The sequence below is a fragment of the Oceanobacillus polygoni genome, assembly GCF_008304605.1.
Lineage (GTDB): Bacteria > Bacillota > Bacilli > Bacillales > Amphibacillaceae > Oceanobacillus > Oceanobacillus polygoni.
On the sequence record NZ_PIJY01000024.1, the window covers coordinates 288,509 to 346,179 of the forward strand.

60 protein-coding genes, 1 tRNA gene and 1 riboswitch (2 of these 62 running past the window's edge) are annotated in these 57,671 nt (G+C 38.1%); of the genes, 39 read left to right on the forward strand and 22 right to left on the reverse strand.

Annotation, left to right across the window (positions count from 1 at the left end; translation table 11 throughout):
* Positions 1 to 431: the end of a putative glycoside hydrolase gene (locus F1560_RS10580; RefSeq protein WP_149474582.1), read on the forward strand. 778 nt of this gene lie to the left of the window's left edge; the window shows 431 of its 1,209 coding nt (coding positions 779-1,209); its start codon lies off the left edge, out of view; it ends in the stop codon at positions 429 to 431.
* A gap of 119 nt (positions 432 to 550) precedes the next feature.
* Positions 551 to 1,144, forward strand: a complete 594-nt coding sequence (locus tag F1560_RS10585; protein ID WP_149474583.1) for a GNAT family N-acetyltransferase — start codon at positions 551 to 553, stop codon at positions 1,142 to 1,144.
* An 88-nt stretch (positions 1,145 to 1,232) separates the two neighbouring features.
* On the opposite strand, the gene F1560_RS10590 is transcribed toward F1560_RS10585, so the two are convergent.
* Positions 1,233 to 2,609, reverse strand: a complete 1,377-nt coding sequence (locus F1560_RS10590; protein WP_149474584.1) for an ammonium transporter — start codon at positions 2,607 to 2,609, stop codon at positions 1,233 to 1,235.
* Between the two features lie 298 nt (positions 2,610 to 2,907).
* The gene (locus tag F1560_RS10595; protein ID WP_149474585.1) at positions 2,908 to 3,249 is read right to left on the reverse strand and encodes a P-II family nitrogen regulator; all 342 of its coding nucleotides are present in this window, start codon (positions 3,247 to 3,249) and stop codon (positions 2,908 to 2,910) included.
* Positions 3,250 to 3,628: 379 nt separating this feature from the next.
* Between F1560_RS10595 and spxA the strand changes: the two genes are divergently transcribed.
* The 3 genes from spxA to mecA all read left to right on the forward strand — a co-directional run bounded on the left by spxA (position 3,629) and on the right by mecA (position 5,701).
* Positions 3,629 to 4,024 (forward strand): transcriptional regulator SpxA, encoded by a 396-nt coding sequence (gene spxA / locus F1560_RS10600; RefSeq protein ID WP_149474586.1) that lies wholly within the window; start codon positions 3,629 to 3,631, stop codon positions 4,022 to 4,024.
* 101 nt (positions 4,025 to 4,125) lie between these two features.
* Positions 4,126 to 4,527: a thiol-disulfide oxidoreductase DCC family protein gene (locus F1560_RS10605; protein WP_149474587.1), complete on the forward strand. Its 402-nt coding sequence runs from the start codon at positions 4,126 to 4,128 to the stop codon at positions 4,525 to 4,527.
* Positions 4,528 to 5,008: 481 nt separating this feature from the next.
* Positions 5,009 to 5,701: an adaptor protein MecA gene (gene mecA, locus F1560_RS10610; RefSeq protein ID WP_149474588.1), complete on the forward strand. Its 693-nt coding sequence runs from the start codon at positions 5,009 to 5,011 to the stop codon at positions 5,699 to 5,701.
* Between the two features lie 363 nt (positions 5,702 to 6,064).
* Here the strand turns inward: mecA and F1560_RS10615 are convergent, their stop codons facing one another.
* From F1560_RS10615 to F1560_RS10625, 3 genes are all read right to left on the reverse strand, one after another.
* On the reverse strand, positions 6,065 to 6,496 hold the full coding sequence (locus F1560_RS10615) for a spore coat protein (protein ID WP_149474589.1): 432 nt from the start codon (positions 6,494 to 6,496) through the stop codon (positions 6,065 to 6,067).
* Positions 6,497 to 6,526: 30 nt separating this feature from the next.
* Positions 6,527 to 7,039, reverse strand: a complete 513-nt coding sequence (locus F1560_RS10620) for a spore coat protein (RefSeq protein ID WP_149474590.1) — start codon at positions 7,037 to 7,039, stop codon at positions 6,527 to 6,529.
* Positions 7,040 to 7,167: 128 nt separating this feature from the next.
* A complete protein-coding gene (locus tag F1560_RS10625) occupies positions 7,168 to 7,374 on the reverse strand; it encodes a DUF5320 domain-containing protein (protein ID WP_149474591.1) in 207 nt (68 codons plus the stop codon).
* A gap of 273 nt (positions 7,375 to 7,647) precedes the next feature.
* Between F1560_RS10625 and F1560_RS10630 the strand changes: the two genes are divergently transcribed.
* Together F1560_RS10630 and pepF are read left to right on the forward strand one after the other, a co-directional pair.
* Entirely contained in the window at positions 7,648 to 8,841 is a 1,194-nt protein-coding gene (locus F1560_RS10630; RefSeq protein ID WP_187773695.1) for a competence protein CoiA, read from the forward strand.
* A 102-nt stretch (positions 8,842 to 8,943) separates the two neighbouring features.
* A complete protein-coding gene (gene pepF, locus F1560_RS10635) occupies positions 8,944 to 10,755 on the forward strand; it encodes an oligoendopeptidase F (protein WP_149474593.1) in 1,812 nt (603 codons plus the stop codon).
* Between the two features lie 42 nt (positions 10,756 to 10,797).
* On the opposite strand, the gene F1560_RS10640 is transcribed toward pepF, so the two are convergent.
* The 4 genes from F1560_RS10640 to F1560_RS10655 form a co-directional block, all read right to left on the reverse strand.
* Positions 10,798 to 10,980 (reverse strand): hypothetical protein, encoded by a 183-nt coding sequence (locus F1560_RS10640; RefSeq protein ID WP_149474594.1) that lies wholly within the window; start codon positions 10,978 to 10,980, stop codon positions 10,798 to 10,800.
* Positions 10,981 to 11,349: 369 nt separating this feature from the next.
* Positions 11,350 to 12,243 carry a ClpXP adapter SpxH family protein gene (locus tag F1560_RS10645; RefSeq protein WP_149474595.1) on the reverse strand — a complete coding sequence of 298 codons (894 nt, stop codon included), beginning with the start codon at positions 12,241 to 12,243 and terminating at the stop codon, positions 11,350 to 11,352.
* An 18-nt stretch (positions 12,244 to 12,261) separates the two neighbouring features.
* Positions 12,262 to 12,648: a globin domain-containing protein gene (locus tag F1560_RS10650; protein WP_149474596.1), complete on the reverse strand. Its 387-nt coding sequence runs from the start codon at positions 12,646 to 12,648 to the stop codon at positions 12,262 to 12,264.
* 85 nt (positions 12,649 to 12,733) lie between these two features.
* A complete protein-coding gene (locus tag F1560_RS10655; protein WP_149474597.1) occupies positions 12,734 to 13,306 on the reverse strand; it encodes a CYTH domain-containing protein in 573 nt (190 codons plus the stop codon).
* A gap of 229 nt (positions 13,307 to 13,535) precedes the next feature.
* Here F1560_RS10655 and yjbM point away from each other — a divergent pair, with 229 nt between their 5' ends.
* The 3 genes from yjbM (at position 13,536) to F1560_RS10670 (ending at position 15,950) form a co-directional block, all read left to right on the forward strand.
* Complete coding sequence (gene yjbM / locus F1560_RS10660; protein WP_149474598.1) at positions 13,536 to 14,144, forward strand: GTP diphosphokinase; 609 nt, start codon at positions 13,536 to 13,538, stop codon at positions 14,142 to 14,144.
* Positions 14,145 to 14,230: 86 nt separating this feature from the next.
* The gene (locus tag F1560_RS10665) at positions 14,231 to 15,040 is read left to right on the forward strand and encodes an NAD kinase (protein WP_149474599.1); all 810 of its coding nucleotides are present in this window, start codon (positions 14,231 to 14,233) and stop codon (positions 15,038 to 15,040) included.
* A gap of 16 nt (positions 15,041 to 15,056) precedes the next feature.
* On the forward strand, positions 15,057 to 15,950 hold the full coding sequence (locus F1560_RS10670) for an RluA family pseudouridine synthase (protein WP_149474600.1): 894 nt from the start codon (positions 15,057 to 15,059) through the stop codon (positions 15,948 to 15,950).
* On the opposite strand, the gene prpE is transcribed toward F1560_RS10670, so the two are convergent.
* Positions 15,941 to 16,678 (reverse strand): bis(5'-nucleosyl)-tetraphosphatase PrpE, encoded by a 738-nt coding sequence (gene prpE / locus F1560_RS10675; protein WP_149474601.1) that lies wholly within the window; start codon positions 16,676 to 16,678, stop codon positions 15,941 to 15,943. The two genes, F1560_RS10670 and prpE, sit on opposite strands and share 10 nt — an antisense overlap.
* 240 nt (positions 16,679 to 16,918) lie before the next feature.
* Here prpE and mgtE point away from each other — a divergent pair, with 240 nt between their 5' ends.
* Together mgtE and F1560_RS10685 are read left to right on the forward strand one after the other, a co-directional pair.
* Entirely contained in the window at positions 16,919 to 18,304 is a 1,386-nt protein-coding gene (gene mgtE, locus F1560_RS10680) for a magnesium transporter (protein ID WP_149474602.1), read from the forward strand.
* 129 nt (positions 18,305 to 18,433) lie between these two features.
* Entirely contained in the window at positions 18,434 to 18,931 is a 498-nt protein-coding gene (locus tag F1560_RS10685) for a CotO family spore coat protein (protein ID WP_149474603.1), read from the forward strand.
* Positions 18,932 to 19,282: 351 nt separating this feature from the next.
* Here F1560_RS10685 and F1560_RS10690 read toward each other — a convergent pair whose 3' ends face one another.
* Complete coding sequence (locus tag F1560_RS10690) at positions 19,283 to 19,765, reverse strand: CotY/CotZ family spore coat protein (RefSeq protein WP_149474604.1); 483 nt, start codon at positions 19,763 to 19,765, stop codon at positions 19,283 to 19,285.
* A gap of 267 nt (positions 19,766 to 20,032) precedes the next feature.
* Here F1560_RS10690 and F1560_RS10695 point away from each other — a divergent pair, with 267 nt between their 5' ends.
* Positions 20,033 to 20,284, forward strand: coding sequence for a hypothetical protein (locus F1560_RS10695; protein ID WP_149474605.1), 252 nt, complete (start codon positions 20,033 to 20,035; stop codon positions 20,282 to 20,284).
* 52 nt (positions 20,285 to 20,336) lie between these two features.
* Here F1560_RS10695 and F1560_RS10700 read toward each other — a convergent pair whose 3' ends face one another.
* The 7 genes from F1560_RS10700 to F1560_RS10730 all read right to left on the reverse strand — a co-directional run bounded on the left by F1560_RS10700 (position 20,337) and on the right by F1560_RS10730 (position 28,122).
* On the reverse strand, positions 20,337 to 21,044 hold the full coding sequence (locus F1560_RS10700) for a DUF421 domain-containing protein (protein WP_149474606.1): 708 nt from the start codon (positions 21,042 to 21,044) through the stop codon (positions 20,337 to 20,339).
* Positions 21,045 to 21,169: 125 nt separating this feature from the next.
* Positions 21,170 to 21,592 (reverse strand): GNAT family N-acetyltransferase, encoded by a 423-nt coding sequence (locus F1560_RS10705; RefSeq protein ID WP_149474607.1) that lies wholly within the window; start codon positions 21,590 to 21,592, stop codon positions 21,170 to 21,172.
* A complete protein-coding gene (locus tag F1560_RS10710) occupies positions 21,589 to 22,107 on the reverse strand; it encodes a YjcG family protein (RefSeq protein WP_149474608.1) in 519 nt (172 codons plus the stop codon). Before F1560_RS10710 ends, F1560_RS10705 begins: the two co-directional genes overlap by 4 nt.
* Before the next feature lie 107 nt (positions 22,108 to 22,214).
* Complete coding sequence (locus tag F1560_RS10715) at positions 22,215 to 22,940, reverse strand: alpha/beta hydrolase (RefSeq protein WP_149474609.1); 726 nt, start codon at positions 22,938 to 22,940, stop codon at positions 22,215 to 22,217.
* Between the two features lie 136 nt (positions 22,941 to 23,076).
* Positions 23,077 to 24,894, reverse strand: coding sequence for an ABC transporter ATP-binding protein (locus F1560_RS10720; protein ID WP_149474610.1), 1,818 nt, complete (start codon positions 24,892 to 24,894; stop codon positions 23,077 to 23,079).
* Complete coding sequence (locus tag F1560_RS10725) at positions 24,884 to 26,614, reverse strand: ABC transporter ATP-binding protein (RefSeq protein WP_149474611.1); 1,731 nt, start codon at positions 26,612 to 26,614, stop codon at positions 24,884 to 24,886. Before F1560_RS10725 ends, F1560_RS10720 begins: the two co-directional genes overlap by 11 nt.
* Before the next feature lie 218 nt (positions 26,615 to 26,832).
* Entirely contained in the window at positions 26,833 to 28,122 is a 1,290-nt protein-coding gene (locus F1560_RS10730; RefSeq protein ID WP_149474612.1) for an adenylosuccinate synthase, read from the reverse strand.
* 330 nt (positions 28,123 to 28,452) lie between these two features.
* On the opposite strand from F1560_RS10730, the gene purB reads away from it, so the two are divergent.
* The 14 genes from purB (at position 28,453) to F1560_RS10800 (ending at position 44,519) form a co-directional block, all read left to right on the forward strand.
* On the forward strand, positions 28,453 to 29,757 hold the full coding sequence (purB, locus tag F1560_RS10735; RefSeq protein WP_149474613.1) for an adenylosuccinate lyase: 1,305 nt from the start codon (positions 28,453 to 28,455) through the stop codon (positions 29,755 to 29,757).
* Between the two features lies 1 nt (position 29,758).
* The gene (gene purC / locus F1560_RS10740) at positions 29,759 to 30,469 is read left to right on the forward strand and encodes a phosphoribosylaminoimidazolesuccinocarboxamide synthase (protein ID WP_149474614.1); all 711 of its coding nucleotides are present in this window, start codon (positions 29,759 to 29,761) and stop codon (positions 30,467 to 30,469) included.
* Complete coding sequence (gene purS, locus F1560_RS10745; RefSeq protein WP_149474615.1) at positions 30,466 to 30,717, forward strand: phosphoribosylformylglycinamidine synthase subunit PurS; 252 nt, start codon at positions 30,466 to 30,468, stop codon at positions 30,715 to 30,717. Before purC ends, purS begins: the two co-directional genes overlap by 4 nt.
* On the forward strand, positions 30,714 to 31,397 hold the full coding sequence (gene purQ, locus F1560_RS10750) for a phosphoribosylformylglycinamidine synthase subunit PurQ (protein WP_149474616.1): 684 nt from the start codon (positions 30,714 to 30,716) through the stop codon (positions 31,395 to 31,397). Before purS ends, purQ begins: the two co-directional genes overlap by 4 nt.
* Positions 31,381 to 33,609 carry a phosphoribosylformylglycinamidine synthase subunit PurL gene (gene purL, locus F1560_RS10755; protein WP_149474617.1) on the forward strand — a complete coding sequence of 743 codons (2,229 nt, stop codon included), beginning with the start codon at positions 31,381 to 31,383 and terminating at the stop codon, positions 33,607 to 33,609. Before purQ ends, purL begins: the two co-directional genes overlap by 17 nt.
* Positions 33,585 to 34,991 (forward strand): amidophosphoribosyltransferase, encoded by a 1,407-nt coding sequence (gene purF, locus F1560_RS10760; protein WP_149474618.1) that lies wholly within the window; start codon positions 33,585 to 33,587, stop codon positions 34,989 to 34,991. The genes purL and purF overlap by 25 nt, the downstream gene beginning before the upstream one ends.
* A 387-nt stretch (positions 34,992 to 35,378) precedes the next feature.
* Positions 35,379 to 35,451: transfer RNA gene (locus F1560_RS10765), tRNA-Val, on the forward strand.
* A 161-nt stretch (positions 35,452 to 35,612) separates the two neighbouring features.
* Positions 35,613 to 35,720, forward strand: a riboswitch (SAM riboswitch).
* A gap of 99 nt (positions 35,721 to 35,819) precedes the next feature.
* Complete coding sequence (locus F1560_RS10770) at positions 35,820 to 36,986, forward strand: acetyl-CoA C-acyltransferase (RefSeq protein WP_149474619.1); 1,167 nt, start codon at positions 35,820 to 35,822, stop codon at positions 36,984 to 36,986.
* A 240-nt stretch (positions 36,987 to 37,226) separates the two neighbouring features.
* Positions 37,227 to 38,738 (forward strand): sodium:solute symporter family protein, encoded by a 1,512-nt coding sequence (locus tag F1560_RS10775; RefSeq protein ID WP_149474620.1) that lies wholly within the window; start codon positions 37,227 to 37,229, stop codon positions 38,736 to 38,738.
* A gap of 155 nt (positions 38,739 to 38,893) precedes the next feature.
* Positions 38,894 to 40,855 carry an acetoacetate--CoA ligase gene (locus tag F1560_RS10780; protein ID WP_149474621.1) on the forward strand — a complete coding sequence of 654 codons (1,962 nt, stop codon included), beginning with the start codon at positions 38,894 to 38,896 and terminating at the stop codon, positions 40,853 to 40,855.
* A gap of 542 nt (positions 40,856 to 41,397) precedes the next feature.
* Positions 41,398 to 41,907: a diaminobutyrate acetyltransferase gene (ectA, locus tag F1560_RS10785; protein WP_149474622.1), complete on the forward strand. Its 510-nt coding sequence runs from the start codon at positions 41,398 to 41,400 to the stop codon at positions 41,905 to 41,907.
* A gap of 48 nt (positions 41,908 to 41,955) precedes the next feature.
* On the forward strand, positions 41,956 to 43,203 hold the full coding sequence (gene ectB, locus F1560_RS10790) for a diaminobutyrate--2-oxoglutarate transaminase (RefSeq protein ID WP_149474765.1): 1,248 nt from the start codon (positions 41,956 to 41,958) through the stop codon (positions 43,201 to 43,203).
* A gap of 29 nt (positions 43,204 to 43,232) precedes the next feature.
* On the forward strand, positions 43,233 to 43,619 hold the full coding sequence (locus tag F1560_RS10795; RefSeq protein ID WP_149474623.1) for an ectoine synthase: 387 nt from the start codon (positions 43,233 to 43,235) through the stop codon (positions 43,617 to 43,619).
* A gap of 177 nt (positions 43,620 to 43,796) precedes the next feature.
* Positions 43,797 to 44,519, forward strand: a complete 723-nt coding sequence (locus tag F1560_RS10800; RefSeq protein ID WP_149474624.1) for a sulfite exporter TauE/SafE family protein — start codon at positions 43,797 to 43,799, stop codon at positions 44,517 to 44,519.
* 104 nt (positions 44,520 to 44,623) lie between these two features.
* Here F1560_RS10800 and F1560_RS10805 read toward each other — a convergent pair whose 3' ends face one another.
* Complete coding sequence (locus tag F1560_RS10805) at positions 44,624 to 45,436, reverse strand: alpha/beta fold hydrolase (RefSeq protein WP_149474625.1); 813 nt, start codon at positions 45,434 to 45,436, stop codon at positions 44,624 to 44,626.
* A gap of 149 nt (positions 45,437 to 45,585) precedes the next feature.
* Between F1560_RS10805 and F1560_RS10810 the strand changes: the two genes are divergently transcribed.
* A complete protein-coding gene (locus F1560_RS10810) occupies positions 45,586 to 46,641 on the forward strand; it encodes a M42 family metallopeptidase (RefSeq protein ID WP_149474626.1) in 1,056 nt (351 codons plus the stop codon).
* Between the two features lie 257 nt (positions 46,642 to 46,898).
* On the opposite strand, the gene trhA is transcribed toward F1560_RS10810, so the two are convergent.
* The gene (gene trhA / locus F1560_RS10815; protein ID WP_149474627.1) at positions 46,899 to 47,546 is read right to left on the reverse strand and encodes a PAQR family membrane homeostasis protein TrhA; all 648 of its coding nucleotides are present in this window, start codon (positions 47,544 to 47,546) and stop codon (positions 46,899 to 46,901) included.
* 136 nt (positions 47,547 to 47,682) lie between these two features.
* Between trhA and F1560_RS10820 the strand changes: the two genes are divergently transcribed.
* The 4 genes from F1560_RS10820 to F1560_RS10835 all read left to right on the forward strand — a co-directional run bounded on the left by F1560_RS10820 (position 47,683) and on the right by F1560_RS10835 (position 50,334).
* On the forward strand, positions 47,683 to 48,276 hold the full coding sequence (locus F1560_RS10820) for a DUF1836 domain-containing protein (RefSeq protein WP_149474628.1): 594 nt from the start codon (positions 47,683 to 47,685) through the stop codon (positions 48,274 to 48,276).
* Complete coding sequence (locus F1560_RS10825; protein WP_149474629.1) at positions 48,266 to 49,246, forward strand: LLM class flavin-dependent oxidoreductase; 981 nt, start codon at positions 48,266 to 48,268, stop codon at positions 49,244 to 49,246. The genes F1560_RS10820 and F1560_RS10825 overlap by 11 nt, the downstream gene beginning before the upstream one ends.
* Before the next feature lie 66 nt (positions 49,247 to 49,312).
* Positions 49,313 to 49,582, forward strand: a complete 270-nt coding sequence (locus F1560_RS10830; RefSeq protein ID WP_149474630.1) for a GlsB/YeaQ/YmgE family stress response membrane protein — start codon at positions 49,313 to 49,315, stop codon at positions 49,580 to 49,582.
* A 140-nt stretch (positions 49,583 to 49,722) separates the two neighbouring features.
* A complete protein-coding gene (locus F1560_RS10835) occupies positions 49,723 to 50,334 on the forward strand; it encodes a DedA family protein (RefSeq protein WP_149474766.1) in 612 nt (203 codons plus the stop codon).
* Here F1560_RS10835 and F1560_RS22135 read toward each other — a convergent pair.
* On the reverse strand, positions 50,306 to 50,449 hold the full coding sequence (locus F1560_RS22135; protein ID WP_187773697.1) for a hypothetical protein: 144 nt from the start codon (positions 50,447 to 50,449) through the stop codon (positions 50,306 to 50,308). The two genes, F1560_RS10835 and F1560_RS22135, sit on opposite strands and share 29 nt — an antisense overlap.
* A 157-nt stretch (positions 50,450 to 50,606) precedes the next feature.
* Between F1560_RS22135 and F1560_RS10840 the strand changes: the two genes are divergently transcribed.
* From F1560_RS10840 to F1560_RS10860, 5 genes are all read left to right on the forward strand, one after another.
* Positions 50,607 to 50,957: a lmo0954 family membrane protein gene (locus tag F1560_RS10840; RefSeq protein WP_149474631.1), complete on the forward strand. Its 351-nt coding sequence runs from the start codon at positions 50,607 to 50,609 to the stop codon at positions 50,955 to 50,957.
* Between the two features lie 92 nt (positions 50,958 to 51,049).
* Positions 51,050 to 51,682 carry a PspA/IM30 family protein gene (locus F1560_RS10845; protein ID WP_149474632.1) on the forward strand — a complete coding sequence of 211 codons (633 nt, stop codon included), beginning with the start codon at positions 51,050 to 51,052 and terminating at the stop codon, positions 51,680 to 51,682.
* A 166-nt stretch (positions 51,683 to 51,848) separates the two neighbouring features.
* Positions 51,849 to 52,577, forward strand: coding sequence for a cell wall-active antibiotics response protein LiaF (gene liaF / locus F1560_RS10850; RefSeq protein ID WP_149474633.1), 729 nt, complete (start codon positions 51,849 to 51,851; stop codon positions 52,575 to 52,577).
* Positions 52,574 to 53,626: a sensor histidine kinase gene (locus tag F1560_RS10855; protein ID WP_149474634.1), complete on the forward strand. Its 1,053-nt coding sequence runs from the start codon at positions 52,574 to 52,576 to the stop codon at positions 53,624 to 53,626. Before liaF ends, F1560_RS10855 begins: the two co-directional genes overlap by 4 nt.
* Positions 53,619 to 54,251 (forward strand): response regulator, encoded by a 633-nt coding sequence (locus F1560_RS10860; RefSeq protein ID WP_149474635.1) that lies wholly within the window; start codon positions 53,619 to 53,621, stop codon positions 54,249 to 54,251. The genes F1560_RS10855 and F1560_RS10860 overlap by 8 nt, the downstream gene beginning before the upstream one ends.
* 16 nt (positions 54,252 to 54,267) lie before the next feature.
* Here F1560_RS10860 and F1560_RS10865 read toward each other — a convergent pair whose 3' ends face one another.
* The gene (locus tag F1560_RS10865) at positions 54,268 to 55,311 is read right to left on the reverse strand and encodes an aromatic acid exporter family protein (protein WP_149474636.1); all 1,044 of its coding nucleotides are present in this window, start codon (positions 55,309 to 55,311) and stop codon (positions 54,268 to 54,270) included.
* A gap of 374 nt (positions 55,312 to 55,685) precedes the next feature.
* Between F1560_RS10865 and aceB the strand changes: the two genes are divergently transcribed.
* Positions 55,686 to 57,284: a malate synthase A gene (gene aceB / locus F1560_RS10870; RefSeq protein ID WP_149474767.1), complete on the forward strand. Its 1,599-nt coding sequence runs from the start codon at positions 55,686 to 55,688 to the stop codon at positions 57,282 to 57,284.
* On the forward strand, positions 57,281 to 57,671 hold the start of the coding sequence (aceA, locus tag F1560_RS10875; RefSeq protein ID WP_149474637.1) for an isocitrate lyase. Its footprint extends 887 nt past the window's final position; the window shows 391 of its 1,278 coding nt (coding positions 1-391); its start codon is at positions 57,281 to 57,283; its stop codon lies beyond the right edge, outside the window. The genes aceB and aceA overlap by 4 nt, the downstream gene beginning before the upstream one ends.

A 57,671-nucleotide genomic window follows, 5' to 3' on the forward strand; every position in this document is an offset into this window, starting at 1 on the left:
CCAATTATGATGTAGATGTGTCTGTTGATATTTTTGGTTATGCAGCAACGATTGAAGAAACACCAGGAATTGGTCAAAACTTCTCGAGAATATCTGAAAATGTTGACGTCATTTCTTCTATGATTTATCCAAGTCATTGGACATCGTATTTTGGTATTGAAAACCCTGATGAAGAGCCATATAAGCTAGTTACAGAATATGCGAAGGTTGAAAACGCGGTATTAGGTGAGCTGGATACTCCACCAGTATCGAGACCTTGGCTCCAGGATTTTGAAGCTCCGTGGTTATACAGTGGCGCGACGAAACAATATGGTAAAGCTGAAATAGAAGCGCAAATTCAAGCGTTATATGAGAATGGTATCGATGAGTTCTTGCTTTGGAATTCGGGTAATGTGTATACAGAAAATGTTGATTATATGATTGGGAAATAATAACAAGAGGCTGTCTATAAGGCAGTCTTTTGCTTTTGGTAAAAAAAATGCAGACCTCATTTAACAAATGCAAACATTTTCGTTATACTAAGTGGGACTACGGAAAAAGGAGTAGATCCATGAATTGGTATGAAAAGCTGAACGAATATTTTCCAATCGAAGAAATGAAATCAAAAAAGCATATGGAAATCCTATTAGATGAAAAAGGTGATGTATACTACAAGGATGAAAGTCCACAGCATGTGCTGATGTATGCTGAATTTAAGACATTCCTTTTTATCGATTACCTATGGGTTTCATCAAAGACGAGAGGACAAGGAATTGGGCATCAATTAATCGAAAATCTAAAGGCGAAGAATAAACCGATTATATTAGAGGTAGAGCCGATTGATTATGACGATACAGATTCCGAAAAAAGGTTGCGTTTTTATAACCGAGAAGGATTTACCCATGCACAATCAATCGGATATAATCGTCGATCACTAGCTACAAATGAAGAGACACAATTAGAAATATTATACTGGTCGCCAAATGCCGATGCCGAAGAAGTCATCTTCGAACAAATGAAGAAAATGTATAATGATATCCATACGTATAAAGATAAAGAAATATATGGAAAAGCATATCAATCTGTAGATGAAGTGCTGAGCTATGATGAGAATCGTGATTCTGAAAATATTTTAGAGCGTTTAAAAAATCCCGAGAAAGCATAACAACTTGTCTAAAGCTCAAAGAGAAGGGGCATGTTGATGTAAGAACAAAGGAGAGGCAACCTTTAGGCTGTCTCTCCTTTGTCAACAATTAAGATCTTTGCTCTGATGGGCCTCCAACAGGGATGTTCTTATTCAAACGATCCGCTAATCCGAAGTTTTTTGTTGTAATTTCTGTATCACCATCTAATAGGTTGTCTTTAAAGTTATAAGCATTTGAACCATGCTCTGTAAAGTCGAGCCCAGCAACTTCTTCCTCCTTTGAAACACGAATAGGAGAAATTCTATTAAGGAGATAGGTGAAACCTCCAACGGTTAAAGCAACCCAACCGATTACAGCAATAACTCCTATAGCTTGAATACCGAGCTGTGAGAATCCATTACCGTAAAATAGTCCGGTTGAAGTGGAAAACAAACCGATTGCTAAAGTTCCCCAAATACCACAGATTCCATGTACTGTGATGGCGCCAACTGGATCGTCTACTCTAAGTTTTGTATCTAAGAAACGAATCCCTTCGACAAGCACGATTCCAGAAATCAGTCCGACAATGATTGAGCCCCCAAATGTGATTTCTGCTGCGCCTGCTGTAATTCCGACGAGTCCTCCTAAAACACCATTCATTGCAAGAGATGCATCTACCTTTTTGAATCGTAGCTTAGTATAAAGTGAAGAAGAGCATAATGCTGCTGAAGTAGACAGTAATGTCGTGCCGATAACCATTGGGACTAATGAAGGGTCAGCCGCTAATGTACTACCGCCATTGAAACCGAACCAGCCTAACCAAAGAATAAATACACCAAGTGCACCTAGTGGCATGTTATGCCCTTGAATAACGTTAACTTTTTTCCCATTATACTTTCCAATACGTGGTCCTAGAATAAGAACCACCATAAATGCTGCGACTGCACCTGTTAAGTGAACAACCGTTGACCCAGCAAAATCACTAAAACCTAAAGCAGAGATCCAGCCGTCCCCCTGCCAAATCCAGTGACCAACGACTGGATAAATAATTGCGGTTATAGCTACAACAATAAGTACGTAGCTACCAAGCTTGATTCGTTCAGCGACAGCACCTGACATAATCGTTGCACATGTGGCTACAAACATTGCTTGGAAAACAAAGAATCCAATGTCTTCCACACCACGAAGCATAAACCCGTCGATTCCAATGACAGATCCCCCAGAGGTGCCAAACATAATTCCGTATCCAATAATAAAGAATAAGATTGCAGCAATACTAATGGTCAGAAAGTTTTTCATTAGGATGTTCAATGTATTTTTAGAGCGTGTAAAACCTGATTCAACCATTGCAAATCCTGCGTGCATAAAGAATACAAGAACTGCACCAAGCATAACCCATACAAGATTAACGGATAATTCTAGAGATTCAACCGTTGGCACTGCAGCATGAGCTGGTGTTGCGATGAAAAGTAAGGCTAAGAATAATAGAAAGCTTCTTCTAAACATATCGTTTCCTCCCGGTATTTTAATGGATTTTCCTAAAAAGTATCCATCTTTATCATTGCAACGCATTGCTTGACAGAGATGATTAATAATAAGTTTTCAAGTTTGTGCTTTCTCGAATGTAAGTTATTAAAATAGTGAGATGTCTTTATGTTTATATAAGTCGTTTAGATGGAGAGTGTAATTACAAGTTGTGAATTTTCTTCTATGGTGAGTGAGTCTACAGGTGATGAATGCGTAAGTAAGGATTTATAAGAAAGAGTGAACAAGTTTCTGCTTGTATGTTAATCAGACTTGTAGATTACATAACTGCTTTGACTCCTCGTTCGCCTGTGCGTATTCGAATCGTCTCTTCGATTGGGGAGATGAATATCTTGCCGTCACCGATATTGCCTGTTTTACAGCTTTGGAGAATGATATCAATGATCTCATCTACTTGATTGTCTTCTGCGATCATTTCAATTTTAAGTTTGGGTAGTAACTGCATTTGGAACTCTGTCGATCGATAGACACCAGTTTGTCCGCGTTGCTTACCGGTACCAGCTACTTCGGTTACGGTTAGACCGTTAAATCCAATTTCAGAAAGGTTATGCCGCAGTGCTTGAAATGTTTCTGGTCGAATGATGGACTCGACTTTTTTCATTGTTTTTTCATCCCTTCATTTGATGTGAGGTTTCTTAACATCATTAGTTATGTTAATTATCATAATAGTAAATTTTATTAAATGCAAGTATTTTTTTGTATGTTTTTTGAAAATTTAGAAGTAAGCGTTTCCGACTTTGGTAAGATTTTTTCAATTAGAAGGTTTAATTGAAATAGAGGATGGGTACATTACATAATAGGTTTAGATTTTTAATAAAAACATTGTAAAATTACCTGATATTTCTAGAATAACCTCTACCTTTTAGTTGACAAATGTAGTATACTATACATATAGGTAATTTAAACTTATTATAATTTAATAAGTGCACCAATGTTTGTGATAATAATCTAACATACTTAAAAATGAGGAGTGAAGTTTCATGGTAACACTTTATACCTCGCCAAGTTGTACTTCTTGCAGAAAGGCAAAAGCATGGCTAGAAGAACACAACATACCGTTTACAGAGCGTAATATCTTCTCTGAGCCACTAACGCTTAATGAGATTAAAGAAATATTACGTATGACTGAAGATGGAACGGATGAGATAATTTCTACGCGTTCGAAGGTTTTTCAAAAGTTGGATGTAAATATTGAACAACTTCCAATGAAGGATCTATTTAGTCTAATTCAAAAAAATCCTGGATTATTGAGAAGACCAATTATTCTGGATGAGAAACGCCTGCAAGTAGGTTATAACGAAGATGAGATTCGCAGATTTTTACCGAGAACTGTTCGCACGTTTCAGTTACGCGAAGCTCAGAGGATGGTTAACTAATTATTTTTTCATAAAATAAAATATAAAAACGCAGAGTCCTTATGGAGCTGCGTTTTTTCTACTTTTAAGGCTGAGCTAGAAAAACATAAGGAGGGAGTACTGTGGAAAAGCTAATATTATTTGATGGGGATTGTAATTTTTGTGATCGAAGCGTGCAATTTATCATTGCAAGGGATCCTAAAGGCCATTTTAAATTTGCTTCGCTGCAGAGTAATATTAGTAAAAATCGATTAAGGAATTTTGATATTCCAAAAGATTTGGATACTATGGTGCTTATCGAGGATAACAAGTGTTACATTAGATCCACAGCGGCTCTTCGGATATGTAAGCAATTAAAGGGACTATGGAAACTCTTTTATATTTTCGTAATTATTCCAAGGCCAATTCGAGATGTTTTTTATGGAATTATTGCGAAAAATCGTTATAAATGGTTTGGAAGAAAGAAAAGCTGTGAATTGCCTAGTCCTGAAGTTAGGAAGCGTTTTTTGACAGATGGGAATTAGAAATTAAAAACTTTCCTTCCGGTTTATGTGCAACTATGGTCCCCATAACACCTGACAGATACCAGTTTTTCTAATGATTCTGTTGTGGTATTTCAACATTGCTCATTATGGATTTTTGTGCTAAATATGTCATCCTATCGTGACGCGAAACGGGTGACAAAATGGGGGGAATGCTGTAAAATAGCATACTAACTATCCACTTCTTATTGGGTAGGATGAAAAATTCATATGGTAAATAGGCATATTAATTTCCAAGATGCCGTACACTATCATACAATAGAAGTAAGAACAGGTATAGCGATGGTTAGAGTTCCTTTGAAAAGGGTACTACAAACTATAGAGTAGCAAATAAAGTTGAAATAAATAATTGGTGAAGATGTCTCTTCCACCTAACTGTTTTTCCTTAATATGAAATGATGAAGCTATGCTTTGCAAGGACGAAACAGCTATAACTTTTTCAATTTGAAGGGAGAGAATTAAATTGGAAATAGAGAGAATAAATGAGAATACCATTAAGTTTTATATTTCGTATATCGATATTGAAGATCTCGGTTTTGAACGTGAAGAAATCTGGTATAACCGTGAACGCAGTGAACAACTTTTCTGGCAAATGATGGATGAAGTTAACTATAAGGAAGACTTTAATCCTGACGGCCCTCTATGGATTCAAGTGCAAGCGATGGAAAAAGGGCTTGAAATAGTTGTTACAAAGGCGAAAGTTTCTAAAAGTGGTGAACACCTTGAATTGGATTCTGAGGATGCGGATGATTTCGACTTACCGGTTGAAGAAAAGATTGAAAACCTACTTGAAGATAAATTTGGCAAGAATGTTTCATCTTCAGAGGATGATGATGAGGATATGATTGAGGATAATTTATGGATTATTGTAGAGTTTAATGAATTCGAGGACGTTATTCAACTAAGTCATTATTTCAACGAATTATCTGATTTTGGGGAAGAGACACTATACCATTATAATGATAAATACTATTTGTACATGGAATTTTCTCACGATATACTTGATGATAACAAGCAGGAGAATATAATTAGTCAAGTACTTGAATTTGCAAATGATTCTGATGTATCTATTCATTTATTGGAGGAGTATGGCAAGGTTATTTTTGAATCCAATACATTTTCGCAAGTAAGATCATATTTCCCAGTTGAGGTATAGACATTCTGTAAAAGGGTGTCTATTTTTTTGTTTAAATTAATAAAATAAACATTCTCTAAATAGTTAACTCAACTTTCGCGGGCTAAAATAGGTAGGTAAACCTAGATATAGTTAGGCAAGCCTGCATAGCCGCTTTAATTGACGAATTAAAAACTAATAAGAAATAAAAATACCCCAGCCAACGAAACTGGAGTATTGGGATCATTACATTAAATGTTAAGGTTATCGAATATTTTAAGAAATCCTTATCAGTAAGACGCCCCTATTTATAATAAACCGCAACAAAATGGGAGAAAATCTGATCTAGGTTACGGAAGATCTAGTTCTCCCTAACATCTCTATTTACTCATAAAAACATTTCTTCTAGAGTACATCTAAGCTTGCAATGATGGCTACAAGAATCTGAATTAACAATTGGATGTTAATTGCTATAGCTGTGTCAGTTGTAGTGACATTGACATTTTTTGAACAATCAATAATTGTTTTTTGGCGATTGCTCTGTCTTGTCTTAGAAACCTGTCTGAAGTCTTGCAAGACATCCTTTGCCCGATCAGAATCTGCAATTGTTATACTAAGAACTACTGCGATTGCAGCCTGGATACCTAGTTGCAGGGAAACTGCAGCTTGCGTATCTGTTGAAGTAACGTGAACATCTTCAGAGTTCTTAATGATAATCCATTCATCTGATACTTGCTTAATCGAATCATGCTGTACAGCTTCCTGATCAACGTCTGCATTGTTTTGATTATTAGTATCACAATGATCTAAAGCTCGCCATTCTTTAAGAGTTGACATTCTATACACCTCTTTTCATCCATGTTTATTTTATAAAATATCGACGATAACTATTAACGCTAGTAATAACTGCAGCAAAACTTGAATATTAATTGCTAGGTCTGTGTCTGTAGTTGTAACTGTTGCATCTTTTGTATTATAAATATAGATTTTTTGTCTATTAGATTGAGTCATATCAAACTGCTGTATTAAATCTTGCGCTACTGCTTCACCTTGATCAGAATCACCGATTGTAATTCTAAGAACCAGTGCGATTGCCAGTTGTAATCCTGCTTGTAGTGAGACTCCCACTTGGGTATTCGTGGTATTAATCGTGATATCGCAGGATTCTTTTACCCAAATAAGCTCGGCTGATTCTTGTTCCAAATATGCGTATTCGCCACCATCTTGGGAAACTGTTCCATCATCGTTATTATAAAAATTGTAATCAAATCTTGATTCGTTGCTTGATTCATGTTTACGTTTCTCACTAAAATTATTAGCACAATCGTGGTGCACTTCAGTATAGTTATTCATATCTCTTGAACTTCTATAAACTGCCATCATGACACTCCTTTCTTATGGTTATAAGATAATTTATGGCTTTTTTTACTAGAAGATTGTACAAATATACTAGAAACCTTATAAATAAAGAAAACACCTAAATGTAGGTGTTTTCTTATGCTTATTCCTTATTCATCTGTAAGCTCCGTATTTCTTTTATTGAATTGATCAACTTGTTCTTTTAAATCTTCTACCATTTCTTTTAGCATTTGCTTCTGCTCATCAGACAAATTCTTCTTTAATTCATCTGGTTTAATGCCATTTTTTCTGAATATACTATCGACCATAAGATCAACTACCTTTTCAGATACTTGTTGCTTAGATACATCACTCATTCATTTCACCTTCTTCCATTCAATATATTTTATACTATGGTATTTAACTAGGAGTTGACTATGCTGTTGTCTATAGAGGTTTAAGAGGTGGTTCTATAGGGGGCTAGAGAGATTGCCTTTTCTTAAAATCAAGCACTATACTTCAAGGGTAATGAACTCTACAGGAATTGTATTTAACCATTTTATCTGGGTGCAAAAGTTGAGTAATTAATATTTCCGAAGCAGGAATTTGTCATTCGCTGTCGAATGTATAGTTTTGATGGAGGTGATTTTATGCTGCAAGCAAAAACCGAGGATGGTAGATCCATCACGCTTGCAACAATGAGTCGAGAAAGAATAATTGCATTAAGAGACGCTGGCACATTATTTTATTGTTCCGTTTGTGGGAAACAGGTAATTATGAAGGTGGGCTTTAAAGTGATTGCTCATTTTGCTCATAAGACTGCTGTAGATTGTCCGTCCCAGAAAGGTGGGGAGGGGATATATCACGAACAAGGAAAACTCTTGTTGTATCAATGGTTCAAGCGTCATAATATGGAGGTTGAATTAGAATCATTTCTTCCTGAAATCCAACAACGTCCAGATATATTAGTGACTTGGAATAACAGACGAATTGCTATTGAATATCAATGTGCAAGAGTCTCTGTGGAAAAAATAAGACAACGTAATTATGGATATCTATCAGTCGGAATTACTCCGATATGGATTGTCGGTGCGACTCTCTTTACACGTTATCAAGCGAATAGTTTTCGAATTGATCAGTTTACGCGACAATTAATGCATCAATATAACCCACGCATGCCACCTGTACTCTATTACTTTTGCCCATACACCTCTCAACTTGCAATCTTACAAGATATTTTCATTACCAAAAGCACGCAAGCCATTGGGAAAATCTATATTTCGCCACTAAATAACCGTAAATTTTCAGACCTGTTCCAATTAAAGTCTTTTACAAATGCAGAACTACAATACTTATGGCGGAAAGAAAAGTATAAATTTCGTCAAACGCAAGGAATAAAGCCTTATGGAAATGAATTAAATTGGCGGAGATGGCTGTACTCCAAAGGCCTGCATCTTGAAAACCTCCCATCAATTGTTCATCTCCCAATAGCCTCGCAATATCGAATGAAAACCCCACTATGGAATTGGCAGAGTAAAGTCTGCCTGGAGATTATTGATCCACTTCCCGTTGAAGGTGTTTTTTCTAATGCTGAATGCCAAAGCCTTTTCTTTCGACAGCTATATAAACCAAAACAGTTTCCATTAATCTCTTCGCAAAGTAATCCGGTTCAAGAATACCTTAGCTTGCTCGAGCAGCTTGAAGTAATTGAGGAAGTCTCTAGCGGTATGTATAAAAAACGCCAGCCAATTTCCTTTTATCATCATATTGAGCAAGCGGTGCAAGGGGATGAGCAACTTGTAAAGGAATTATTTAGGCAAAAATCAAACATAATACGAGCATGAATTGGGAATAGTTCGTTATACTAAAGTATAGATTGAATTTATAAAGGATTTTCCCTAGGGAGTCTAGAACTAGTATAGAAAGCATAAGGGAGGAATTTATTCATGTCAAAAACGACAAAAGAATTACCGAAACGTAGTGAAATACCGGTTGAATCTACATGGAGATTAGAGGATATTTTTGCATCAGATGAATTATGGCAGGAAGAATTAAAAAAGCTGCAGCAGGATATTCCGCAAGCAGAAGCGTATAAAGGGAAATTATCGGAGTCTGCGGATGCCTTATATGATTTGTTGAAACTGCAGGATGGGCTTTTTGAACGTCTAGGAAAATTATATACATATTCGCATATGCGATATGACCAGGATACAACCAACTCCTTTTATCAGGGCTTAAATGCGCAAGCGGAAATGGTGTTGACTCAAGCTTCAAGTGTAATGAGTTATATTGTACCAGAAGTGCTTCAAATGGATGAGGCTAAAATTAAGCAGTTTCTTGAGGAAAAAGAAGAACTAAACTTTTATAAAAAAGTATTGGATGAAATTAATCGCGGGCGTCCTCACACATTAAGCGAGAAAGAAGAGGCTTTGCTTGCAGAGGCTTCTGAGCCTTTATCAAGCTCTTCGCAGACATTTAGTATGCTTAATAACGCTGATTTAACTTTTCCATCTATTGTCAACGAGGATGGGGAAGAGGTTGATCTTACACATGGAAGATATTCTACGTTTTTAGAATCAAAGGATCGCCGTGTTCGAGAAGATGCGTTCACTAAGGTATATGATACGTATGGCAATTTTAAAAATACGTTTGCATCAACACTTAGTGGAAATGTGAAAACCCATAATTTCTCTGCGAAGGTTCGAAATTATGAAACTGCAAGACAGGCAGCGCTTGATACCAATAATATTCCAGAGCAAGTATATGATAATTTAGTTGAAGCGGTTAATGAAAAGCTTCCATTACTGCATCGTTACACAGAGCTACGTAAAAAGGTATTAAAGCTCGATGAATTGCATATGTACGATTTGTACACACCATTGGTAAAAGAAGTAGAAATGAAGGTTTCCTATGAAGAGGCTAAGGATTATATGTTTAAAGGCTTAGCACCACTCGGGAGTGAATATGCAGAAATTCTAAAAGAAGCTTTTGAAAATCGCTGGATCGATGTGGAAGAAAATAAAGGAAAACGAAGCGGAGCATATTCTTCTGGATCCTATGCAACAAACCCGTATATTTTAATGAATTGGCAAGATGATGTGAACAATACGTTTACCTTAGCACATGAGCTGGGTCATTCTGTTCACAGCTACTATACAAGAAAGACACAGCCTTTCCGCTATGGAGATTACTCCATTTTTGTAGCTGAGGTTGCATCTACGACAAATGAAGCATTGTTAAATGATTATTTATTAAATAATTTAGAAGATGAAAAACAAAAGCTATATATTCTAAATCATTTCTTAGAAGGCTTCCGTGGAACGGTATTCCGCCAGACAATGTTCGCTGAATTTGAGCATGAGATACACGTGAGAGCGAAGGCTGGGGATGCGCTTACTGCGGATAAGCTAACAGAAATTTACTATGATCTAAACAAGAAATATTACGGAGAAGCAGTTGTTTCGGATGAAGCAATCGGTCTTGAATGGGCAAGAATTCCACATTTCTATTACAACTATTATGTGTATCAATATGCAACGGGATATTCAGCTGCAACTGCACTTGCAAATGGAATACTAGAAGGAAAAGAAGGTGCCGTTGATCGTTACCTTGATTTCCTAAAAGCCGGAAGCAGTGACTATCCAATAGAAGTGTTGAAAAAGGCAGGCGTCGATATGACATCGAAACAACCGATTTTAGATGCACTTGATGTCTTTGAAGAGAAATTAAATGAAATGGAACGTTTGTTACTTGGATAAAGCATGCACAGATAAAGGGAATCAGCAAACTGCTGATTCCCTTTATCTATACCTCCGTACATTTCGCTGGGTAAAAGAATGAAGTGTTAAGTAGATAGATAAGAAAAATAATGGCAATGTAATAAAAAGCGGAATGAGCTTCATTAAGCCCAATAAATTTAAGAAAAAGGCAAAAACGGTTAGTGTGATAAATAAAATAGGATAAAACCGATAAACTCTTCGCATCTCAATCCCTCCAGTGACAACTTTAATCGGCTCATTACACTATATGATTATAAGAGCTTGTATAGAAGTGAACTTTTTGTGAATATGTGCACATATAGGTTGAAAATGAAATTACTTCTTGTTATTATAAGAATGTAAGTTAAGTACAAACAAATACCCCTTTTGTTTGATCATGAAACTTTCTCCCATCCCCCTTTGTATAAATACAAAGTAGGAATAAGGATATACGCTGCCCCGTATATCCTTTATTTTTTTGTCTTTAAATGAAAAACGATCTAGAAATGCATCTCTTTCATTGCATGACTAGATCGTTTTAAATAAAAAACAAAGAAGATTGGTAAAAAATAAGCCTTTTCGTAAGGCTGAAAACTAATAAATATATTTCCAAAAGGATCCATACTTTGCTGGGATTTTTTCGACAACTTGCTGAAATTGTAGTTTTTTCATTTCTTTTTCCGTTTCAGCAAGTGACCAATCGTAAACAACCGAGATTTCTTTACTGCCAACCACTTCATAATATTCCAAAAAGGTTTCTAAAGGTGGCTTTACAGAAGGGATTGGTGTTCGTTGCAGCATTTCTTTTAAGACAAGCTCATAAATCTCATATGGATAAAGACCAGAAATTTTAATACCTTCCTCTTCAACGACTTGATTAAAAAATACAATCGTTGGAATATAATCTACTTCCATTTCACGTGTTAACTTCAAATCACATTGATACGCTTTTTTAGCAGAAGCTGAGAAAAGGTCTCTTTCAAATTCTTCGACGTCTAACTTAGCTTCCTTCGCACATTGAAGGAGTACATCTCCATCTGATATATTCTGCTTTTTCAAGAAAAGATTTTCTTGTAATTTCCGTAAAAACAACATTCCTGATTTTTTGCCTTGAAGTTCTGCTGCTTTAATTGCAAGCGATGCAATCCAAGGGTAGGATACCGGGTTTTCTATCCACAAATCTCCATCACAGCTCATACCAGTCCGCTTTGCTGTTCTTTCCCACATATCCTTTAATTTTCTTGGTTTATCAAACGAATCTGTATTTAGAGCTCTAAGTTGGCCACTTACAATTTGGCGTATGGTGAAGAATCGTCCATATTCAACAGACAGTTTTTTCAGATAGGGTTCTAGGGACCAGCATTCCGCACAAAGCGGATCAATAAATACAAAAATTTCAATCGGTTTTTGCACAATATCTATATAGCTATAATTGACCGATGTGTTTGTATGATTTGAGCTTGTGAGCTCAGTTTGATTCCAACTCACATCGAATTCTCCTTTCTCTTATTCAGGCGTGTTCATCATGTGGTTTGCAGTAAGGGTCAATTTCTCAAATATAGCCATGCGGTATGGTTCCTCAATTTCTACTTCATCTAACGCCTCTGCCATACATTCGAGCCAAGCATCCCTTCTAGAAGGAGTTATTTCAAAAGGTAAATGACGTCTTCGCATCATCGGATGGCCGCGTTCTGCTTCATAAGTCCTTGGGCCTCCGAAAAACTGCGTTAAAAAAAGACTTTGCTTTCTCGCGGTTTCTGTGAGGTCTTCTGGAAAAATTGGCTTCAGTTTTGGATGCTTTCCTACACGCTCGTAAAAGGCATTTACTAGTCTGTCTATTGTATCGAATCCGCCAATGGCTTCGTAAATAGTTCCATGTACAATTTTTTCCATAAAATAGCTCCTTGGATGTTTGTATATATTGTAGCAACGGATACCAAAATGAGCAACAAATCTGATTGTAGCTAGATTGTATTACCTAATTTTCCAGCGAGTGGAAAAATCGTTCAATTTTATTTGGTGTTATTCTTTGTATTATATTATGTTCTTCGAGTAGCTGATTAAACATTTGTAACCCAGATGCTTTTGTGTTTGCTTCTATTTCTAATTCAAAATCCTCTTTATTATTGTAGGTACTGTAATCAAGGACAAGCAACACATCCTTATAGGAGAGTTCTCTTCTTAACGTAGAAAGACTACCACAATAAATTAGCTTTTCTGGTTGAATGTTTTTCTCCAATAGCTGTTTTGATGTATTGGATTTCGGGATGATCGTGCCGTTGATCCAACTTAGCGCTTCCTGTTCCGTTAGTGAATCATGCGTCTCGAGCAAACCATCAGGATGAGGTTCTTTTAAAGTTAATGTGTATTTCCCGTGTTTTTCTCGTATTCGAATCGCGCAGCCTTGTTCTTTAAGAGAAAATTCTTCTGTCTCAAAGTAATGGTTTATTTGTAGTTTTCCTTGTGATGGAAAAGAGATGTTTTGCAGTAATCGGTGATACTCCTCCTTTTCTAATAAGTTTTTAAATTCAATTTCTATTTCTTGTGTCATAATCTATGTCCCCCAACTTGAAAATAGGTTATTATTAATTATGGCGAAAGAAGGGCATGTATGCAAAGATTAGCCATTTTCGTTTGATGTGTTAAAATAAGGTTGATTAATAATAGTTATTCAAACATAGTTAGAGAAGTAATTTATTGTCAAGACTGGCAATTCGATATACTATATTTGCATGTTGAAAGCTGTTATGAACCTGAGATGAACGGTAAGGGTGATAACAATGAAATGGGAAGTAATCCTTGCTCCATATAAGCAGATTGTGGAAGAGCTAAAAGTAAAACTAAGGGGGATGCGTTCGCAATTTGAACTTGAATCCAGCCATTCTCCAATTGAATTTGTAACAGGTCGTGTGAAACCGATTCACAGTATTATGGAAAAGGCGGAAATGCGAGGGATTTCACTTGATAAAATAGATACGGAAATCCAAGATATTGCTGGTGTTCGTGTTGTTTGCCAATTTGTCGATGATATTTATACAATCGTAGATATGCTTCATACGAGGACTGATTTTACGATTGTCGAGGAGAAAGACTATATTGCCAATAAGAAAACGAGCGGCTATCGTTCGTATCATATGATTATTGAATATCCAGTCGAAACAATCCATGGTACAAAGCTGCACCTTGCAGAGATTCAAATAAGGACGCTTGCCATGAATTTTTGGGCAACAAATGAGCACTCCTTAAATTATAAATATGAAGGTAAATTACCGGAAGAAGTAGAGTCAAGGCTACAGCGAGCGGCAGAAGCGGCTTTTAAATTAGATGAAGAAATGTCCAAGATAAAAAGTGAAATTCAGGAAGCACAACGGATATTCCACCGTAAGTGAAGAGCAAAGGTGCTGGATCCGGACGCAGCCGATGCTGCTGTTAGTATGAAAGAGCCTGTAATAGAAGAAATAAGGGGAGAGAGTGGATGAAGTTTAAAATTGTTTCAAAAGGTGATGAGCGTTCCAATAAAATTAAAGCGACGATGAAGCAATATTTATCGGACTTTGATTTAGAATATGATAAAGTCGAGCCAGATCTTGTTATATCGGTTGGGGGAGATGGAACATTTCTGGAGGCATTCCATCGGTATAATCATCGGCTTGAAACAACAGCGTTTATTGGTGTCCATACAGGTCATTTAGGTTTCTATACGGATTGGGTTCCATCTGAATTGGAAAAGCTAATTATTGAAATTGCCAAAACTCCATTTCAAACAGTGGAGTATCCATTGTTAGAAGTAATTATTCGGGGGAAAACAGGGGAAAAGGAAGATCGATTTTTGGCACTGAATGAAGCAATGATTAAGACTGCAGACGGATCTTCTGTCGTCTTTGATGTGGAAATCAAGGGGGAGCATTTTGAAACATTCCGTGGAGATGGGATTTGTATTTCTACTCCTTCTGGAAGTACGGCATATAATAAGGCGCTTGGTGGAGCAATTTTACATCCGTCCCTTGAAGCAATACAAATAACTGAAAATGCATCAATCAATAACCGTGTATTTCGTACGATCGGTTCGCCGTTAGTGCTGCCAAAGCATCATACGTGCTTCTTAAAGCCAATGGTAGAGAGTAGTTTTCTTATTCAAATCGATCATTTTATTAAGACGTATACAAATGTCAAATCAATTCAATGTCGTGTTGCGAATGAACGGGTACGCTTTGCGCGATTTAAACAATTTCCGTTCTGGAATAGGGTTCGTGACTCCTTTGTTTCGGATGATGATAATAGATAGTGAGGCTTCCTGCAAAATGAAGTGGGTAATTGATAAAAATAATGCTGGATTAACAATCCGTGAGTATTTGCAAGCTGTTCATGGTTTTTCAAGAAGAATTATTATTGCGATTAAGCAAGAAGGAAAGCTACTTGTAAATGATAGGGAGAGGACTGTCCGTTATGTTTTATCAGACGGAGATGTGCTGGAAGTTCATTTTCCTGCTGAAAAGGTAAGCAGGAATTTACAGCCCGAAGATATAGATTTAAACATTGCTTATGAAGATGAAGCTGTAATCGTTATTGATAAGCCAGCAGGAATAGCAGCAATGCCATCTCTAAATCATCGTTCAGGTACGATGGCAAATGGTTTAATTGGATATTACAGGCGAATTCATCGCGAATCATTTACGGTACATGTTGTTACAAGATTGGATCGTGATACTTCTGGTCTTGTACTTGTTGCAAAGGATAGGTATAATCATTCATTATTGTCAAAAGCACAGCAATTGAATAAGATAAAACGTACATATATTGCGTTGGTGGAAGGACATCTGGAAAAAGAAGAAGGGACGATTGATGCTCCAATTGCGCGTAAAACAGATTCAATTATTGAGCGTACCATTCATGAAAATGGAAAACGGGCAGTTACGCACTATAAGAAACAATCTGAAGTTGGAGAAAGCACCATGGTTGAAATTGAGTTGGAGACGGGTAGAACACATCAAATCCGTGTCCATTTCTCCCACTATGGTCATCCGTTAGTGGGAGACGATTTATATGGAGGGTCACTACAGAGCATCAATAGACAGGCGTTGCATTGTTATGAGCTGATGTTCGAGCACCCAATTACGAAAGAAAGCATAACAATCCAATCGGAGCTCCCAAAAGATATGCAAAAGTTATTAGAACAGCAAGGCGATCAGAAATAGGTGAATTTTTCTTCCAATAATAATTGCTGTGATGGAACGGATATGATTTTTTCTTCTGGTAAACGAAATGAAGTTAATTGGTTGCCAAATACACATCCCGTGTCAATGTTAATGGTTTTATTCACGATGCGTGGCTCCTTCACTGGTGTATGTCCATAAACAATCCAATTATTTCCTTGATAGTGTTTTGCCCAATCTCTTCGAATCGGTCGTCCACTGCTGTCAAATGCTCCACTAATATCGCCATAAAGTACGAATGTCTTGACCGTTTTATCCGTGCGCCCAATCAGGCTTTCTTTGATCCCAGCATGGGCAATGATAACGTTTAGTTCTGGAAGCTGTAAATAAAGAGGTGCCTGCTCATACAATGTAATAAATTGGTGTTGGATAAATTTCTGTTCTCTTGTGGGTAGTGCTTCATATTCGGCCACTGTCGTTTCTAAACCATGTTTTTGTTGAACATTATTGCCTAGGAAATAACGATATAACTTATTGCAATGATTTCCTGGGACGTAAAACGCATTTTTATGATTTACTACCATCTGATAAACAAGTCTGATAACGGCGATGGAGTTAGGTCCGCGGTCGGTGATATCTCCTAGAAATACAGGCATTCGTTGGTCCGGATGAATATAGGTATCTCCATTATATTCATAGTCTAATGCATTAAAAAGGTTATGAAGTTCGTCAATACAACCATGTACATCGCCGATAATATCAATTTTCAAGGGTAACACTCCATTCCACAAAGGTAAGATTAGTTTAGCCTAACTACTTAAATAATATCGATGTGCACGTTCCGGAAAGCTTTGGTTTTTCGAGCAGTGTTTAAAAAAGTATTGGCATCCAGTTTACATCACATTTGTTTTATTTTGAATACAAAAGAAAGTGGCATTGTTTTATTTATCTCCATCTAGGGAATTAATATAAGAATGATTGTCGCTGCGTTTTGGAAAGGAAGTGGTAAGATGAGCACGAAACAAGATAGACACGAGGAACGATATGAGGAAAAGGTGAGAGAACGATTTCAGGAAGTGCAAACCCTATTACTAGAGGAGCAAATAGAAAATTTCCGTACGAAATTCCTTGACATGCATCCATATGATCAAGCAATGTTTTTCCAGGAGCAAGATAAATCGAATCGGATGAACATTTATTCCTATTTGTCACCGGAAGAAATTGCTGAAGTAATGATTAATATCGAGCTTGAAGATGTAACAGATTTTTTTATTGAGATGGATCCTCGCTATGCTGCAATGGTCTTCTCGAAAATGCCTGCCGATGACGCGGTTGATGTTTTGAATGAGTTAGATAAAGAAGAAGTGGCTAGCTTTTTAACGATTATGGATAAAAATGCAGCAGAAGAAATAAAACAATTACTGCATTACGAGGAAAAAACAGCCGGTAGTATTATGACGACGGAATATGTCGCTATATACCAAAATGCGACGGTAAAAGAGACCATGCAGCTACTGAAAAAGGAAGCACCAGATGCGGAGACGATTTACTATTTATTTGTCCTTGATGATTCCAAGCGCTTAGTAGGTGTTCTTTCAATTCGAGATCTGATTGTTGCAGATGAGGATACACGAATAGAGGAAATAATGAGTGGTAGTGTTGTTGCAGTTTCTGTTGCAAAAGACCAAGAAGAAGTAGCACAAATGTTTAGGGACTATGATTTTCTTGCGTTGCCGGTTGTAGATTTTCAGTACCATTTATTGGGGATTATTACGGTCGATGATATTTTGGACGTTATGGAAGAAGAAGCAAGTGAAGATTATTCCAAACTTGCTGCGATGACCGATACGGATAAGAGGGATGACTCTGCATTTACATCAGCAAAGCGACGCTTGCCATGGCTAGTTATTCTATTGTTCTTAGGTCTTTTTACAGCTAGCTTAATTGGTAGGTTTGAAGAAACATTAAATCAAGTCGCTGTTCTTGCCATTTTTATTCCACTAATTGCTGGGATGGCAGGGAATACTGGGACACAAGCACTTGCGGTTGCGGTACGTGGAATCGCTACTGGAGACTATGATAAAGAAGGAAAGATGAAGTTAATTTTACGCGAGGCGGTTATTGGATTAATTACAGGTACTGTATGCGGTATTCTAATAGCAATTGTTATTTATATATGGCAAGGAAATATTTATTTAGGGCTTCTAGTTGGTGTTTCAATTATGGCTTCATTACTAGTTGCAACACTTGCAGGTTCGTTGATCCCGATGATCATGCACAAATTTAATATTGACCCTGCAGTAGCTTCAGGACCATTTATTACAACTATTAATGATATTATTTCTATTGTTATTTACTTTGGAATGGCAACGACATTTATGAGTTATTTGATTTAGTTAACGAAGCAGCTTCTTTCAGTTTGGGAGAGGCTGCTTTTGTGCGTTCTTATCCTAATTGGTTTGGCAACACATTTCATTTATTGGGTTCATATAATGGGTTGAGGAAAAAAGAAGGGGAGATTATGCATGAGTAAGAAAAAGTTTGCGAATGAGCCATTACTTTATATCCATCAACCCGATATTGGTTCGACAAAGGCACCAATGCAGCACAGTTATATGAGTCAAAGAAAAACAAAGGAAGACCACAGTAGTACGGATGTAATTCATGCTCCCAAAAGGGTGAACCGAAGACATCATGCGTTCCGACATGGGGATGTTACAGAAGAAATAGAGGAGACAGAGGTGGTAACTAGTCAAGAAAATGAGAAGCAGCAACTTTCGTCATCTAATGAGCGACGAAAACATTTTAAGGAAATGAATATTCAAGAACGTATTAACTATTTCCTTAAACGACCAGATTTTGCACCAAAAATCAGGTGTGAAATAAGAACTAAGGAAAAAACATATCGCGGTATTGTGCTTGGGAAGGAAGAAGAAGTAGTGGTTTTCAAAATTGGAAATCGGTCAGCACCAGTACAAATTGCTCTCGATGAAATTACAGAGGTTCAACTACTTGGATTTTAAAAGCAAAAGCGGAAGCGCCCGGTTAGCGAAGTACGGACTGCGCCCCGAACTGTGGGGTGGTTCGACTTGTCGAACATTCTTATGGAGGAGATAAAGGAAACACGGCGACCGTAGGGAGTCGATTTTGACTTTCACCACAAGGGTATAAGTGCGACTAAGCTTCTGGCAAAGCCAATCAGCAAGTCTTCTTTATCGTACGGAGGTGAAGGAAGTCTCGCTAGTCGCTGGAGCTGGACGTGGCTATACTGTTAACTAAGTTATCCACAGTACTCAATCCTAGTGAGTTTAAAAGTAGAGAAAACACCATTTAGGAGGAATTTCCTCTCTAAATGGTGTTTTTGCATTAGTTTCTTAGTTTCTTCCGAATGCATCGATTGCTGGTAGACAAGTTACATGGCAGAAGCAATCTAAGTCTACTGTTAAACAGATTCCTGTTGCGCGTAATCTGTCTGTACTTTGATCCGTAGGACACTTCAAGTGATCACACCCGGTGTTCTCATTATCTTTTATTAATAATTCAAGGACAGCACAGTGATCATTGTCTATTTTTTTCACTCTAAAAATAAAACTAGCAAGAATTGGCCCGATCTTATTTCTTCTTTCTTTTAGGGCACCAAATCCTTTAAACGGTTTGCAGCCATCCTTACAATATAAAATAATTGGTACTGTATCTAAATCATCATCACGACGATCAGTATCACCAAGTAGATCGCTAATGGATTCGTCACAGCTGGTTTCACAACAATTTTCCACGATGTCATTTTGTGCATCTACAATGTCTTTTAGGATATCTGCAACACAATTTCCTGAATCGAACTCTTTTCCACATCCCATGAAAATAGCTCCTCTCAAATGTATTTACTTTCCTTTATAGGATATGTGTCTTTACTTGGATGGTGTGGGCATTTAACCAGATTTTTCAGTGCTTGTGGAACTGATCTCATCGTACCTTTTGCTGATGTAGGAGAAAGCGATAAAAAAATAATAAATGGAGTTACTTTTATTGAAAAAGGGTATATACATAAAAAATGTTATAAACGGTCAATAAAATGAACTTTTATACGTATATATATTTAAAATAGTCTGATAAGGGGTGGGGGAATGAGTTATATTTTACCGGTAACACATTATCAATATAATGATTATCAGAGGCGAACGATACAGAAACAGGGGAATAAGCATTTTATTGAACGTCCTTTTAAAGTGATTTTAGAAAAAGAGCATCAAGAAATTTCAACCAAATATGATGCAATGAATAGGGGAAGCATACAGCAGTCTAATACGAAACGAACAGACGAAGAATTGTTTGGAGAATTAACTGGAAAAGGAATGCATTTCAGTGATCGTGTATGAAAAAAACGCTATCTTATGGTAGCGTTTTTTTAGTGTGGAATATATACACTTTTTAAATTTTCCATTTTTGGTGATTTCGATTAAGGAAAGGGAGTACAAGTAGTTTTTGATCTTTCGTGTATTCCGCGTAGAATACGTCCTCAATCTGATTATAGCCTTGTTCGATTAATTGCTCCATTAACCATTCTTCATTCAGATTCTTCTCTTTTAAATTGTCATATATTATTTCGCCATCGTTAATTAAGGTAGTTGATAAGTCAACGTCTTGTGCAGCGAGCTTCAAGTCTTTTCGAGTTGGTGTTTGATAATCGGAGCCTTTTAATACGGAAAGTGTACCATTAGCCTCTAAAATAGCAAACTCGACCTCTCGGATCGAGAATACATCTTTCGCACGAAGTAAATGTTGTAATTGATCGATATCGAGTTTGTTCTTCTTCATTGTATCGCGAATCAATTTTCCATTATAAATAACAATAGCCGGACTTCCTTCAATTAAGCTTCGGGTTCGTTTGTACCTTTGAGTGATCGCCTCTGTGACATACATTAATGCTCCATAAATTGCAACGACAAATGCAATTTTTAGAACACCAGCATTTGGGTCAAATAATGCATTTCCGACAAGCTCTCCCAATAATAACGCAGATATAAAATCAAATGCTGTTATTTGTGAAATTTGCGATTTCCCTAGCAGTTTTGTGACGATAAATAAAGCAAAGAAGCCGAAAACGAGTTCATAAAATATCGTAAAGTATTCTTGCATAATCCTTAATCTCCCTGTTAAAAGCATTCGTTGCTTAGTGTAACCAAAGGGAGTAAATATCATGTAGAGATAAGGAATTCCATTAAAAATGGCGTGCTACATTATAATAGTAGCACGCCAACAATTTAAAGTTCTTTTATCATTGTAATATGCGGAATACCAGCATCCAAAAACTCTCCAGATACGGTTTTATAGCCTAATTTTTTATAGAAATCTTCTGCGTGTGTTTGTGCGTTTAGTTTTGCTTTTCTGTACCCCTTATAAGCAATTGCTGTCTCCATTGCATCAATAAGTTGCTTTCCGCAGGATTTCCCGCGATAATCCTTTACTACGCAAATACGCTCTAGTTTACCGTATTCTTCAACAAATCGTAGGCGACTGGCAGCGATAGGTTTATCTTGGTCATACATAACGAAATGTGTTGCAGTTTTCTCATGTTCATCAATCTCTTCTTCTGGTGAGACGTTTTGTTCGTCAACAAATACCTCCATCCGAACATGATATGCATCTTGAAGTTCTTCTTTTGTTTCTACTGTTTTTAAATTCATACCTGTTCCTTTCCAAACACAAATGTTTCATAGACAGTCCACGATCCGTTATCTAACTGATACAGTAATTGGAAACGATCGATTGCATCTTCAAACTGGAACGATTCCATTTTTAATCTGCCGAAAACGTCGGAATATTCATCATGTACGAGGTCCTGAGCGATTGTAATATGCGGGACAAATGGATGCTCATTATTATCCTCGAATTTACCTACATGCATTTTAGCTTGTAAATCGATTAAAGCTTGAACGGGTTCAACCTTAAAGTAAATGGTATTTGTTACTGGTGTAAACGTACTGACTTTATTAATATGAATGGTAAATGGGTCTGTCTCATTGGCAATCGTTTTTAGTTCCGTAATCAATTCATCTAATTTATCATCATTTGCTTCAAAAGACCGTTTGAGCGTAATATGTGGTGGAATTAAAGCATAATGAGGATCATAACGTTTTCTGTATGCATTAGCCTGATCCTGAATGGGTTTTGATGGAAAGATTGCAATACCATAGTTCATTAATAAAACCTCCTGCATAGTAGTTTATTGGATTTATTACTTTATGATGAATTAGTGCTGTCGATATGTTTATCTTTTAGTATAGCAAAAATAACAAAAGAAAAGAATTAATTAAACATCGTTGTGAGAACTCGTGTCATATCATTTTGCCAATACTTCCACGTATGCTTCCCATCCTCTAACTCATCGTAATAGTAGGTGGACCCTTTTTCTTGTAATAATTCATTAAGCTTGCGGTTTGGTTCTACAAAATCTGCTTTATTGCCGTCAGTCATATGAACTTCTGTTTCCAACTCTCCAATTGTATGATAAATGTCCATCGAATCAAGGGATTCAGAATTTTTCACGACGTCTAATACATGTTGATCAACGTAGGGGGATTGCATGACGACTTTTCCAAATGTGTTCGGATATTTAATTGCGGTCATTAATGCAAGTGTTCCTGCTAAGGAATCTCCCATTAATGCTCTGGATTGTCCCATGTGATAGCTTGGAATCAGCTCATCTAATAAAGGAACGACCTCATTAACAAGAAATTTCGTATAAGCTTCATTTTGTTCGCCGCTTGGATGGTACTTTTCCCGACGATCATACTTATCCTTGTAATGGATGCCAGCAAATACGGTGTTTGTAATTTCGTAGTTGTCATGTAGCTTGTCGCTTAGTGTTGCAACTCTTCCCATTTGAAAATAATCATTCCCATCCTGCATAATGCAAATATTATATTTGTAAAGGGGGGAGAATGATTCTGGTTGATAAATATGAATGGACATGTTTTCATTTAGAAAGCGACTGTCAATATCCTTAACGAGCATCGTACCTTTTCTACCCAAAAATATACACCTCAGGCTTTCTCTTTATCAATCTGCACTACTTTAACCATAGTCTATCACTAACGAGTAGCACCTGTCACCTATTGAAATGAACGTATGGTTGTTCGATTCCATTAGGGAATATCATTTCAGGGTCTTATTGGATTTGTCCTTTATAAAGTCCGTAATAGCTTCCCTTTTGGTTAATAAGTTCATCATGGTTGCCTTGCTCAATAATTTCTCCATGCTCAAGCATGATAATTGTATCGGCCTCTTGAATCGTATTTAGACGATGAGCAATAACAAAGCTTGTTCTTCCAACCATCAAGCGCTTTAATGCTTCCTGTATCTTCATCTCTGTAATTGTATCAATATTACTTGTAGCTTCATCTAATACGAGGATGGAAGGTGCTGCAAGTAAAGCACGTGCAATCGTTAATAATTGCTTTTGACCTTGACTAATCCCACTACCATCTTGATCGAGAATTGTATCATAACTATTTGGTAGCTTCACGATGAAATCATGAGCATTCGCATCCATTGCTGCAGCTTCAACTTCTGTATCTGTTGCATCGAGTCGCCCATAACGAATATTTTCCCGGATGGTACCATGAAAGAGGAAGGGATCCTGCAAGACAAATGCCATATGCTGACGGAGACTGCTTCGTTTAATTGTTTTCAAATCAATTCCATCTAGAGTAATTTTCCCAGTATTATAATCATAGAAACGTGAAATCAAGTTAATAATGGTTGTTTTACCTGCTCCTGTATGACCGACAAATGCTACAGTCTCTCCAGGATTTGCTTCAAAACTAATTCCTTTTAATATGGCCGTATCTTCATAGCCAAATGTAACGTGGTCAAATTTAATAGTTCCTTTTGTGTTTTCCATTTCAATTGCATTCGTTTCATCGATTTCTTCTATTGTTTCATCCATGACTTGAAATACCCGTTCAGAACCAGCGATTGCTGAAAGCAGAAGATTAAATTGGTTTGATAGCTCATTAAGCGGCCGTGTGAACTGACGTGCATATTCGGTGAAGATAACAATAATCCCAACCGTTACGAGTTGTTGGTCGTAAACAATGACGAGGATTCCTCCAACTAATGCGATTAAAGCAAAGCTTAGGAAATTGAGCATATTCATGATTTTTGGAATAAAGCCGGCAATTGTAAGTGCCCAGAATCCAGTTTGTTTGAGGCTGTGATTGCGCTTTTCGAACCCTCGAATTACTTTTTCTTCCTGTGAGTATGTTTTAACAATATGCTGACCAGAAACAATTTCTTCCACATATCCGTTCACTTCACCGAGATCATTTTGCTGTAACTTGTATAAAGGGCCCGTGCGTTTGGTAATCCAACGCATGGCGAGAAACATGGCTGGAATAACAGACATGGTTACAACCGTTAAGATTGGACTTAAATAGAGCATTACAGCAACAGTTCCAATCAATGTTAAAACACTGGCGAAAATCTGGATGACGGATTGATTGAGTGTATTATTCACGTTGTCAATATCGTTCGTTAAGCGACTCATCAGGTCCCCGTACTGCCGTTTATCAAAATATGAAATCGGTAGGCGGTGGAACTGTTTGAAAAGGTCCTTACGTAACGTGTACACCGTATTCTGCGCGATACCAATCATCCAATAGTTTTGTAGAAAGATAGATAACGAGTGGAACAAATAGACAATGATAAGGCCAACTAATAACATTCCAAGGCCTGCAGCTTCTTGTGTTACGATATAATCATCGATTGCCATACCTACCATAAATGGACCGAGAAGGCCTAGACCAGAACTTATCGTCACCATTAGGATTACAAGGATCAGCTTACCTTTCTCTGCAGCTAAATAATTCCATAATCGTTTTAATGTATTGCTCATATTTTTTGCCTTTTTCTTGTTATCTACCGTTACATTTTTAAGTGGGATTTTTTCATATTGAAAAGGAGCTTTTAATTGATTACTGGACATGTTCATACTCCTTTCCGAATTGTGATTCAACGATAGCTCTATATAAACTTGAAATTTGCATTAACTCTTGATGCGTCCCTGTAGCAAGAATTTTGCCTTCATCTAGAACCATAATCCGATCTGCAGTACTTGCTGTGGAAATTTTTTGTGTAATTATAAAAATGGTGCAATTATAAGTTTCAATCGCAGTAAGCAGTCGGGATTCAGTTGCTAAATCAAGCGCGCTTGTACTGTCATCAAGCATTAAAATTTTTGGTTTGCGAATCAAGGCTCGAGCAATTGAAATACGCTGTTTCTGACCACCAGAAAGGTTAACGCCTTTTTGCCCGACTCTTGTGTCATATTGATTTGGCAGCCCCATAATGGTTTCGTGAATTTGTGCGTCTTTGGCAGCTTGCATAATCTCTTCTTTCGTCGCATCGCTTTTCCCCCATGCAATATTATCTTTAATGGACCCTGAAAATAATAGGGGACTTTGCGGGACATATCCAATGCTGCTGCGAATTTGGTCAAAGCTATAAGATGTAATAGGTTTATCATCGACAAGGATATTTCCTTTGTGAACATCGTATAATCGTGGTATGAGCTGAAATAAAGATGTTTTACCAGCGCCAGTTGCCCCGATGACAGCGAGTCTTTCTCCCGGATTAACCTTAAATGAGATATCTTTTAATGTAGACTTGGCTGCGCCTGGATAGATGAATGAAACGTGATTAAATTCTACCTTTCCACGAGTGACGGTCATTTGCTTATCTGCTTCTGCATGATTAACAAGATCGACTTCTAGAGACAGTACCTCATCGACCCGTAGTGCAGAAGCTTTCGTTCTCGAAAGTGCCATGATGATAAAAGAGAACATAGAAATCGCCATTGCAACACGTAGGGCGTAATTGACCATTGTAACCACTTCCCCAACATTCGCATTACCATTAACCATTTGTTGATTTCCAAACCAAAGAATAACAATGATGCTTACGTTCATGACAAATAGAAGAATAGGCATCGACGATTCAACAAAGCGAAAAGTCTTACGTGTAGCGTCTGCAAGTCCAGCATTCGCTTCCATAAATCGCTCTTCTTCAAAGTCTCTTCGTGTAAAGGCCTTAATGAGTCGCATTCCTGCAAGGTTTTCTTGCATCACTCGATTTACTTGGTCGACATTGCTTTGAACTTTGGCAAACATTTTACTTGCTAATTTAAGGACGTAAAGTAAAAAGACGACAAGTAATGGCACGGTGATTAAGAAAATAGTTGCAAGTTTGGGATTTACGATGAATGCCATCAAAACACCACCGATTACGATTAACGGAGCTTTTGCCATAATTCGCAATGCCATAAATATTGTATTTTGAATTTGCCTAATATCATTTGTGAACCTGGTGACTAAACCTGAGGTTGGATACTGATTCAGATTTGCAAAGGAAAACGCCTGAATTTTTTCAAATAGTTTCTGCCGGATGTCATAACCGAAACCAATGCTGACGTGTGAAGAGAAAAAGGAATTCGTAATACCTGCTATTAACGAAAGGAATGCAAGACCAATCATAATAGAGCCCCACATCACAATGTTATTTAAATCTTGATTGATAACCCCCTGGTTAATCATTAAACCTAAAAATAGAGGAAGGAGTAATTCTACTGCGAGCTCAACTAGCATTAAGATGAACGCTACTACAGCAGGGAGCTTATACGGTTTTAAAAAGGAAAAGACATTTCTCAATCGTGACCCACCTACAATCTCAGATAAAAAACAATTTTTTTACTATTATAAGGCGAGAAAGGGATTTTATCCACTATTCTATTTCGAGTATCGAAATGATTTGCGAGGAGATTTGATTAGAAAGTGAATGTGAAGAGATACAAAAAGATCCATTTAGAAGTATCACTTTATAATTCTAAACGGATCTTTTTGTAGAATTGTCTATTAGCGCTTATTATTTAAGAACTATACACACTTTTTACTACATTGGTTTGAGAACGGTCTGGACCAACAGAAAAGATGGATAATGGGATTTCTGTTAATTGAGAGATACGTTCTAAATAATGACGGGCATTTACAGGAAGTTCATCTAAACTTTTTACTCCTGTTATATCTTCTGTCCATCCTGGCATTTCTTCATAGATCGGTTCACATGCTGCCAATGTTTTAAGACTTACAGGGAATTCTTTCATTATTTTTCCTTGATACCGATATGCGGTACAAATTTTTAATGTCTTAATTCCTGTTAAAACATCAATGGAATTTAAAGAAAGATCCGTAATTCCACTAACTCGGCGCGCATGGCGTACGACTACACTATCAAACCAGCCTATTCGGCGTGCTCTACCTGTGGTTGTTCCATATTCCCTTCCTACTTCACGGATTTGATTTCCAATGTCATCCTGCAATTCCGTAGGGAAAGGACCGTCACCGACACGTGTAGTATATGCTTTCGATACACCGACAACATGGTTTATTTTACTAGGACCGACACCAGAACCAATCGTTACTCCACCAGCAATTGGGCTTGAGGACGTTACAAATGGATATGTACCTTGGTCAATATCCAGCATGACACCTTGCGCACCTTCAAACAAAACGCGTCTTCCTTCGTCCAACGCATCATTTAGCACAACAGATGTATCGCAAACATATTTTGCCATCCTTTGTCCATACTCAAAATATTCGTTTAAGATATCATCTGTAATCATCGGTTCGACTTCGTATACTTTTTCAAATATACGATTTTTTTCGTTTACGTTTTGCTCTAATTTTTCACGGAAAACCTCTTTATCTAGTAAATCTGCGACACGAATTCCAGTACGAGCAACTTTATCCATATAGGCTGGACCAATTCCCTTTTTCGTTGTGCCGATTTTATTAACACCTTTTTCTTCTTCCTGCAATCTATCCAACTGTAGATGATAAGGTAAGATAATATGCGCACGATTGCTAATACGAAGGTTTTCTGTTGTTATATTGTGATTATGCAAATAGTCTATTTCATCAACAAAGGCCTTTGGATTAATAACCATTCCATTACCTAACACACAAATTTTTTCTCTGAAAAAGATTCCTGATGGGATTAAATGTAGTTTATATGTTGTATCATCAAACTTAATTGTATGACCAGCATTGTCCCCACCTTGATACCGAGCAACAACTTCAGCATGCTGCGACAAAAAATCAGTGATTTTCCCTTTTCCTTCATCGCCCCATTGTGTTCCAACTACGACTACTGATGACATAGGCACCTTCACTCCAATGATTAAATTTAATGTTCGCCCCAATTTATCTAGATAATAAAGTTTAATACTTTTCTATTGTCTAAATATTTTTGACGAGTTTATTTTACTTACTAGAAAAAGATGTGTCAACCCAAAACACATACGTTATTAAATTTAATTTTATCATCGTATGAATTCTATTGACGTTTGATTGAAATATTGCTAAGATAAGCGCATGAAAACAACAAAACCCTTATATATTTGGTTGGGAGACAATACAAGAATGTAATGTATTTTTGATTATAACGGATACCGAGGGTCAAATTTTTGAGAATTTGAGGAGGAAAAACATTGATTGAACGTTATACACGAGAGGAAATGGGAGCAATTTGGACAGAAGATAATAAGTTCAAAGCATGGTTAGAGGTTGAAATCTTAGCATGTGAAGCATGGAGTGAACGTGGTGTTATTCCTAAAGAAGATGTGAAAAAACTTCGGAAAAACGCATCTTATAATATTCAGCGAATCTATGAAATTGAGCAAGAAACTCGCCATGATGTTGTTGCCTTTACGCGCGCAGTATCCGAAACACTAGGTGAGGAACGTAAATGGGTTCACTATGGACTAACTTCTACGGACGTGGTCGACACAGCACTTTCTTATCAAATCAAACAAGCAAATGAAATTCTTCGCAAAGACTTACACAACTTCATTCGAATCCTAAAAAATAAAGCCATTGAACATAAACATACCGTTATGATGGGGCGGACACATGGTGTGCATGCAGAACCGACAACATTTGGTCTCAAAATTGCCCTTTGGTATGAAGAAATGAAACGTAATTTAGAGCGTTTTGAAGCAGCAGCTAACACTATAGAATTTGGAAAACTATCTGGAGCTGTTGGAACGTATGCAAACATTGATCCATTTGTGGAGGAGTATGTTTGCCGAAAATTAGGACTCTCACCTGCACCTGTCTCAACACAAACCTTACAGCGTGATCGCCATGCTGCCTATATATCGACACTCGCCTTAATCGCAACATCTATTGAAAAGTTTGCAACCGAAATTCGTGGATTGCAAAAGACGGAAACGCGAGAAGTAGAGGAACGTTTTGCTAAAGGTCAAAAAGGGTCATCCGCAATGCCGCATAAACGCAATCCGATTGGTTCAGAGAACATGACAGGAATGGCGCGTGTCATTCGAGGATATATGATGACTGCTTATGAAAATGTCAGCCTATGGCATGAACGTGATATTTCCCATTCATCTGCAGAGCGTGTGATTATACCAGACGCTACGATTGCACTCAACTATATGCTCAATCGCTTCAGTAATATTGTTCAGAATTTAGCGGTGTTCCGAGAAAATATGCAACGCAATATCGATAAAACCTATGGTGTTATTTTTTCTCAGCGCGTATTGCTTAAATTAATTGATAAAGGAATGGCGAGGGAAACAGCATATGACATCACGCAACCAAAAGCGATGGAAGCATGGGAAACAGAAACACACTTTAAGCAGCTTGTGGAACAGGATATACAAATTAGTAACATGCTTACGCAAGAGGAAATTGATGATTGTTTCGATACGACTTGGCATTTGAAAAATGTTGACCTTATTTTTGAACGAATCGGACTAGCGGAAGGGGAATAGTATGAAGGCTGAACTTTTATATGAAGGGAAAGCAAAGAAGGTCTATCAAGCACAGGGCCAGCAAGGGAAATTAGTTTTAGCCTATAAAAATGATGCAACAGCTTTTAATGGTGAAAAAAAAGCTACTTTCATTGGAAAAGGTCGGTTAAATAATGAAATTTCATCACGGATTTTTGAATACCTTCGTGATAAAGAAATGGAATCTCATTTTATCCAGCAATTAAACGAAACAGAACAGCTTGTACATAAAACGGAAATCATCCCACTTGAAGTTGTAGTTCGAAACCTTGCAACAGGAAGTATTACAAAACGATTAGGGATAGATGAGGGAAAGGAACTTCACCCCCCGCTTGTGGAATTGTACTATAAAAAGGATGAACTCGGTGATCCATTGATTAATGATGACCAGGCATATTTTTTAACAGAGATTACACCAAGCGAATTACAAGAAATAAAAACAAAAGCACTTCAAATAAATCAGCTTTTAATGGAGTTATTTACAGGTTTAAACGTGCTATTAGTAGATTTTAAATTAGAGTTTGGAAAAATGGGGGACACCATTATTCTTTCCGATGAAATATCACCAGACACTTGTCGGCTATGGGATAAAGATACAAAAGAGAAATTAGATAAAGATGTTTTCAGGCAAAATACAGGAAACTTAATTACAGTTTATGAAGAGGTTTTAAATCGACTGGAGGCAAACGTATGAAACAAGTAACGGTTTATATCACATTAAAAGCAGGTGTGCTGGATCCACAAGGAAAAGCGATCGGTGAGTCATTGCATTCATTAGGTTTTGAAGAAGTAAAAGAAGCAAAAGTTGGGAAAGTTATTGAATTAACTATAGAAGATGGTCCAAATTTAGAAGCTCGTGTCACAAAAATGTGTGATAAATTACTAGCGAATCCGGTGATGGAAGATTACCGATTTGAAATCGAGGAGGCCGTCCAGTCGTGAAATTTGCTGTCATTGTTTTTCCAGGGTCAAACTGTGATCGGGATATGTATCATGCGATAAAAGGTATTCTCGGAAAAGAAGCAGATTTAGTCTGGTATCAAAATAGTAATCTAGAAGACTATGATGCTATTTTGCTCCCGGGCGGCTTTTCTTATGGAGATTACCTACGAACTGGTGCTGTCGCTGCAACATCAGAGGTGATGACACAAGTGAAGGAGCATGCAGAAAAAGGAAAGCCAGTACTGGGAGTTTGTAATGGATTCCAAGTCTTAACAGAATCCGGTTTACTGCCAGGAGCGTTAATGAAGAATAAACAGCTATCCTTCCTGTGTCGTCAGGAAAATATCGTCGTAGAAAATAATAAAACAATGTTTACGACAGGGTATGAAAAAGGAGAAATCGTCGAGTTTCCAATTGCGCACGGGGAAGGAAATTACTTTTGTAATGAGGAAACATTAGCTGAACTAAAAGCAAATAATCAAATTGTTTTTACATACCAACGTAACCCCAATGGGTCGGTAGCTGATATCGCAGGAATTACCAATAAACTGGGGAATGTGCTTGGGATGATGCCTCATCCAGAGCGTGCGGTGGAAGCATTGTTGGGTAGTGATGACGGTGTGAGATTATTCGAGTCCTTAATTAATAATTGGAGGCAAGCTTATGTTACAAACGCGTGAATGGAGCCCAGAGCAAATCGAGGAAAAGAAAATCTATCAAGAAATGGGGTTAAGTGACGAGGAATACGAAACGGTTAAAAAAATTCTGAAACGCCACCCGAACTTTACCGAAACGGGAATATTTTCTGTTATGTGGTCTGAGCATTGCAGTTATAAAACATCTAAACCGTTGTTGAAAAAATTTCCAACGAAAGCACCTAATGTGCTCCAAGGTCCTGGGGAAGGCGCAGGCGTTATTGATATTGGTGATAATCAAGCAGTTGTTTTTAAAGTGGAAAGTCATAACCATCCATCTGCAGTAGAACCGTATCAAGGGGCAGCAACAGGTGTTGGTGGAATTCTTCGTGATATTTTTTCGATGGGTGCGCGCCCAATTGCGGTCATGAATTCCCTCCGTTTCGGAAATTTAACATCTGAACGTACGAAATATCTTTTTAGAGAAGTAGTAAATGGGATTGCTGGATACGGGAACTGCGTGGGAGTTCCAACTGTTGGCGGTGAAGTTCAATTTGATGATAGCTACGAAGAGAACCCGCTCGTTAATGCGATGGGTATTGGGCTAATTAACCACAATGACATCCAGAAAGGTCTAGCCAAAGGTATTGGAAATACGATCCTCTATGCAGGTCCTGCGACTGGACGTGACGGCATTCATGGAGCAACATTTGCGTCCGACGACTTAGGAGAAGATACAGATAAGAAGCGTCCATCTGTTCAAGTTGGTGATCCATTTATGGAGAAGCTTATTATTGAAGCATGTTTGGAAGTTATTCATTCAGATGCTTTAGTTGGAATGCAAGATATGGGAGCAGCGGGACTTACATCTTCTGCGTCGGAAATGGCAAGCAAAGCAGGTACAGGATTGGAAATGGACCTCGATCTTGTCCCGCAGCGTGAATTAAATATGACTGCATATGAAATGATGCTATCGGAATCACAGGAACGGATGCTGTTATGTGTGAAACAAGGACGAGAACAGGAAATTATCGATGTCTTCGAGAAATATGGATTGAATGCCGTTCCTGTCGGTAAAGTAGTGGAAGAAAAGGTGTTTCGAATTAAACATCATGGCGAAGTAGTGGCTGATATTCCTGTTGACTCTCTAGCAGATGATGCACCTGTTTATCATATGCGGTCAAAGGAAGCGGAGTATTTTAACGCATTTCAAAAGATGGAAAGCAAAGTTCCAGAAGTTCAACATCATGGAGATATGTTAAAGAAATTACTACAGCAGCCAACAATCGCAAGTAAAGAATGGGTTTATGATCAATATGATTATATGGTACAAACGAACACGGTCGTTACACCTGGGTCAGACGCAGCAGTACTTCGGATTAAAGGGTATGATAAAGCACTTGCGGTTACAACCGATTGCAATTCGCGTTACATCTATTTAGACCCTGAAACAGGTGGTAAAATTGCAGTCGCAGAAGCAGCGCGAAACATTGTCTGCTCTGGGGCGAAACCGCTTGGATTAACCGATGGGCTGAATTTTGGTAATCCGCAAAACCCAGAAATTTTCTGGCAAATGGAGAAAAGTGTAGCAGGCATGAGTTCGGCATGTCAAGTGCTTGAAACACCTGTTATTAGTGGAAATGTTTCCCTTTATAATCAATCAAAAGGGAAATCTATTTTCCCAACCCCGATTGTAGGAATGGTTGGCTTACATGAGTCATTAGAACATATTACGCCAAGCTTTTTCCAACGTGCAGGAGATGTCGTTTATGTGATTGGAGAAACTAAAGCAGAATTTGGCGGAAGCGAATTGCAAAATGTAACACAAGGAAAATATGAAGGAAAAGCACCTGTAATTGATTTAGATGTAGAAGCGAAACGACAAAAAGAGTTGCTAACAGCAATTCAATCGGGGCTGGTTCAATCTGCACATGATGTAGCTGAAGGTGGCTTAGCAGTCGCATTAGCGGAAAGTGTTTTTAGTGACAAGGGATTAGGTACAACTGTTGAATTAGCAGGTGATGCAACCGTTGCATTATTTAGTGAATCACAATCGCGATTTGTCGTATCCGTAAGCAAAGAGAATGCTAAGAAGTTTGAAGATATGGTGCAGGATGCTAAAGCAATTGGTACGGTTACAGATAACGGAATGCTTAAAGTACTCGTAAACAGTTCAGAAGTAATAAACGATAGTGTGCAGGAACTCGAAAAAGTCTGGAAGGGAGCTATCCCATGTTTGCTGAAATCAAAAGCATAAATGACGAATGTGGTGTATTTGGAATTTGGGGACATGAGAAAGCAGCTGAATTAACGTATTACGGACTTCATTCTCTGCAACATCGTGGTCAAGAAGGTGCTGGAATTGTTGTGAATGACGGAATAGAATTAAACGTTCACAAAGGATTAGGTCTCGTTAATGATGTATTTAAGGATGCAAAGTTTGACCAATTGCAAGGACGTGTTGCCATTGGTCATGTCCGCTATTCCACACAAGGGGAGAAAGTGTATGAAAATGTACAGCCATTGTTGTTCCGTGGACAAACGGCAAGTATGGCACTTGCGCATAACGGAAATATTGTGAATGCTTATAAACTACGCGGACGATTAGAAAAGCAAGGTAGTATTTTTCAAACTTCTTCTGATACAGAGGTGCTCATGCATTTATTGAAACGTAATGGTCAAGATGTTAATGAAGAGACTATTGGCAATGCATTGAATCAGTTGGTGGGTGCTTATGCTTATTTAATTTTAACGAAAAAAAAATTGTATGCAGCACTTGATCCAACAGGAATTCGCCCGTTATCAATCGGCATACTCGGCAATGCTTATGTTGTAGCATCAGAAACATGTGCATTTGACCAAATCGGTGCAAGTTTTTTAAGGGAAGTAACCCCCGGTGAATTAATTACCATTGATGATGAGGGAATAAAATCAATCAGATTTACAGCAAGTAATCAACGAAGAATGTGTGCCATGGAATATGTGTATTTAGCGAGACCAGACAGTAATCTGAACTATGTAAATGTGCATGCTTCTCGCAAACAAATGGGCAAGGAATTGGCGAAGGAAGCACCAAAAGATGCGGATATCGTTATTGGTGTTCCAGATTCCAGTATTTCTTCCGCAATTGGATATGCAGAGGAAAGCGGATTACCGTATGAAATGGGTATTATTAAAAATCGATACGTTGGCAGAACATTTATCCAGCCATCACAGGAACTTCGTGAACAAGGTGTAAAAATGAAGCTCGCACCGGTTCGTGGAATTATTGAAGGCAAACGTGTGATTATGATTGATGATTCGATTGTACGAGGGACGACAAGCAAGCGAATCGTCCAGATGTTAAAAGATGCAGGAGCGAAAGAAGTCCATGTTCGAATCGCAGCTCCTCCCATTCAGAACCCATGTTATTACGGGATTGATATGTCAACAAGAGATGAACTCATTGCTGCGAATCACAATATTGATGAAATAGCTGAAATAATCGGTGCTGACAGTATTGCCTATTTGTCAGAAGAAGGATTAGAAAGAGCTATTTTAAAAGAAAAATCTCTTAATCAAGGGATATGTATGGCATGTATGAATGGGAAATACCCTGTGAAAGAGATAGTGGAGAAAGAGGTAGTTTATAGTTCTTAATAATTACGGCATAACTTTCTCTTTCGTCGCCGACATTCGTATCCTAATTCAAAAAAACGTTTGATACGTTACCTCCCTCCGAAAGTTAGAGTAAAAAGTCAACTTTCGGGGGTTTTTATCACTGAATATTGTGAGGAACTCAAAACAACATGAGGGTATGGGGCAGCTGTTTACTTTATTTTTTGCTAACAACTTTTCTTTAATTCTTTCATAGGCAATATATCAAGTGACAAGGCCTGCTCTTCATTGAGCCGCTGTTCTTCAGTAATTAGCAGGTTCTCCTTTAAATGCAAAATAAACTCATTTCTATACAACTTCCAAATAAGCACGTTAATATTGACAGTTTCGTGTTTTGTAAGTATAGTTAGAAGTAAGTTTTCTACATACGATTCCGTAGCTCAGCTGGGAGAGCGCTACCTTGACAGGGTAGAGGTCGTTGGTTCGAGCCCAATCGGAATCACTATATAAAACGCTCGATCCATAAGGGGTCGAGCGTTTTTGTTATTTTAATAAGAACTCAGTTTTGCAAAATAACTATTGACCTTCTGTTTTTGTTCTGTTAATATTGCAATAATTTAATAAACGAATATTTTATTAATAATAAAACAAAATACTAGATTACTCTTATCACGAGTTGGCTGAGGGATTTGGCCCTATGACGCCCGGCAACCGCCCCTTTAGGGGGAATGGTGCTACTTCCAACAGGCAGAAATGTCTGAAAGATAAGAGGGGAAATCCGCAATAGTTTATGATTTCAACCCTCTTTCTTTGGAAAGAGGGTTTTTTTATGGATAAAATTAGCAGGTTTATATGAAAGGATGAGGCGATATGAATACGGTGATTTTAGAAGGGTTACGAACACCTTTTGGGAAGTGGAAAGGATTTTTATCTGGATTAGAGGCAAAAGAAATAGGGGCTTTAGCTGTTAAAGAGTTAGTGAGACGTGTACCTGAGGCAAAAGAAGCTGATGGGGCAATACTTGCACAGGTACTTCAAGCGGGACAGGGTCAAAATCCGGCTAGAGGAGTTGCAACGGATGCCGGTGTATCGTTATCTGTTCCTGCAGTTACTTTAAACAATGTATGTTTAGCTGGGTTAGCATCTATTTCCGACGCTGTCCGACGTATTCATTTTGGAGAAGGGGATTTATATATTACTGGTGGATTTGACTCGATGACAAATGCCCCGTACACTGCTCCGATTCGTAAGGAACTGTCGATGGGACCCCTGCAATTTACGGATACATTAATAAACGACGGATTATGGTGCTCGTTAGCAGATGATTCGATGGGTGTGTTGACCGATTTAAAAAATAAAGAATTTAAGATTGATAGACTGGCACAGGATCAATACGCACAGTTGTCACAGGAACGAGCTGCTGAAGCGCTGGAAAAAGGTCGCCTGCAAGATGAAATTGTTCCAATCTCGCTGAATGGCAAAACCTTCTCTAGCGATGAAGGTATCCGCTCCAATTCGAACTTAGAAAAATTAGCAACATTAAGACCGGCGTTTGTTGACAACGGTACAATCACAGCGGGAAATGCATCGCAAATGACAGATGGCGCAAGCGTAGGCATTATTTCATCCGAAAAGAAAGCGGAGGAGCTTGGTAAAACGCCGCTAGCTCGAATTCTTGGTTGGGCTGAAGTCGCGGGGCCAGATACGAGCTTACATACAAAGCCTGCCCAAGCAATCAAAGCAGTTTTAGAGAAAACAAACCTAACATTGAACGAGATTGATTTGTTTGAAATCAACGAGGCCTTTGCAAGTGTGGTTATCGCAAGCTGCCGTGAGCTTGGCATTGGCTATGAAAGAGTAAATGTTAATGGTGGTGCAATTGCGATTGGTCATCCGCTGGGTGGAACGGGTTTCCGACTTGCCCTAACTGTTGCAAAAGAACTTAAACGTCGTGGTGGTGGAAAAGGTATCGCATCTCTTTGCGGTGGCGGTGGTCAAGGAATGGCTCTATTAATAGAAGTTCCAAAAAGCTGGTAAAATTCAAATCTAGTATGAAAAACTAAAAATAGTATGAGAACAGTGCGCCTCGTTTTTAACCGAGGCCATACATAACAGACAGATAATTTATATAAACTGAACATTTGAATAACTAGACGTAATTAGGAGGATAACGATCATGATATTAACGTATTTTGTATTTCTTGTCTTATTCTGGGCAGTTGGCCTAATCATATGGAAAAATTATTATGTAACAAAAGAGGGAAAGGAGAATAAATAATGCCTACAGTACCGGATTCTTTAATTTGGACAATTATTATGATATTAGTTGTTTATTTTGGATATATTGTTTGGATGGGCAAAAGAGGAGGACGCCATAGTAAGTCGATGTCTGGCTTCGCGACTGCACGTGGGAAAGTAAGTCCTGTACTTGTCGGTGCAAGCTTTGCAACCACGTATTCAAGCGCCAATTTATTTATCGGTGTTCCCGGGCTTGCTTATGAATATGGTACATCCGTGCTTTGGTATACGTTAGGATGTTTCGGTGTTTCGTGGATTGGTTTACTTTTATTCGCTAAAACATTTTGGAGATACAACAAAAAGTTTGGCGGTGTTTCAACATTACCAGAATGGCTTGGAAGAAGATATAATAGCAAAGCGCTTCAAGTGATTGTTGCTGTGTTAATTTTATTCAATGTATATTATATTGTCGGTCAAAACGTTGGACTTGCAACAATCTTTGAGTCGGTCCTGAACATCCCATATTTCTGGGGGATTATTATTGGTGTGGGGATCACGATACTATACATTGGACTTGGGGGTGCCTACGCACAGATTATCACAGACGGTATTCAAGGAATTTTGATGGCCATTACTTCTATCCTTGTTTTTGTGTCGCTATTTTGGACGATTGGTGGAGGGTGGAATGTATTTGGAGAGCTTACAAAAAGTTTAGGGGCTATTGACCCGAATCTGACAGGGTTCTTATCAGTTGGTGGTCCATATGATAGTGCAATAGCGATAATGGCCGTGCAATTCTTATTATTTAGCTTTGTGCTAATGCCGCATTTATTAAATAAAGTATTGTCGCTTGAAAGTGAAGAGCAGCTTGCTCCATTTACATTATCAGCAGGAGTTGTGCTATTTTTTATCTCAACTTTAATGGTTCTTGGTGGGCTAGCAGCACGAGTAATTTTTCCATCATTGGCTAGTGCGGATTCAGCGATTCCAGCCTATGTGATTGAATCATTCCCGCCAATCCTTGCAGCGGTTATCATAATAGGGATTATTACAGCTATTCTTTCAAGTACAGACAGCCTTTACTTGGGGATTACATCTAGTATCGGAAACGATTTTTATAAAGTATTAGCACCGATTTTATCGAAGAAGCCAATTGCGGCGGATGCTTTAGATAGAAATGCTGTAAAGGTTGCAAAAGTGTCCCTGATATTTGCAGGGTTAGCTACATTATATATATCGCTGGACCGCCCGGAATCGTTATCGATTTTAATTCAATTTAGTTTTTCAGCGATTATCAGTGGGATTCTCGCGCCAGTTGTTTTAGGATATTTTTGGAAAAAGTCAAATGGACCTGGTGCAATTGCTGCTGTAATTACTGGGACAGTATTGTACGTGATTTTTACAAATCAAAATATTATTGGAAATATCTATTTAGCGATGTTCTTTGCGTCAGTTATCGCATTTGTTGTGATGATCGTTACGTGCCTGGCAACACAAAGAGTCACAACCAGTCAGCAAGAATCCATTACGATTTCTAAGAAATCATCGTAGTTTCTCGGTTTTTCAGAGATGTTTTTTCAGCTTCAACAGAACATTTTCTTTTTAGAAGTTAGCTTTTTTCTTACCCATTGATACAGATTATAAAAATTGTCTAATTACTAGCAAGTTTTAAGAAAAAAGCCTATAGGTAGGAGGAGAAAGATGGAATGATAGATCAACAAGTGAGAGATAACAATATAGTATGGCAGCCCTCTGAACAGCGAGTTTCTGAGTCGAATATTAAAAAGTTTTCAGAACAAGTGGGAATTCCAGCTGTTCCATATGATCGCCTATATAGCTGGTCGATTGCAAAGCCTGGAGAGTTTTGGTCAGCGGTTTGGGATTTTGCTGGTATTATTGGGGAAAAAGGTGAAATAGCCTTTGTTCCAGCAGAAGGTGGGGGTATGTTAGGCGCAAAATGGTTTCCTGAAGCGAGTCTAAATTTAGCGGAAAATGTATTGCGTGGAGATGCTTCTCGTGTTGCGGTCTATATAGCAAATGAGCAAGGTGTTCAGCGGACAGTGAAAATGGCTGAATTGCGCAGCCTAGTTGCAAAAGCGCAAACTGGTTTACGTAAGCTTGGCGTGACGCAAGGTGATCGTGTCGCGGGGGTTGTGACCAACGGCTTGGAATCATTGGTTTCACTACTTGCAACGTCTTCGCTTGGTGCGGTTTGGAGCTCATGTTCACCCGACTTTGGTGCTAAAGGGATTATCGATCGCATTGGTCAAGTTCAGCCAAAAGTAATTATTGCTTCTCTTGATTATCAATATAATGGAAAGCAATTTAATATACGTGAGAATATCATGGCCGTTTGTGAAGAGTTGAAAAGCTTGTCTGCGGTTGTTAGTTTGTCAGAAATACCAGAGTTGGATATGGAGACTAGTACGCAGCTGTTAACGTGGAGCGAGCTATTGTCACATAATGTAGACGTGCCGACATTCACGCGTGTACCGTTTCACCACCCGCTTTATATTTTATATACATCTGGGACGACGGGGTTGCCGAAATGCATTGTCCATTCTGTCGGTGGTGTTTTGCTCCAGCATGTGAAAGAGCATCAGCTGCATTGCGATGTGAAACAGGGCAATGTTTTATCCTGGTATACAAGTACAGCATGGATGATGTATCCATGGCTTATATCTGGTCTTGCAAGCGAAGCTGCAATTTTGCTTTATGATGGTTCACCCATTCAAAAGGAACGTATCGGTATTCTTTGGGAAATTGCAGAAGAAATAGGTATTACTCATTTTGGTATTAGTCCAAAATATCTTGATACACTAGAAAAGCACGGGTATGAGGTTGGTAAAAAACATGATTTATATGCACTGCAGGTGGTGATGTCTTCCGGGGCGCCACTCATTAGTGAGCAATATGATTGGATTTATAAAACAATCAAGAAAGATGTCTTATTGGAATCTATTTCCGGCGGTACGGAAATTATTGGCTGTTTTGTCATGGGTACACCTATTCATCCAGTTTACCGAGGCGAAAATACATGTAAAGCGCTCGGTATGGCCGTTGATATTTTGGATGAACAAGGCGCTTCAGTGATTGGTAAAAAAGGTGAACTAGTTTGTACGCAGAGCTTCCCAAGCATGCCCCTAACATTTTGGGGCGAAGGTGGAGACGAGCGTTATTTCAACTCGTATTTTGCAAAGCGTGAAGGCATTTGGACGCATGGTGATTTAGCGGAGCAAACTTCTCGTGACTCGCTGATTATTTATGGTCGTACGGATACTGTATTGAACCCAGGTGGTGTTCGAATAGGTACGGCGGAAATTTATCGTGTGGTGGAGCAAATTCCGCAAATTATAGATTCCATTGTATTTGGCTATCCGATTGAAAATGATGAAGAAATCGTATTGTGTGTTGTGACTGAAAATGATGATGTGGATAAGGAACTAGCAGAGCAGATCCGTCGTAATGTACGGAAAAAAGCATCACCACGCCATGTACCACGCCGCATTTATGTTGTCAAAGAAGTTCCGTACACGAATAACGGTAAAAAGGTGGAAGGAGCTGTTCGTTCGATTGCTCGCGGACATGAGGTTAAAAATAAAGCTTCTCTAGCGAATCCAGAGTGTCTTCGCGAATATGCAACCTTAGCTGAAAGAAGTTATGTTTAATGCGAAAACGACAAAGGTCAAATCTTGCCATTGTGGAAAGCGGTGAATTGAAACCAGTCGATATACAGAAGGGGTAACAACGAACTTGATTGCTGAATCCGTAAGATTGGGAGCATTTGAATCGGAATTATACTAGAAAAAGCCTGTATTCATTGTTAATCAATGAATACAGGCTTTTTCTTGGTAAAGAATGGAAACTTGCTTGCGCTAGAAGGATATATTCGTTTTTTTAATGCATAGCTGTTGAGCAAGCTCTAATCAAATCGATAATCCACGTTAAATCTCCATGTCTTATAGTATAATCATTTCACTTTAAATTCGCGAAAAGAATCAAATTTCGTAAAAACCAGACTATACCTTAGCATTTGCTAGCTTTTAATAGGCATCTTCAAACAAACTATGCTCAGCATACCTCATCACGAATAATCTGTATATTCCCGACTTTATCAATTTTGACGAAATGGAAGCTTATTATTAATCTAATATAGTACGTATTTAAAAACGCAGGAGGTGAGAGCATCAATACAAGTATAATTACAGGAATGACGACAGTAGCTGATATTAAAACAGACTTTCATTTTCGTAAGCCAAACAAAAACGATGGGTCAACAGTTTGGCAACTCATTAAAAATACAAACGTACTTGATCTGAATTCATCATATAGTTATTTAATGTGGTGCGATATCTTTTCTGAAACATCGATTGTGGCAGAAAGAGATGGAGACATTGTTGGATTTATTTCCGGGTTTTTACATCCGAATACTACAAATACGCTATTCGTTTGGCAAGTTGTTGTCAATGAAACGGAGCGTGGGAAAGGATTGGGAACAAAGATGTTGCGGCAATTGCTGAATCGTACAGCATGTGAAGACGTTCAGTATATTGAGGCAACGGTTTCACCTTCCAATAAACCGTCACAGTCATTATTTAAAGGTCTTGCGAAAAAGCTTGAGACAAATTGTGAGATCAGTGATTACTTCTTCTCGGAGGATTTTCCAGCCGACGGGCATGAAGATGAATTGCTATTCAAGGTTGGTCCATTTAAAAAATAAAAGGTAAAGGATGATTTGGTGACTACAGCTGTATTAAATGATGCGAAAATGAAAACATTTGAGGAATTGGAATCTGCTGTAAGAAGTTATAGCAGAGGCTGGCCGACAGTTTTTAGTAAAGCAAAGGGCTATAAGCTTTGGGATACAGATGGCAAAGAATACATTGACTTTTTTGCTGGTGCAGGAACAATGAACTATGGTCATAATGATGAAACAATGCAGCAAAAAGTGATTGAATATATCCAAAATGATGGCATTATACATAGCCTCGACATGGGTACAACTCCAAGAAAAGAATTCCTTGAAAACTTTAAAGAAATAATTCTTACACCACGTAAGCTTGACTATAAAATTATGTTTCCAGGACCGACTGGTACAAATACGGTGGAAAGTGCACTGAAAATTGCCAGAAAAGTAACTGGACGTGAGACGGTAATCAGTTTCACCAATGCCTTTCACGGAATGACAATAGGCTCCCTTTCTGTAACAGGTAACTCTTTTAAACGTCATGGGGCTGGAGTTCCACTACATCATGCCGTTTCGATGCCGTTTGATAATTATGTAGAAAATCAAGATTCCACAGCCTATTTAGAGCGGTTTTTAGAGGATAGTGGAAGCGGTGTGGCATTGCCGGCTGCCATTATACTGGAAACGGTACAAGGTGAAGGTGGCATTAATGCTGCACGAATCGAATGGTTACAGAAAATAGAAGAACTTTGTAAGCGTTGGGATATTTTATTAATTGTTGATGATGTGCAGGCAGGAAATGGGCGTACTGGTACTTTCTTTAGCTTTGAGCCGGCTGGTATTGAACCGGATGTTGTATGTCTATCCAAATCGATCGGTGGTTTTGGTCTGCCAATGGCAATTACATTGATTAAATCGGAACATGACCAGTGGGGACCGGGTGAACACAATGGTACCTTCCGTGGCAATAATTTAGCATTTATAGCTGCAACGGAAGCGTTACGCTATTGGAAAAATGATGACTTCGAAAAAGAGATTCAGGAAAAAGCAGAATTTCTAAAGAGTGCAATAAACACGCTGATTGAAAAATACCCTGAACTTAATGGAGAAGCAAGAGGCAGAGGATTGATGCAGGGGATTGCAGTAGAAAGAGAAGGGCTGGCAAGTGAAATTTGTGCTGAAGCATTTGAGCGTGGCTTAATTGTAGAAACTTCCGGTCCTGATGATGAAGTTGTTAAATTCCTGCCACCACTTGTTATTGACGAAGAGGGATTAGAAAAAGGATTTCAGCTATTAGATGAAAGTATTAACCATGTATTGAACAAATAATGAGGGATAAATAGAAAGGGGAATGCGACATGATCGTAAAATCATTAGATGATATTATAGGCACAGAGGATGAAACATCTGGTGAAAACTGGGCAAGCCGCCGTTTTATTTTGAAAAAAGATGGTGTTGGCTTTAGTATGAACGATACCATTATTAAAGCTGGTACGGATAATTTTTTTTGGTATAAAAATCATATTGAAGCAGTTTATTGCATTGAAGGTGAAGGGGAAATTGAAAAGGTGGAGACTGGAGATGTGTACCCGATTAAGCCTGGAACAATGTATCTGTTGAATGATAATGATAAGCATCGCCTCCGTGCACGCACACAAATGCGAATGGTTTGTGTGTTCAATCCACCATTAGTTGGAACAGAAACACATAATGAAGAAGGGTACTATCCACTTCTAGTTGAATAATAGCATGTTAGAAGCCGCCTGATAGATCTCAGGTGGCTTTAACATTGTCAAAATTGGCGTAGACAAGATTCACGCTTCGATTTTTGCCGTGGCTTGTATTAGAGATAGAACAAAAAACACCTAATTCATGCTATGATGAATCATACACAACATCACACAGGCTAGAGGGTGTCTATTTTGGGAACGATATTTTTATTTATCACAATTATTTTAGTTGCTTCTATTCTCCAAACAAGCACGGGGTTTGGCTTTTCAATTATGGCGACACCGTTTTTGCTTATGTTATTTTTACCACAAGAAGCAATCCAAATAAATATTATTTTATCTTTAATTATTTCGATTGCATTAGTTTATAAGATAAGAAAAGATATTGATGTTAGGATTGTAAAACGGTTTATAATTGGAAGTTTTGCCGGTATTCCTGTTGGTGTCTTCATTATTACAACAATCGAAGATATGAATGTTTTTAAACTGGGAATTAGTGTCCTTATTTTGCTTTTAACCGTATTGTTAATGCTAAACTTCAAAGTAAAACCAACTCCAATCAGAGATTTCATTGTTGGTGGGATATCTGGAGGGTTAACTACAAGTGTTGGTATGCCTGGACCGCCGTTATTGCTATATTTCACAGGAACAAATACGGAAAAAGAAAAGCTGCGAGCAACAACTTTAGCTTTTTATCTTTTTATTTATTTCGTCAGTCTTATCACGCAAATCATTTTTATGGGTACGAATAAAGTCATTTGGGAATCGAGTTTATATGCGGTTCCATTTGTGATTTTAGGGTTATTCCTTGGGCAGCTTCTATTTAAATGGATAAATCAGAAGGTTTTCAGGCTATTTACATACATTCTTTTGTTATTTACAGGAGTTTTTCTATTGTTGGAGAGTTTGTTTTGAACAAGCAGAGAATCGTTCATTAATCTTTAAGAAAACTGGAGGGGTCTTACATTTAAAAGCTAAATAAATACCTAGCATGTAATAGGTCACATGCTAGGCTGTTTTTACGTTGTTAGAAAAGCTAGTAGTTCGCGATTAAATTTTTCCTGCTCTTCCCAAAATAAACCATGCCCACTATGTTCAAACCAGATAAGCTTGGAGCGCTGTATTTGTTGGTGCAGGATGGACGCAAGTTGGGGAAGACAAATTTGATCATGTATCCCTTGGAAGATTAGAGTAGGTACTTGAATGCTTTCTACATCAGCAAAGAGCACTTCGTCTCTCAATGTAACTAAGATGTTAGCGGTAGAATAGCCACTTGCCACAATACCTAATTGAAAAAACCATTCCTTAAAAGCTGGGGTCAATGTTCTATAGAAAAACATGTTCGTTAATTCAGCTAGCATTTGTGGACGATTATCGTAGGTTTGTTGGATAAGCTGATTTACCTCATTAGCTTGTAAACCATACGGAAACCCTGGTCGTTGGATGAAGCTAGGAGCTGCTGCGGCGAATAGAGCAAGCTTATCTACACCATATCCACGATGTCTGCCCATGTAACGAATAACGATAGCACCACCAACTGAATGTCCAGCAAGTGTAAAATGTTTTAAACCGAGTGTGTCAACAATAACGCGAATATCATCAGCAAGTCGGTCAAATGAGTAACCTTCCCATGGTTTATCCGATTGTCCAAATCCCCTTAAATCAATTCCAATACAGCGATAACCCATTCCAGGCAAAACATTAAATTGGTATTCAAATAAACGATGATTTGCGGGCCAGCCATGCACAAACAGAATAACGTTTTCACTTTTTGGATTGATGTCCTCAACATAAATGTTAACAGACGGTTCTACCTGTACATAATATCCCATTCATTCTCCTCCTTGATAAAATCCCTTCTATAGACATATTCCAAAGAGGGCTAGGATAAGAACTAATCCATTAATAATAGAGCATATTTACTGTTCAGGCAGTTAGGTTAACGGTAAAATAAGGGTATCGAAAAGAAGGAGTGATCCAGTTGAAGACATATCCGAATGTTACCGAAACGAAGGAACTAATTAAACAGTTAGTATCGATCCCGAGCCCGTCAGGAAATACGTTTAAAGTAATTCAGTTTGTCGAACAATTTTTACAGGAATTAAATGTGGAAACAAAACGTAATCGAAAAGGTGGCCTAATTGCAACCTTGCCTGGTGCAAATAAGGACGAGCATCGCATGCTGACTGCTCATGTAGATACGTTAGGTGCAATGGTAAAAGAAGTGAAAAGTAATGGCCGTCTTCGTCTTGATTTAATTGGCGGATTTCGCTATAACTCGATTGAAGGGGAGTATTGTGAAATACATACATCGAACGGAGAAGTTATTACGGGAACCATTTTAATGCATCAGACCTCTGTTCATGTGTATAAAGATGCCGGTGATGCCAAACGTGACCAGGTGAATATGGAAGTACGAATTGATGCGAAGGTTGAAAGTGCAGAAGAGGTCCGCGCACTTGGGGTTGAGGTTGGGGATTTTGTTTCTTTTGATCCGCGTGTGCAGCTGACTGACAATGGATTTATTAAATCACGTCATTTAGATGACAAAGCAAGTGTAGGCATTTTATTACAACTTATTAAACGAATGAAACAGGAAGAAATTACGCTTCCATATACAACGCATTTTCTAATTTCTAATAATGAAGAGATTGGCTATGGAGGTAACTCAAATATTACTCCTGAAACTGTTGAATATTTAGCTGTGGATATGGGAGCAATGGGAGATGGCCAATCGACAGATGAGTATACCGTTTCCATATGTGCCAAGGACGCTACAGGTCCATACCATTATGGTTTGCGAAAACACCTTGTTGAGCTTGCAGAAGCTAATGATATTGGCTACCAATTGGATATTTATCCATTTTATGGTTCAGATGCATCGGCAGCAATTCGGGCAGGGCATGATATTATTCACGGTTTAGTTGGACCAGGGATTGATTCATCTCATGCCTTTGAGCGAACGCATGAAAACTCCCTTATTCAAACGGAAAATTTGTTATATCATTATGTGCAATCGGACATGGTTGGTTATTAACTTGAAGTAATTCTCGTTAAAACACTTCAGGTTGAAATCATCATGCTCTCCATGTCATTTGTATAGGTATTCTGATACTTCCGCTACTTTTAATTACTCTAACTATATATAGAAAGGCATACAATATAAAAGCCGGAACACCAAACGGTTTGTGCAATAGCCCTTTAAGGGGGCGACTCACTAACTTGAGCGATCAAATAACCACACTTTTAAAAAGGGCTATCTCATTTTTCGAGATAGCCCTTTAAAATACATTTTTATAACACGTAACCGTAAATACAAATGAAATGGAATAGGGTGCCGAGCAAGATGAAAATATGAAAAATTTCATGGAAACCGACATGTTTAAATTCCAAAAATGCGGGCTTCAGCCAATAAATAACCGCTCCAATTGTATAAATCAGACCACCGAGAATTAGAAAGAACATGCCATTCGTTCCAATAATCGGAGCAAGTGATCCACTGAAAAATACGACAATCCAGCCCATAAGGACATAGAGTGCGGTTGATAACCATCTCGGCGCATGGAACCAAACTAGCTTAAAAATAACTCCTGCAATCGCAAGTCCACTAATCACACCAAATAAAACCCAGCCTGTTACACCGTTCAAACTGATTAAACAAAACGGTGTATACGTTCCAGCAATCAGAACAAATATCATCGAATGATCGACCCGTCGTAAAAATGCGATGATTCGATCCTTTGCTATGACCATATGATAGGTAGCAGAGGCAGCATATAGCAGAATCATGCTAATTCCGAAAATAATAACAGCCGTTATGGCTAGCGCTGATCCAGTTGTCTCTATAGCTTTCATCACCAATGCAACAAGTCCCGCGATTGATAAAATTGCTCCGAATAAATGTGTAAATCCATTGATCGGTTCCCGAACGTAATTATTCATATTAACACCCCTGTAATGATAAGTAGTTTTTAAAACTATATGTACATGATAAACGTATTATAAGATGTAGTCAATGTTTACTTTGTTAAAATTTCGCTTTATAATGAACATACTTTATATAAAAGAGGTCGTTAGGATGGAAAATAAACAAGAGTGGCTGGAAACACTCCATTTAGATAACCAGTTGTCCCTTGAGGATATACCAGATTTGGATTTGTACATGGATCAGGTTATTCAATTATTTGAGAAGAAATTTGCAGGTCAAAAGAGAAACGAAGATGAAAAAGTACTTACAAAAACAATGATTAATAATTATGCAAAAGGGAAATTGTTTTTTCCAATTAAAAACAAGAAGTATTCGAAAGAACATTTGCTGTTGATAAGCATGATCTACCAAATGAAGGGTGCATTATCAATCAATGATGTAAAGTTGACACTTGAAAAGCTGAATACGAAAATAACAGACGAGTCCTTTGATCTACAGCGCTTTTACACTAATTATTTGGAATTAATGAAAGTCAACCATGCCATGTTTGAAAAGGATATGCTCGAGCATATGTCGGAGGTTGAATCTGAAATTGCTAAATTGGGTAGTGATGATGAGACCTATTTAGAACAAGTGCTACTTGTGGCTACTCTTACGAATATGAGTAATTTTTACAGAAAAGCAGCTGAGAAACTGGTGGATGGGATGGCTCAGAAGGAACAAGGTGATAAGAATGAAGCTTAGTATATTGGATCAAGCCCCAATTGCAAAGGGATGTACTGCAAAAGAAGCATTAGAAGCTTCTGTTGAACTTGCCCAGCTTGCAGATCGCTTAGGATATAAACGATATTGGGTCGCTGAGCACCATGATCTCGAAGGATTATCTAGTCCAGCTCCAGATATTCTGCTTGGAATTATTGGATCACAAACACAGAGGATCCGCTTAGGTTCAGGTGCCGTTTTATTGCCGAATTATAAGCCCTATAATGTGGCAGAAAGATATCATGTGTTAGCAACATTATTTCCAGGTAGAGTTGACTTGGGGATTGGTCGAGCACCTGGCGGATCGGCCGAGGTCTCAATTGCTTTAGCTGGGAATTTCTTGGAGAAAGTGAAAAACATGCCTAAGCTGTTGGATGAATTGCTTCATTTTATCAATCGTGATTTTCCAGAAGAAAATATGTTTGCGAAAATTGCGGCTGCACCTCTTCCGGAAATAAAACCGACTCCGTGGCTATTAGGAACGAGTGAAAAAAGCGCACATCTGGCAGCGGAAAAAGAACTTCCATATGTATTTGGCCATTTTATGAGCGATGCCGATGGGCCAGCTATCGTCGATAGTTATTTTGAAAAAAGTGCTCCAAATAAAGCAAAAGCAATTGTAACGGTTTCTGTTATTTGTGCTGACACGACAGAAGAGGCGGAAAGGCTTGCTCAAAGTAACTTGCATTGGAATGTGCTGCGCTCAAAAGGAGAAGGTAAGGACGGTGTACCTTCAATAGAAGAAGTCGAACAATATCATTACACAAAAGAGGAAAAGAAATTGGTAGATAAATTGAAGCATAATCAAATTATTGGCAACCCAACACAGGTAAAGCTAGAACTTGAAATGCTCCAACAGCGTTATGATGTTGATGAATTTATGATTGTTACAATTACCCATAGCTATGAAGCAAGGAAAAGATCGTACGAGTTATTAGCAGAGATTCTTTGATGATGCATGATACTGAAAAAATTGGTTAAACTACTCCTGCAAATAAAGATGAAGGAGGAGTAGTAAATGGGATTTATTTGGTCATTGATTATTGGAGGAATTCTAGGTTGGATAGCCAGTCTAATTACGGGACGTGATATTCCGGGCGGAGTTTTTGGAAATATCATTGCTGGTATTATCGGTGCATGGCTCGGTACGCTTCTGCTTGGTCAATGGGGACCAGTAATGGGAGGATTCTATATTGTACCGGCATTAATTGGAGCAATTGTGCTTATTTTAGTTGTAAGCTTTGTCATGCGAAGTATGCGTCGTAATACGAAGTCGGCAGAAAGCTAAAAATCATATGAGATAGTATGAGAACCCTTTTTCAGAGAGGGTTCTTTTTCTTTTGATCTCTAAATGAATCAAGCATAAAAAGCGATCTTCATCAATACATATTAAAGGACAAGCATATGTACCTGAAGGTGGTGGTTATGATTGAAAATTGGGTTACAGATATTATGGAGCAGCTTGGGTATTTAGGCGTTTATCTTATGATGGTATTGGAGAATGTTTTCCCACCGATTCCGTCTGAAATTGTATTACCATTTGGCGGGTTTCTGACAACATATACTGATTTAACAGTTCTAGGTGTTGTTGTCGCTGCAACTGCAGGTTCTGTAATTGGTGCAATGATCTTATATAGTATTGGAATGCTGCTTGATGTAGAACGATTAGAAAAAATTTTAGATCGCTGGGGGCATATTCTACGCCTGAAAAAGGAAGATATCCGAAAAGCTGACGCGTGGTTTGATAAGTATGGCTATTGGACCGTCTTGTTTTGTAGAATGGTGCCAATTGTTCGCAGTTTAATCTCCATTCCAGCTGGTATGGCTCAGATGAATTTCTGGCTATTCCTGTTCTTCACAACAATCGGCACAATTATGTGGAACATTATCTTAATTTCGCTAGGTGCAGTACTTGGTTCAAACTGGCAAAATATAATTGGATTTATGAATGTTTATAAGGATTTTGTTTATGCAGCACTTATTATTGGGACGATTCTACTTATTATCTGGCTTATTCAAAAGAAGAGAAAAAGGAAGTAAGGAAGAAATTCCACTTCCTTTTTCTCTTCGCTAACGCACCAACCCCGATATCTAACGCACCATCCCCGATAGCTAACGCACCATCCCCGATATCTAACGCACCATCCCTACTCACAATAGCACCAATCCACCCAACTTCAACTATCGCTCATACCCGAAGGCTCACCCCACTATAAGCCCCGAGACCTAGTCCAAAATATTACTCAGGCTCATTACCGAAAGTCCTCTTAACCGATAAAATGAAATCAAGATAAAGAAAGGAGGCAAACGGAATGAAGAAATTTCTGTTGTTTATTGGAGGGTTAGTTGCCCTGATCATATTATTAGCAAACATAGGTCCAATGGTGCTCTTAGCACTTAGCGTTTGGCTGCTTTATGTATGCTTTAAAAAGTTTGTAAAAACCGATTCAACACTAGCAAAAGTAGGCTGGGCACTAGTTGGCTTGCTTGTGTTAAGTATTACATTTTCCAATCTGTATGCTGTTATGGGAGTAGCTGCAGCGTACGTGCTTTACCTGGTTTACAAAAACTGGAATAAGGAAGAAAGTCCAGTTGTTCATGTTGTAGAAGACGATGATCCTTTCACAAATTTTGAAAGACAATGGGCCGAATTAAATAAGTAAACATAATGAAATAAATTGTTGTAAACCGTCATAACGAATTAGAATCAACCACCACCATTTAAATTATCAATAGAAAAGAAGGAGAGATTTTTATGTCAACAAACATTTTCACACGCATTAAGGATTCGATATCAGCTGATCTTCATACAATGATGGATAAAAAGGAACAAAAAAATCCGATAGCTGCATTAAATCAATATTTACGTCAAAGTGAGCAAGAGAAAGAAAAGGTTCGAAAACTTATTGATCGTCAGTATAAATTAAAGGAAGAATTTTCTCGTGAATATTTGAAAGCACAAGAACTAGCTGATAAACGTTTAAAACAGGCGACAATTGCCGAAAAAGCTGGGGAACAAGGAATGTATGAATTTGCAATAAAAGAACATGAGGAGTACCAAACTCGTGCTGATCGTATGAAAGCATCAAGAGAAGAAGCAATTGAACAACTAGAAACATTAGAGCAAAAATATGAGGATATGAAACATCGCTTAAAGGATATGCATTTACGTCGCATGGAATTAATGGGCCGTGAAAATATAGCTAAAGCAAACCACCAAATTAATCGAGTGGTTGAAGAAACTTCAGAAAAGCCATTCTCAAAATTTGCGGAGATGGAGCAGTATATCGAGAATTTGGAATACAAAGTGAACAGCTCATACTACCGTAGCACATTTGATAGTAAAATCGCAGCTCTTGAAAAAGAAATAAACGAAAAAGTAAATTAATGACGTTAGAACATACGTGCAGAAAAAATTAAAAACATGATATACTGGTACAGGCGCAGAAATTTCCTGCGTCTGTACTGTTTAGAAATTGTTCGAAACGTCAAGTAAAAATAACATATCGAGTATTACCCACATTACATAACAACTACAAAGGAGGATTACAAAAATGTTCAAAAGACTAACAACGGATTATTTCAACTGGATATTGATCATTGGTGTCATCCTCCTTATTTTTGAGATTGCCTTTTTTTTCGGTGGTTCAATTATTCCAGCATTATTTTCTGCATTGTTTGTGTATATTGGCTGGAAAAATTTCCATAAGCTATGGGGGAAAATTGTATTCTGGATAGCGCTCGTTAGTCTCGTGTTTTCAGTGTTAAATTTATTTGCGGTACGCTTTTTGATTATCGCAGCTATTATTATTTTCATTATTAACTACTCAAAATCTAAAAGTGAAGCAACCCAAATGGAGCCCATACTACCCGATGGAGAGAAGAAACGTGAGTCGATGATAAAAGTAGATCCGTTATTCGACCATAAGGTATTTGATGATCAAATCACGGAAGATGCTGCTTATCAGTGGAAAGACGTAAATATTCATGGTGCGTTTGGCGATCGGATTATTGACTTAAGTAATACGGTGTTGCCCAATGATACAGCTGTTATTTCAATCCGACATGTAATTGGGAATATCGAAATTTATGTACCGTATGAAGTGGAAGTGAGTATTCATCATAGCTCAGTGTTCGGCAAAGCTCATATTTTAGGTAAGCATCACTTAAAATTAATGAATAAGTCCATTCACTACCAAACGGCAAATTATGATACAGCATATCCGCGTGTAAAAATAATCACCTCGCTTTTTTCTGGAGATATCGAGGTGAAACGGATATGAATACGATTTTTAAGCATATTTTAACAGCTGTTGTTTGCAGTTTACTATTAGCAATTACATTGGTGCTCATTACCTTCTTCGCCTTTTCGCTTGATGAGGTAGCGGGCTGGAAACTGCTTTGGCAGCAGAAGATTGGCGATTTATCTTTCTTACTTACAATTGTAGTTATAGCTATCATGTTTGGTACAATTATCGGTTATATAACAGGCTGGTATTGGAAGCAAAGGCTGACCCAAATTGATCGAAAACTTGATGTCATGATCAAGGGGGGCAAGCTATCAACAGTTGAAGAATCCCATAAAGAATTGGATAGCATTGAACATCGGATGTATCAATTGCAGGAGAAAATCCGAAATCAAGCAGAGAATGCACAGCGACTTGCAACCGAACGAGCAAACGAACGTGAGCAAAGTCTCCAAGAGATTGTTGTTCAGGAGCGAAACCGACTTGCACGTGAGCTTCATGATTCGGTTAGTCAGCAGCTTTTTGCAGCATCCATGCTCATGTCTGCCATTAATGAAACAGGTTCATTAGAGGATCAAGGATTAAAAAAACAATTGGAAATGGTAGAAAGAATGATTCATCAATCACAGCTAGAAATGCGGGCATTACTGCTTCACTTGCGTCCAGTTGCCCTAAAAGGAAAGACGTTGCAGGAAGGTGTCGAAGAGTTATTGCTTGAACTGACACAAAAAGTTCCAATGGAAATTGAAACAAAAGTAGAAGATTTTAAAGTTGATAAAGGCGTAGAGGATCAGCTATTTCGTATTTTGCAGGAGTCACTATCAAATACGTTACGACATGCCAGGGCTACGACATTACATGTTTTGCTAATTGAACGAGATGACACCATTATTTTACGAGTTACCGATAATGGCATTGGTTTCCAAGCGGATGCTGTAAAAACAAGCTCCTACGGGATGCAAAATATGCGCGAGCGTGCCTATGAGGTTGGCGGCACCTTTAAAATCATTAGTTTACCAAATGAAGGGACTCGATTAGAAGTGAAGGTTCCTGTTTTAAGGAAGGAGGAAAATGAACGTGATTAAAGTATTGTTTGTTGATGATCATGAAATGGTACGGATTGGAGTTTCTGCTTATCTTTCTGCACAGCCTGATATCGATGTGGTTGCTGAAGCAGATGATGGGGCACCAGCTGTGGAGTTAGCACTGGAATTACGCCCAGATATTATTTTAATGGATCTTGTAATGAAGGAAATGGACGGCATTGAAGCAACAAAGAAAATTATTGAAAAATGGCCAGAAGCAAAGATTATTATCGTAACAAGCTTTCTCGATGATGAAAAGGTATATCCAGCGCTTGAAGCAGGTGCAACAAGCTATATGCTAAAAACATCTAAAGCGAGTGAAATAGCAAAAGCAATCCGTGCGACACATGGGGGACAATCCATTCTTGAACCAGAAGTAACCGGGAAAATTATGAATCGCATGCGCAATAAGCCAGAAGCAGTACTCCATGAGCAGTTGACAGGGCGTGAAATGGAAATTTTGCTATTGATTGCCCAAGGAAAAACGAACCAGGAAATAGCAGATGAATTATTTATTGCACTGAAGACTGTGAAGGTGCATGTGAGTAATGTTTTAGGAAAGCTTGAAGTACAGGACCGTACCCAAGCGGTTATCTATGCCTTTCAAAATAATCTTGTTAAATAAGAAGAGCCACTCTACGTTAGGAGCGGCTCTTCTTTATTTTTGCATGATCGAAAGAGTAAAATCTTTCAACCACATGATAAATCGAAACAAGCTCATATAAAATGATTAACTCTGACGGAAAATTCGTTGGGTAGGTCTGGCTATTCTTCATAACCTCTTCATTGTCCCCCCAAAATAAATCCGTGATTTCTTTTAGTTGCGTTTGATGAATCGTAATGTTATAGGATGCATCATCCTGTAACCGATTTGCAACTCCATAAACAGCATCCATAATTGTTTTTCTCTCCTTCTCTGTCCAGGATAAATCAATAATTGGATTACGAATTAAATTATTCAAATGATAATGAATGATCCGTAAGCTGCTTAATTGGTGCTGTAACTGTTCAAACTGTTCCTGTTCAGATTCAAGGAGTGGATGGAATTTTGCTTCGTCTTTTTGAAACCGACTTAATTGTTCTGTTCGCTGCATGGCACTGTCAATTTTAGTTAAATACTTCTTCGTGAGAGAGGTATTTTCTTGTTTCCCCTCAAGAATAGCTTGGAAAATTTGTTCAATTTGTTTTGCAGTATCGGTTCGTGTCGTTTTAACCCTTTTAAAAATATGTAATCGATACTTTGGTGGAAGAATGAACATGTTCACTAAAGTTGAAACAGCAAGTCCAATTGTTGTGGTTCCCAAACGAATAAAAAATGCAACAAGTAAGTTAGTGTGAATGACTTCAACCATCGCAACAGCGGTTAAGGTAGCGACTAGCAAACCAGCATGAAGCCTCAAACGGAAACAAGTTACAATTGTACATATTGCTGCAAGTGAATAGGTGAGCGGCGAGTTACCGAAAAGCGAGATAAATAGCACCGCATAAGCAGAGCCTATTGCTGATGCAGGAAAACGGATTATGCCTTTTTTAATTGAATCGGATACAGTAGGCTCTACGGTTACAATTGCTGTAATAACAGCGAACACTGGTGGCCAGCCAATCCATTGGCACACTAAGGCGGTTAGGAAAACTGCAACTCCTGTTTTAACAGTTCTGTCACCGATAAATGAAAAGTATCTCACGACAACTCCACTCCAAATAAAAAAGTTCTTAAATGTTTGTAACACGTATCTATTTTCTTACTTCTGATGAGAAATTTCAAATTTTTATAAAAAAAGGGTTGCATTATTTTTAAAAATCACATAGACTGTATTATAACAACAAACAATATTTAATATTGTTATATAAAAGAAGGGAGAGAGTAGCATGAAAAAATATGAAAAGCTGTCCTGTCCAGAATGTGGTAAAGAGGTTGATTCTAAGAGTTACACAATGGAATGTGACTATTGTTTGTCAAAGAAGGAGGATTAATTTTTTTAGGGTCTTTGTTATATAACAATAAAATTTAACTGTTTTTATAGTATAACAGACAAGAGGGAGAGTAGAAGAAATGCTAATGAATCAGACCACCGTACAAATCGAGCATGAAAGTCATTTTAAAGATATTCTTACACCACAAGCATTGGAATTTCTGGAAAAGCTGCATCATCATTTTGAAGAGCGCCGTAGAAACCTACTAGAGATTAGACAGCAAATTCAGGAGAAGTTGAAAGAGGGGAAGCAACTGCAATTTCTTTCAGAGACAAAACAGGTTCGTGAAGGGAATTGGACAATTGATCAGCTACCGAGTGATTTGCAGGATAGAAGAGTGGAAATTACCGGACCGGTAGACCGAAAAATGATTATCAATGCATTGAATTCAGGTGCTAAAACCTTTATGGCAGATTTTGAGGATGCTACCTCACCGACGTGGGAAAATGTGATGAATGGCCAAATCAACTTGAAAGATGCGATTCGAAGAGCGATTGATTTTGAAGCCGAAAATGGTAAAAAATATGCGTTACGGGATGAAACAGCTGTTTTAATCGTACGTCCTCGTGGCTGGCATTTAGAAGAAAATCATTTAACAGTAGATGGAAAAACGATGTCCGCAAGTTTAGTAGATTTTGGACTTTATCTTTATCATAATGCGAAGGAATTGCTTTCTAGAGGTTCGGGACCATACTTCTATCTACCAAAAATTGAAAATCACTTGGAAGCACGGCTTTGGAACGATGTATTTATTTTTTCACAAAACGAGTTAGGCATTCCACAGGGGACGATTAAAGCAACTGTACTAATCGAAACGATAACAGCCGCATTTGAGATGGATGAAATTTTATACGAGATTCGTGAACATGCTGCCGGTCTAAATTGTGGACGATGGGATTATATTTTTAGCTATATTAAGAAATTCCATCAGAATCCAGATCGAATTCTTCCTGATAGGTCGACTGTTACGATGGAAGTTCCATTTATGAGAGCGTACTCTTTACTTGCAATTCAAACATGTCACAAGCGTAATGCGATGGCAATCGGGGGAATGGCAGCACAAATACCAGTTAAAAACGATGATGCTGCCAATAAAATCGCATTTGATAAGGTTCGAACAGATAAGGAGCGGGAAGCAAATGACGGGCATGATGGAACATGGGTTGCACATCCGGGAATGGTTCAGCTTGTCATAGATATCTTTAACAAAGCGATGCCATCATCGAACCAGATTGCCAATAAGCGAGATGATGTAAGCGTAACAGCTGAAGATCTGATTCGTTTACCGAATGGTGAAATTACAGAGGCAGGGCTACGAACCAATATTAATGTAGGGATTCAATATACTGCAGCCTGGCTAAGCGGGAGGGGAGCAGTGCCAATCAACAATTTGATGGAAGATGCAGCTACTGCAGAAATCTCAAGAGCGCAAGTGTGGCAATGGATACGCTATCCAAAAGGGGTACTTGCAGACGGTAGGAATGTGACGATGGAGCTAGTTGAGGAAATCATGCAAGAGGAACTATCTAAGATTGAAGAACAAATTGGTACAGATGCTTACCGAAAGGGGAATTTCGGACAGGCTGCAAGCATTTTTAATACGCTAATTAAACAGGATCATTTTGCTGGATTTTTAACGATACCAGCCTATAAGGAATTATTAAAAGGGGGAAACAAATCATGACAAATAACCGTGCAGAAAATTTACAAAACAGTTGGACAAATGATATGCGATGGGTAGGGGTAGAGCGTCCATATACAGCAGAAGAGGTCATTCGTTTAAGAGGATCCATTGATTTGGAATATACATTAGCATCACGGGGAGCAAAAAAGCTATGGGAATCGATTAAAACAGATGATTATGTGAATGCTTTAGGTGCACTGACTGGAAATCAAGCCGTTCAACAGGTGAAGGCTGGGTTAAAAGCAATTTACCTAAGTGGCTGGCAAGTTGCAGCAGATGCGAATGTAGCAGGACAAATGTATCCCGATCAAAGCTTATATCCTGTAAACAGCGTACCGAATGTTGTCAAACGAATTAATCAAGCTTTACAGCGTGCAGATCAAATAC

Coding starts and splice junctions, on each gene's coding strand:
- F1560_RS10825 (WP_149474629.1), top strand. CDS start 48,266: ATGAAGCTTAGTATATTGGATCAAGCCCCAATTGCAAAGGGATGTACT.
- F1560_RS10805 (WP_149474625.1), bottom strand. CDS start 45,436: ATGGGATATTATGTACAGGTAGAACCGTCTGTTAACATTTATGTTGAG.
- aceB (WP_149474767.1), top strand. CDS start 55,686: ATGAATCAGACCACCGTACAAATCGAGCATGAAAGTCATTTTAAAGAT.
- F1560_RS10840 (WP_149474631.1), top strand. CDS start 50,607: ATGAAGAAATTTCTGTTGTTTATTGGAGGGTTAGTTGCCCTGATCATA.
- F1560_RS10705 (WP_149474607.1), bottom strand. CDS start 21,592: ATGAATTTAAAAACAGTAGAAACAAAAGAAGAACTTCAAGATGCATAT.
- F1560_RS10780 (WP_149474621.1), top strand. CDS start 38,894: ATGATAGATCAACAAGTGAGAGATAACAATATAGTATGGCAGCCCTCT.
- pepF (WP_149474593.1), top strand. CDS start 8,944: ATGTCAAAAACGACAAAAGAATTACCGAAACGTAGTGAAATACCGGTT.
- F1560_RS10845 (WP_149474632.1), top strand. CDS start 51,050: ATGTCAACAAACATTTTCACACGCATTAAGGATTCGATATCAGCTGAT.
- purF (WP_149474618.1), top strand. CDS start 33,585: ATGTTTGCTGAAATCAAAAGCATAAATGACGAATGTGGTGTATTTGGA.
- F1560_RS10770 (WP_149474619.1), top strand. CDS start 35,820: ATGAATACGGTGATTTTAGAAGGGTTACGAACACCTTTTGGGAAGTGG.
- F1560_RS10655 (WP_149474597.1), bottom strand. CDS start 13,306: ATGACACAAGAAATAGAAATTGAATTTAAAAACTTATTAGAAAAGGAG.
- purS (WP_149474615.1), top strand. CDS start 30,466: ATGAAACAAGTAACGGTTTATATCACATTAAAAGCAGGTGTGCTGGAT.
- F1560_RS10665 (WP_149474599.1), top strand. CDS start 14,231: ATGAAGTTTAAAATTGTTTCAAAAGGTGATGAGCGTTCCAATAAAATT.
- F1560_RS10620 (WP_149474590.1), bottom strand. CDS start 7,039: ATGGCAGTTTATAGAAGTTCAAGAGATATGAATAACTATACTGAAGTG.
- F1560_RS10630 (WP_187773695.1), top strand. CDS start 7,648: ATGCTGCAAGCAAAAACCGAGGATGGTAGATCCATCACGCTTGCAACA.
- F1560_RS10695 (WP_149474605.1), top strand. CDS start 20,033: ATGAGTTATATTTTACCGGTAACACATTATCAATATAATGATTATCAG.
- F1560_RS10640 (WP_149474594.1), bottom strand. CDS start 10,980: ATGCGAAGAGTTTATCGGTTTTATCCTATTTTATTTATCACACTAACC.
- F1560_RS10820 (WP_149474628.1), top strand. CDS start 47,683: ATGGAAAATAAACAAGAGTGGCTGGAAACACTCCATTTAGATAACCAG.
- ectB (WP_149474765.1), top strand. CDS start 41,956: ATGAAAACATTTGAGGAATTGGAATCTGCTGTAAGAAGTTATAGCAGA.
- trhA (WP_149474627.1), bottom strand. CDS start 47,546: ATGAATAATTACGTTCGGGAACCGATCAATGGATTTACACATTTATTC.
- F1560_RS10830 (WP_149474630.1), top strand. CDS start 49,313: ATGGGATTTATTTGGTCATTGATTATTGGAGGAATTCTAGGTTGGATA.
- F1560_RS10595 (WP_149474585.1), bottom strand. CDS start 3,249: ATGAAAAAAGTCGAGTCCATCATTCGACCAGAAACATTTCAAGCACTG.
- spxA (WP_149474586.1), top strand. CDS start 3,629: ATGGTAACACTTTATACCTCGCCAAGTTGTACTTCTTGCAGAAAGGCA.
- F1560_RS10585 (WP_149474583.1), top strand. CDS start 551: ATGAATTGGTATGAAAAGCTGAACGAATATTTTCCAATCGAAGAAATG.
- F1560_RS10775 (WP_149474620.1), top strand. CDS start 37,227: ATGCCTACAGTACCGGATTCTTTAATTTGGACAATTATTATGATATTA.
- purL (WP_149474617.1), top strand. CDS start 31,381: ATGTTACAAACGCGTGAATGGAGCCCAGAGCAAATCGAGGAAAAGAAA.
- F1560_RS10590 (WP_149474584.1), bottom strand. CDS start 2,609: ATGTTTAGAAGAAGCTTTCTATTATTCTTAGCCTTACTTTTCATCGCA.
- F1560_RS10720 (WP_149474610.1), bottom strand. CDS start 24,894: ATGTCCAGTAATCAATTAAAAGCTCCTTTTCAATATGAAAAAATCCCA.
- F1560_RS10685 (WP_149474603.1), top strand. CDS start 18,434: ATGAGTAAGAAAAAGTTTGCGAATGAGCCATTACTTTATATCCATCAA.
- F1560_RS10625 (WP_149474591.1), bottom strand. CDS start 7,374: ATGAGTGATGTATCTAAGCAACAAGTATCTGAAAAGGTAGTTGATCTT.
- F1560_RS10690 (WP_149474604.1), bottom strand. CDS start 19,765: ATGGGATGTGGAAAAGAGTTCGATTCAGGAAATTGTGTTGCAGATATC.
- F1560_RS10710 (WP_149474608.1), bottom strand. CDS start 22,107: ATGAACTATGGTATTGCAATCTTTCCATCAAAACCCATTCAGGATCAG.
- F1560_RS10700 (WP_149474606.1), bottom strand. CDS start 21,044: ATGCAAGAATACTTTACGATATTTTATGAACTCGTTTTCGGCTTCTTT.
- purC (WP_149474614.1), top strand. CDS start 29,759: ATGAAGGCTGAACTTTTATATGAAGGGAAAGCAAAGAAGGTCTATCAA.
- F1560_RS10615 (WP_149474589.1), bottom strand. CDS start 6,496: ATGTCAACTCTTAAAGAATGGCGAGCTTTAGATCATTGTGATACTAAT.
- mgtE (WP_149474602.1), top strand. CDS start 16,919: ATGAGCACGAAACAAGATAGACACGAGGAACGATATGAGGAAAAGGTG.
- F1560_RS10795 (WP_149474623.1), top strand. CDS start 43,233: ATGATCGTAAAATCATTAGATGATATTATAGGCACAGAGGATGAAACA.
- F1560_RS10730 (WP_149474612.1), bottom strand. CDS start 28,122: ATGTCATCAGTAGTCGTAGTTGGAACACAATGGGGCGATGAAGGAAAA.
- yjbM (WP_149474598.1), top strand. CDS start 13,536: ATGAAATGGGAAGTAATCCTTGCTCCATATAAGCAGATTGTGGAAGAG.
- F1560_RS10650 (WP_149474596.1), bottom strand. CDS start 12,648: ATGGAAAAAATTGTACATGGAACTATTTACGAAGCCATTGGCGGATTC.
- liaF (WP_149474633.1), top strand. CDS start 51,849: ATGTTCAAAAGACTAACAACGGATTATTTCAACTGGATATTGATCATT.
- F1560_RS10855 (WP_149474634.1), top strand. CDS start 52,574: ATGAATACGATTTTTAAGCATATTTTAACAGCTGTTGTTTGCAGTTTA.
- F1560_RS10670 (WP_149474600.1), top strand. CDS start 15,057: ATGAAGTGGGTAATTGATAAAAATAATGCTGGATTAACAATCCGTGAG.
- ectA (WP_149474622.1), top strand. CDS start 41,398: ATGACGACAGTAGCTGATATTAAAACAGACTTTCATTTTCGTAAGCCA.